The organism is Undibacterium paludis (genome assembly GCF_022568815.1).
GTDB lineage: Bacteria > Pseudomonadota > Gammaproteobacteria > Burkholderiales > Burkholderiaceae_D > Undibacterium.
In genome coordinates this window covers 1-57,671 of the sequence record NZ_JAKZHX010000009.1, presented here as the reverse complement: position 1 = coordinate 57,671, position 57,671 = coordinate 1, and the positions used below count along the sequence as shown (strand labels likewise).

Annotated in this window: 51 protein-coding genes and 1 tRNA gene (1 of these 52 running past the window's edge); 40 read left to right on the top strand and 12 right to left on the bottom strand. The window is 50.4% G+C overall.

Annotated features, from left to right (window positions below; translation table 11 throughout):
• A protein-coding gene (locus LZ463_RS16040; RefSeq protein ID WP_241457052.1) for a C40 family peptidase crosses the window boundary here: on the bottom strand, positions 1–461 show its 5' portion. 19 nt of this gene lie to the left of the window's left edge; 461 of the gene's 480 nt are visible here — the first part of the coding sequence; the start codon lies at positions 459–461; its stop codon lies beyond the left edge, outside the window.
• Between the two features lie 311 nt (positions 462–772).
• Here LZ463_RS16040 and LZ463_RS16035 point away from each other — a divergent pair, with 311 nt between their 5' ends.
• The 4 genes from LZ463_RS16035 (at position 773) to greA (ending at position 6,473) form a co-directional block, all read left to right on the top strand.
• Positions 773–1,177 carry a GlcG/HbpS family heme-binding protein gene (locus tag LZ463_RS16035; protein WP_241456832.1) on the top strand — a complete coding sequence of 135 codons (405 nt, stop codon included), beginning with the start codon at positions 773–775 and terminating at the stop codon, positions 1,175–1,177.
• A 313-nt stretch (positions 1,178–1,490) separates the two neighbouring features.
• Complete coding sequence (carA, locus tag LZ463_RS16030; protein ID WP_241457051.1) at positions 1,491–2,645, top strand: glutamine-hydrolyzing carbamoyl-phosphate synthase small subunit; 1,155 nt, start codon at positions 1,491–1,493, stop codon at positions 2,643–2,645.
• 3 nt (positions 2,646–2,648) lie between these two features.
• Complete coding sequence (gene carB / locus LZ463_RS16025) at positions 2,649–5,867, top strand: carbamoyl-phosphate synthase large subunit (protein WP_241456831.1); 3,219 nt, start codon at positions 2,649–2,651, stop codon at positions 5,865–5,867.
• A 129-nt stretch (positions 5,868–5,996) separates the two neighbouring features.
• Positions 5,997–6,473, top strand: coding sequence for a transcription elongation factor GreA (gene greA, locus LZ463_RS16020; RefSeq protein ID WP_241456830.1), 477 nt, complete (start codon positions 5,997–5,999; stop codon positions 6,471–6,473).
• A gap of 110 nt (positions 6,474–6,583) precedes the next feature.
• Here greA and LZ463_RS16015 read toward each other — a convergent pair whose 3' ends face one another.
• Positions 6,584–7,054, bottom strand: coding sequence for a YhbY family RNA-binding protein (locus LZ463_RS16015; RefSeq protein WP_241456829.1), 471 nt, complete (start codon positions 7,052–7,054; stop codon positions 6,584–6,586).
• Between the two features lie 32 nt (positions 7,055–7,086).
• On the opposite strand from LZ463_RS16015, the gene LZ463_RS16010 reads away from it, so the two are divergent.
• From LZ463_RS16010 to LZ463_RS15990, 5 genes are all read left to right on the top strand, one after another.
• Positions 7,087–7,731, top strand: coding sequence for an RlmE family RNA methyltransferase (locus tag LZ463_RS16010; protein ID WP_241456828.1), 645 nt, complete (start codon positions 7,087–7,089; stop codon positions 7,729–7,731).
• Between the two features lie 123 nt (positions 7,732–7,854).
• Entirely contained in the window at positions 7,855–9,744 is a 1,890-nt protein-coding gene (ftsH, locus tag LZ463_RS16005; RefSeq protein ID WP_241456827.1) for an ATP-dependent zinc metalloprotease FtsH, read from the top strand.
• Positions 9,745–9,890: 146 nt separating this feature from the next.
• Positions 9,891–10,685, top strand: a complete 795-nt coding sequence (gene folP, locus LZ463_RS16000) for a dihydropteroate synthase (protein WP_241456826.1) — start codon at positions 9,891–9,893, stop codon at positions 10,683–10,685.
• Between the two features lie 11 nt (positions 10,686–10,696).
• Entirely contained in the window at positions 10,697–12,043 is a 1,347-nt protein-coding gene (glmM, locus tag LZ463_RS15995; RefSeq protein ID WP_241456825.1) for a phosphoglucosamine mutase, read from the top strand.
• A 113-nt stretch (positions 12,044–12,156) separates the two neighbouring features.
• Positions 12,157–12,233, top strand: a tRNA-Arg gene (locus LZ463_RS15990).
• A gap of 56 nt (positions 12,234–12,289) precedes the next feature.
• Here the strand turns inward: LZ463_RS15990 and LZ463_RS15985 are convergent.
• Positions 12,290–13,189, bottom strand: coding sequence for a helix-turn-helix transcriptional regulator (locus LZ463_RS15985; RefSeq protein WP_241456824.1), 900 nt, complete (start codon positions 13,187–13,189; stop codon positions 12,290–12,292).
• Between the two features lie 178 nt (positions 13,190–13,367).
• Between LZ463_RS15985 and LZ463_RS15980 the strand changes: the two genes are divergently transcribed.
• Together LZ463_RS15980 and LZ463_RS15975 are read left to right on the top strand one after the other, a co-directional pair.
• Positions 13,368–14,444 (top strand): metallophosphoesterase, encoded by a 1,077-nt coding sequence (locus LZ463_RS15980; protein ID WP_241456823.1) that lies wholly within the window; start codon positions 13,368–13,370, stop codon positions 14,442–14,444.
• A 328-nt stretch (positions 14,445–14,772) separates the two neighbouring features.
• Positions 14,773–16,383, top strand: coding sequence for a methyl-accepting chemotaxis protein (locus tag LZ463_RS15975; protein ID WP_241456822.1), 1,611 nt, complete (start codon positions 14,773–14,775; stop codon positions 16,381–16,383).
• A 74-nt stretch (positions 16,384–16,457) separates the two neighbouring features.
• Here the strand turns inward: LZ463_RS15975 and LZ463_RS15970 are convergent, their stop codons facing one another.
• From LZ463_RS15970 to wrbA, 3 genes are read right to left on the bottom strand one after another with little or no spacing between them, the layout of a single operon-like run.
• Positions 16,458–17,885, bottom strand: coding sequence for an FAD-binding oxidoreductase (locus LZ463_RS15970; protein ID WP_241456821.1), 1,428 nt, complete (start codon positions 17,883–17,885; stop codon positions 16,458–16,460).
• 46 nt (positions 17,886–17,931) lie between these two features.
• Positions 17,932–18,327 (bottom strand): DUF2069 domain-containing protein, encoded by a 396-nt coding sequence (locus LZ463_RS15965; protein WP_241456820.1) that lies wholly within the window; start codon positions 18,325–18,327, stop codon positions 17,932–17,934.
• Complete coding sequence (wrbA, locus tag LZ463_RS15960) at positions 18,324–18,935, bottom strand: NAD(P)H:quinone oxidoreductase (protein ID WP_241456819.1); 612 nt, start codon at positions 18,933–18,935, stop codon at positions 18,324–18,326. Before wrbA ends, LZ463_RS15965 begins: the two co-directional genes overlap by 4 nt.
• A gap of 74 nt (positions 18,936–19,009) precedes the next feature.
• On the opposite strand from wrbA, the gene LZ463_RS15955 reads away from it, so the two are divergent.
• The gene (locus LZ463_RS15955; protein ID WP_347176274.1) at positions 19,010–20,266 is read left to right on the top strand and encodes a YihY family inner membrane protein; all 1,257 of its coding nucleotides are present in this window, start codon (positions 19,010–19,012) and stop codon (positions 20,264–20,266) included.
• Positions 20,263–21,324, top strand: a complete 1,062-nt coding sequence (locus LZ463_RS15950) for a GNAT family N-acetyltransferase (RefSeq protein WP_241456818.1) — start codon at positions 20,263–20,265, stop codon at positions 21,322–21,324. Before LZ463_RS15955 ends, LZ463_RS15950 begins: the two co-directional genes overlap by 4 nt.
• Positions 21,325–21,363: 39 nt before the next feature.
• Here LZ463_RS15950 and LZ463_RS15945 read toward each other — a convergent pair whose 3' ends face one another.
• Positions 21,364–22,782 (bottom strand): undecaprenyl-phosphate glucose phosphotransferase, encoded by a 1,419-nt coding sequence (locus tag LZ463_RS15945; RefSeq protein ID WP_241456817.1) that lies wholly within the window; start codon positions 22,780–22,782, stop codon positions 21,364–21,366.
• 75 nt (positions 22,783–22,857) lie between these two features.
• On the bottom strand, positions 22,858–23,775 hold the full coding sequence (locus tag LZ463_RS15940; RefSeq protein ID WP_241456816.1) for a glycosyltransferase family 2 protein: 918 nt from the start codon (positions 23,773–23,775) through the stop codon (positions 22,858–22,860).
• A 279-nt stretch (positions 23,776–24,054) separates the two neighbouring features.
• Here LZ463_RS15940 and LZ463_RS15935 point away from each other — a divergent pair, with 279 nt between their 5' ends.
• Genes LZ463_RS15935 through LZ463_RS15915 form a run of 5 tightly spaced genes read left to right on the top strand, consistent with a single transcriptional unit; the run spans position 24,055 to position 29,360 of the window.
• On the top strand, positions 24,055–24,978 hold the full coding sequence (locus LZ463_RS15935) for a polysaccharide biosynthesis/export family protein (RefSeq protein ID WP_241456815.1): 924 nt from the start codon (positions 24,055–24,057) through the stop codon (positions 24,976–24,978).
• Between the two features lie 5 nt (positions 24,979–24,983).
• Positions 24,984–26,414, top strand: coding sequence for a Wzz/FepE/Etk N-terminal domain-containing protein (locus tag LZ463_RS15930; protein WP_241456814.1), 1,431 nt, complete (start codon positions 24,984–24,986; stop codon positions 26,412–26,414).
• Positions 26,401–27,336, top strand: coding sequence for a polysaccharide biosynthesis tyrosine autokinase (locus LZ463_RS15925; RefSeq protein WP_241456813.1), 936 nt, complete (start codon positions 26,401–26,403; stop codon positions 27,334–27,336). Before LZ463_RS15930 ends, LZ463_RS15925 begins: the two co-directional genes overlap by 14 nt.
• Before the next feature lie 6 nt (positions 27,337–27,342).
• Positions 27,343–28,302: a glycosyltransferase family 2 protein gene (locus LZ463_RS15920; protein WP_241456812.1), complete on the top strand. Its 960-nt coding sequence runs from the start codon at positions 27,343–27,345 to the stop codon at positions 28,300–28,302.
• Entirely contained in the window at positions 28,299–29,360 is a 1,062-nt protein-coding gene (locus tag LZ463_RS15915) for an acyltransferase family protein (protein ID WP_241456811.1), read from the top strand. Before LZ463_RS15920 ends, LZ463_RS15915 begins: the two co-directional genes overlap by 4 nt.
• Here LZ463_RS15915 and LZ463_RS15910 read toward each other — a convergent pair.
• On the bottom strand, positions 29,340–30,662 hold the full coding sequence (locus LZ463_RS15910) for an O-antigen ligase family protein (protein WP_241456810.1): 1,323 nt from the start codon (positions 30,660–30,662) through the stop codon (positions 29,340–29,342). The genes LZ463_RS15915 and LZ463_RS15910 overlap by 21 nt on opposite strands.
• Before the next feature lie 47 nt (positions 30,663–30,709).
• Here LZ463_RS15910 and LZ463_RS15905 point away from each other — a divergent pair, with 47 nt between their 5' ends.
• Positions 30,710–33,145, top strand: coding sequence for a cellulase family glycosylhydrolase (locus LZ463_RS15905; RefSeq protein ID WP_241456809.1), 2,436 nt, complete (start codon positions 30,710–30,712; stop codon positions 33,143–33,145).
• Between the two features lie 323 nt (positions 33,146–33,468).
• Complete coding sequence (aceA, locus tag LZ463_RS15900) at positions 33,469–34,767, top strand: isocitrate lyase (RefSeq protein ID WP_241456808.1); 1,299 nt, start codon at positions 33,469–33,471, stop codon at positions 34,765–34,767.
• A gap of 109 nt (positions 34,768–34,876) precedes the next feature.
• On the opposite strand, the gene LZ463_RS15895 is transcribed toward aceA, so the two are convergent.
• Both LZ463_RS15895 and LZ463_RS15890 read right to left on the bottom strand, forming a co-directional pair.
• A complete protein-coding gene (locus LZ463_RS15895) occupies positions 34,877–35,386 on the bottom strand; it encodes an SMI1/KNR4 family protein (protein ID WP_241456807.1) in 510 nt (169 codons plus the stop codon).
• Between the two features lie 173 nt (positions 35,387–35,559).
• Positions 35,560–36,351 carry a WecB/TagA/CpsF family glycosyltransferase gene (locus tag LZ463_RS15890; RefSeq protein ID WP_241456806.1) on the bottom strand — a complete coding sequence of 264 codons (792 nt, stop codon included), beginning with the start codon at positions 36,349–36,351 and terminating at the stop codon, positions 35,560–35,562.
• 120 nt (positions 36,352–36,471) lie between these two features.
• On the opposite strand from LZ463_RS15890, the gene LZ463_RS15885 reads away from it, so the two are divergent.
• From LZ463_RS15885 to bamC, 18 genes are all read left to right on the top strand, one after another.
• Positions 36,472–37,137: a phosphoribosylanthranilate isomerase gene (locus LZ463_RS15885; protein ID WP_241456805.1), complete on the top strand. Its 666-nt coding sequence runs from the start codon at positions 36,472–36,474 to the stop codon at positions 37,135–37,137.
• Positions 37,138–37,197: 60 nt separating this feature from the next.
• Entirely contained in the window at positions 37,198–38,466 is a 1,269-nt protein-coding gene (gene trpB / locus LZ463_RS15880; RefSeq protein WP_241456804.1) for a tryptophan synthase subunit beta, read from the top strand.
• Between the two features lie 119 nt (positions 38,467–38,585).
• Positions 38,586–39,383, top strand: a complete 798-nt coding sequence (gene trpA, locus LZ463_RS15875; RefSeq protein ID WP_241456803.1) for a tryptophan synthase subunit alpha — start codon at positions 38,586–38,588, stop codon at positions 39,381–39,383.
• 85 nt (positions 39,384–39,468) lie between these two features.
• Positions 39,469–40,341 (top strand): acetyl-CoA carboxylase, carboxyltransferase subunit beta, encoded by an 873-nt coding sequence (gene accD, locus LZ463_RS15870; RefSeq protein WP_241456802.1) that lies wholly within the window; start codon positions 39,469–39,471, stop codon positions 40,339–40,341.
• Positions 40,342–40,397: 56 nt separating this feature from the next.
• Positions 40,398–41,687 (top strand): bifunctional tetrahydrofolate synthase/dihydrofolate synthase, encoded by a 1,290-nt coding sequence (folC, locus tag LZ463_RS15865; RefSeq protein ID WP_241456801.1) that lies wholly within the window; start codon positions 40,398–40,400, stop codon positions 41,685–41,687.
• A gap of 61 nt (positions 41,688–41,748) precedes the next feature.
• Entirely contained in the window at positions 41,749–42,819 is a 1,071-nt protein-coding gene (locus LZ463_RS15860) for an SPOR domain-containing protein (RefSeq protein ID WP_241456800.1), read from the top strand.
• A gap of 12 nt (positions 42,820–42,831) precedes the next feature.
• Positions 42,832–43,320 (top strand): CvpA family protein, encoded by a 489-nt coding sequence (locus LZ463_RS15855; RefSeq protein WP_241456799.1) that lies wholly within the window; start codon positions 42,832–42,834, stop codon positions 43,318–43,320.
• Positions 43,321–43,341: 21 nt separating this feature from the next.
• Positions 43,342–44,862: an amidophosphoribosyltransferase gene (gene purF, locus LZ463_RS15850; RefSeq protein ID WP_241456798.1), complete on the top strand. Its 1,521-nt coding sequence runs from the start codon at positions 43,342–43,344 to the stop codon at positions 44,860–44,862.
• A 248-nt stretch (positions 44,863–45,110) separates the two neighbouring features.
• The gene (locus LZ463_RS15845; protein ID WP_241456797.1) at positions 45,111–46,058 is read left to right on the top strand and encodes an ABC transporter ATP-binding protein; all 948 of its coding nucleotides are present in this window, start codon (positions 45,111–45,113) and stop codon (positions 46,056–46,058) included.
• Between the two features lie 85 nt (positions 46,059–46,143).
• Positions 46,144–47,442, top strand: a complete 1,299-nt coding sequence (locus LZ463_RS15840) for an ABC transporter permease (RefSeq protein WP_241456796.1) — start codon at positions 46,144–46,146, stop codon at positions 47,440–47,442.
• Between the two features lie 198 nt (positions 47,443–47,640).
• Positions 47,641–49,935: a TonB-dependent receptor plug domain-containing protein gene (locus tag LZ463_RS15835; protein WP_241456795.1), complete on the top strand. Its 2,295-nt coding sequence runs from the start codon at positions 47,641–47,643 to the stop codon at positions 49,933–49,935.
• Between the two features lie 150 nt (positions 49,936–50,085).
• Entirely contained in the window at positions 50,086–50,940 is an 855-nt protein-coding gene (locus LZ463_RS15830) for a 3',5'-nucleoside bisphosphate phosphatase (protein WP_241456794.1), read from the top strand.
• 63 nt (positions 50,941–51,003) lie between these two features.
• Positions 51,004–51,879, top strand: coding sequence for a protease HtpX (htpX, locus tag LZ463_RS15825; RefSeq protein WP_241456793.1), 876 nt, complete (start codon positions 51,004–51,006; stop codon positions 51,877–51,879).
• A 55-nt stretch (positions 51,880–51,934) separates the two neighbouring features.
• Positions 51,935–52,558, top strand: coding sequence for an L-threonylcarbamoyladenylate synthase (locus LZ463_RS15820; protein WP_241456792.1), 624 nt, complete (start codon positions 51,935–51,937; stop codon positions 52,556–52,558).
• 104 nt (positions 52,559–52,662) lie between these two features.
• Positions 52,663–53,322 (top strand): site-2 protease family protein, encoded by a 660-nt coding sequence (locus LZ463_RS15815; protein WP_241456791.1) that lies wholly within the window; start codon positions 52,663–52,665, stop codon positions 53,320–53,322.
• Positions 53,323–53,349: 27 nt separating this feature from the next.
• Positions 53,350–53,934 (top strand): class I SAM-dependent methyltransferase, encoded by a 585-nt coding sequence (locus tag LZ463_RS15810; RefSeq protein WP_241456790.1) that lies wholly within the window; start codon positions 53,350–53,352, stop codon positions 53,932–53,934.
• 99 nt (positions 53,935–54,033) lie between these two features.
• The gene (gene dapA / locus LZ463_RS15805) at positions 54,034–54,918 is read left to right on the top strand and encodes a 4-hydroxy-tetrahydrodipicolinate synthase (protein ID WP_241456789.1); all 885 of its coding nucleotides are present in this window, start codon (positions 54,034–54,036) and stop codon (positions 54,916–54,918) included.
• A 75-nt stretch (positions 54,919–54,993) separates the two neighbouring features.
• Positions 54,994–56,160, top strand: coding sequence for an NlpB/DapX family lipoprotein (bamC, locus tag LZ463_RS15800; protein ID WP_241456788.1), 1,167 nt, complete (start codon positions 54,994–54,996; stop codon positions 56,158–56,160).
• 83 nt (positions 56,161–56,243) lie between these two features.
• Here bamC and LZ463_RS15795 read toward each other — a convergent pair whose 3' ends face one another.
• Positions 56,244–56,672 carry a DUF1841 family protein gene (locus LZ463_RS15795; protein WP_241456787.1) on the bottom strand — a complete coding sequence of 143 codons (429 nt, stop codon included), beginning with the start codon at positions 56,670–56,672 and terminating at the stop codon, positions 56,244–56,246.
• Between the two features lie 111 nt (positions 56,673–56,783).
• Here LZ463_RS15795 and LZ463_RS15790 point away from each other — a divergent pair, with 111 nt between their 5' ends.
• Complete coding sequence (locus LZ463_RS15790) at positions 56,784–57,365, top strand: malonic semialdehyde reductase (RefSeq protein ID WP_241456786.1); 582 nt, start codon at positions 56,784–56,786, stop codon at positions 57,363–57,365.
• A 117-nt stretch (positions 57,366–57,482) separates the two neighbouring features.
• Positions 57,483–57,671, top strand: a 189-nt coding sequence (locus tag LZ463_RS15785; RefSeq protein ID WP_489686125.1) for a transposase, incomplete at its 3' end; no start/stop codon positions are given.

Here is a 57,671-nt window from a genome sequence, read left to right as displayed (position 1 = left end):
TTGATACGGCGGGCGCCATTGAAACGTTTTTTCCAGTAATCGATGTTCATGCTCTCAACCCTGACTTGGCCACCGGCAGAAGGGGAGTGGATGAATTTATTATCACCCAGATAAATGCCTACATGGGAAAAGCCGCGTTTGAGTGTGTTATAGAAAACCAGGTCGCCTGGTTGCAAATCTTTCTGATCCACGTGTTCGCCGATTTTGCTGATTTCTGCAGAAGTGCGGGGCAGGTTGGCGCCAATCACATCTTTAAATACATAGCGGACAAAGCCGCTGCAGTCCAGGCCGTTTTCCGGACTATTGCCGCCACGTTTGTAACGTATGCCCATCAAATCCATGGCCTTGACGGTCAGGTCGGATGCGCGCTGTTTGATCTCTTGTAATTTTGTATAGGCAGTGGAGGACTCAGGGAAGGGATTGTCTGCACTCCAGGCGGGACTATATGCTGCACTGAGCATGATTGTTGAGATAAGCACTAATTTGGCTTTCCTTGATAGTCTGGAAACGTTTATTAGCATCTTGGCACCTGGTTGGAAAAACCGCTCAACTTTAAGCGAACTCTTAAAAAATGTAAACCATTCACGGTATTTCCTTTCTGAAACAAATTGTTGCAGTGGATGCAAAAGAAGGCTGGGTGAATAACGCCAAGGTTGTCAGAGATGGGTTTGGAATACCTCTGGAATGGCTGTTTAATTGTTAAAACTGTTTGTATACCTAAGTGCAATTGCTTGGCGTACAATCCGCTGACTTTATTTGAGAGGTAATAATCATGCAGACAAAACCAGTAATGACACTTGATGATGTAAAAAAGATTGCGGCGGCGGCAGAGGCTGAAGCCAAGGCAAATAACTGGCCGGTTGTCATTGCCATTGTTGATGATGGTGGTCATTTGATGTGGTTGCAGCGTCTTGATGGTGTAGCGCCGATATCTGCACAGATTGCTCCGGCCAAGGCGACAACGGCCGCGCTGGGCAAGCGCGAATCAAAAATTTATGAAGACATCATCAATAATGGCCGTTACTCTTTCCTGAGTGCTCCCCTGGAAGGCATGCTGGAAGGTGGCGTGCCTATTATCGTTGAGGGGCAATGTGTTGGTGCGGTTGGCGTCTCGGGCGTTAAATCGTCTGAAGATGCACAAATTGCCAAGGCCGGTATTGCTGCACTGGGCCTGTAATCCAGTTTGGCTGGCACATTCTTTTTGCGGGATTGCGTCGGAGACAATTTCAGGGAATTAGTTGGCGAACGCTCGTGCACTATTGAGTTTGCAAGCAATTTCACGGCCCATCAGGCATTCCGCATTTGCCTGATGGGCCGTTTCGCGCTATAATTCGAGGGTTTAACTAATCCGAAATCTCGCCGTAGCGCCTACCCAAATTCACATCGCTCCATCATCTTTCCAGGCTGCGCGGCAATTCTGCTCGGCCAGGGAAACGACAGCTTGGGGCGTCGCAGCGGCGGTAACAATACAGGAGTTGCCCTTGCTGCCCATTCCGCAGTCCCTTCTTCGTTCCGGCCAGGACACCGCTATACTTGCTCTTGCCGATGGAAGCATTTTCACTGGATATTCGATTGGCGCTGCCGGTCATACCATAGGTGAAGTTGTCTTCAATACCTCAATGACCGGTTATCAGGAAATCTTGACTGACCCCAGTTATAGTTCCCAGATCGTTACACTGACGTATCCGCATATTGGTAACACCGGCGTCAATGCCGAAGACGTAGAGTCTGACAAAATCCATGCAGCCGGTTTGATCATCAAAGACCTGCCCTTGCTGGTATCGAATTTCCGCTCTGAACAATCCCTCTCTGATTACCTCAAATCCCAAAACATCGTTGCTATTGCCGGTATTGATACCCGCAAACTGACGCGCATCTTGCGTGAAAAAGGCGCGCAGGGTGGTGCGATACTGGTGGGTGCGGATGCTGAAAAAGCGATTGCTCTGGCCAAGTCTTTTCCTGGCCTGTCTGGCATGGATCTGGCAAAGATTGTTTCTGTCAAACAGGCTTACAACTGGACAGAAGCTGAGTGGGTGCTGGGCCAGGGTTATGGCCAGTTGCAAGACCCAAAATTCCATGTTGTCGCTTTTGACTTTGGTGTCAAGCGCAATATCTTGCGCATGCTGGCAGAGCGCGGCTGCAAGGTCACGGTATTGCCCGCGCAATCCAGCGCAGCTGATGTGCTGGCGCTGAATCCTGACGGCGTGTTTTTATCGAATGGCCCTGGCGATCCTGAGCCTTGCGATTACGCGATTGCTGCCGCTAAAGAGTTGATAGAGAAGGGCATTCCTACCTTTGGTATCTGCCTGGGTCATCAGATCATGGCGCTGGCATCTGGTGCCAAGACCCTCAAGATGAAGTTTGGCCACCATGGTGCCAATCATCCTGTGCAGGATCTGGATACCAAACAGGTATTGATCACTTCCCAAAATCACGGTTTTGCAGTGGATGCTGCAACTTTGCCAGCCAACTGCCGCGTTACCCACGTGTCTTTGTTCGACGGCTCGCTGCAAGGCTTTGCGCGTACAGACAAACCGGCTTTCTGCTTCCAGGGTCACCCTGAAGCCTCACCAGGTCCGCATGATATTGCCTACCTGTTCGACCGCTTCACTGCAATGATGACCAAGGCAAAGACAGGAGAATAATAAATGCCAAAACGTAATGATATAAAAAGTATTCTGATTATCGGTGCAGGCCCCATCATCATTGGCCAGGCTTGTGAATTCGACTATTCCGGCGCGCAGGCCTGCAAGGCCTTGCGTGAAGAAGGTTACCGCGTGATCCTGGTTAACAGCAATCCGGCAACCATCATGACCGACCCGGAAATGGCCGATGTTACCTACATCGAACCTATCACCTGGCAAGTTGTCGAGCGCATTATCGATAAAGAAAAGCCAGACGCGATCCTGCCGACCATGGGTGGCCAGACTGCGCTGAATTGCGCACTCGACTTGCACCGTAATGGCGTGCTGACCAAATACAATTGCGAACTGATCGGCGCTTCACCAGAAGCCATCGACAAGGCGGAAGACCGTTTGAAATTCAAGAACGCCATGACCAAGATCGGTCTGGGTTCTGCGCGTTCTGGCGTTGCGCACTCCATGGATGAAGCCTGGGCTGTGCAAAAGGATGTTGGCTTCCCGGTCATCATCCGTCCATCGTTCACGATGGGTGGCACAGGTGGTGGTATCGCCTACAACCCGGAAGAATTTGAGACGATTTGCAAACGCGGTCTGGAAGCGTCGCCTACCAATGAATTGCTGATTGAAGAATCGCTGATAGGCTGGAAAGAGTATGAGATGGAAGTCGTGCGCGACAAGGCAGACAATTGCATCATTGTCTGCTCCATCGAAAACCTGGACCCTATGGGTGTGCATACTGGTGATTCCATCACGGTTGCACCAGCGCAGACACTGACCGATAAAGAATACCAGATCATGCGTAATGCCTCTTTGGCAGTGCTGCGTGAAATTGGTGTGGATACTGGTGGTTCCAACGTACAGTTTTCCATCAATCCTGCTGATGGCCGCATGATCGTCATTGAGATGAATCCGCGCGTATCGCGTTCATCTGCGCTGGCATCGAAAGCGACTGGTTTTCCTATCGCAAAAATTGCTGCCAAGCTGGCAGTCGGTTTCACGCTCGATGAATTGCGCAACGAAATTACCGGCGGTGCTACACCTGCTTCTTTCGAGCCTTCGATTGATTACGTCGTCACCAAGATACCGCGCTTCGCCTTCGAGAAATTCCCGCAGGCAGATAACCGCCTGACGACACAGATGAAATCTGTCGGTGAAGTGATGGCTATCGGCCGCACCTTTCAGGAGTCTTTCCAGAAAGCCTTGCGTGGCCTGGAAGTTGGCGTCGATGGCATGAATGAGAAAACTCAGGATCGCGAGACCCTGGAAAAAGAACTGGGTGAACCAGGTCCTGACCGCATCTGGTATGTTGGTGATGCTTTTGCTCAAGGCTTCACAATGGAAGAGGTGCATCAACTGACACATATCGACCCGTGGTTCCTGGTGCAGATCAAGGATATCGTGGATGTCGAATTGTGGCTGGATGAACAGTCACTCGACAACGTTGATAAAGCCCTCATGCTGCAACTGAAGCAAAAAGGTTTCTCTGACCGTCGCCTCGCAAAACTGCTGAAAACGACCGACACTGCAATACGTGAAAAACGCCGCGCCCTGAATGTGCGTCCGGTCTATAAACGCGTTGATACTTGTGCGGGTGAATTCGCTACGAATACAGCCTATATGTATTCGACTTATGAAGAAGAGTGCGAATCCAACCCAACCGACAAGAAAAAAATCATGGTATTGGGCGGTGGCCCTAACCGTATCGGCCAAGGTATCGAGTTTGATTATTGCTGCGTACACGCGGCATTCGCAATGCGCGAAGATGGTTATGAAACCATTATGGTCAACTGCAATCCTGAAACCGTTTCTACTGATTACGATACCTCCGACCGTCTGTACTTTGAACCACTGACGCTGGAGGATGTACTCGAAATCGTTGATAAAGAAAAACCAGTTGGCGTCATCGTGCAATACGGTGGTCAGACGCCTCTGAAATTGGCGCTGGATCTCGAAGCCAACGGCGTGCCTATCGTTGGTACATCGCCAGACATGATTGATGCAGCAGAAGACCGCGAACGCTTCCAGAAAATGTTGCAAGACCTGGGCCTGCGTCAACCGCCTAACCGCACTGCACGTACTGAAGCCGATGCTTTGGCGCTGGCACAAGAAATTGGGTACCCGCTGGTAGTGCGTCCATCTTATGTATTGGGTGGCCGTGCAATGGAAATCGTGCATGAGCAACGTGATCTTGAGCGTTACATGCGTGAAGCCGTCAAGGTGTCACATGATTCTCCAGTCTTGCTGGATCGCTTCCTGAATGATGCGATTGAAGTTGACGTCGATTGCCTGTCGGATGGTGAGCGTACCTTCATCGGTGGTGTCATGGAGCATATCGAACAGGCCGGTGTTCACTCCGGTGACTCTGCATGTTCCTTGCCGCCTTACTCTCTGTCACAAGAAACCATTGCTGAACTCAAGCGCCAGACTGCTTTGATGGCAAAAGGCTTGAATGTCGTCGGCCTGATGAATGTACAGTTTGCGATTCAGCAGCAGGACGGTAAAGATGTTGTATTCGTGCTGGAAGTGAATCCACGTGCATCGCGTACTGTACCTTATGTTTCCAAGGCCACTGGCTTGCAACTAGCCAAGATTGCTGCCCGCTGCATGGTTGGTCAGTCACTCGATTCACAGGGCATAGGCAGCGAAGTCGTGCCGCCTTATTTCAGCGTCAAGGAAGCAGTATTCCCCTTCGTGAAATTCCCTGGTGTTGATACTATCCTCGGCCCTGAGATGAAATCAACCGGTGAAGTCATGGGCGTTGGCAAGACATTTGGTGAGGCTTTCGTCAAATCGCAACTGGGTGCGGGTGTAAAATTGCCTACTTCTGGCAAGGTTTTCCTCAGTATCAAGAACAGTGATAAGCCACGCGGTGTCAAGGTGGCAAAAGACCTGGTTGCTCTGGGCTTTTCCATCGTGGCGACGCGTGGTACAGCAGCAGCAATTGCAGCTGAAGGCATTCCGGTTTCTGTGGTCAATAAGGTAGTTGAAGGTCGTCCGCACGTTGTTGATATGATCAAGAACAATGAAATTGCCATGGTCATCAACACCGTTGAAGAAAAGCGCAATGCCATTACCGATTCGCGCGCAATTCGTACTTCGGCGCTGATTGCCCGTGCAACAACATTCACGACAATCGCCGGTGCAGAGGCTGCAGTGGAAGGTATGCGTCATCTCAATGAATTGCACGTTTATGATTTACAAGGCCTGCATAAAACCTTAAACTGATAGAAATAGCAGTGTCCCTGGCCCGCAAAGCCGGGGAGCTTGAATTTTGATACAGAGGTCACAAATGGCATCGGCAATGCTGGTGTTTGCTGTGGCCTCTGTATTTTTACTTTTATAAGTGTGAATGCCATGAGTACAGTACCTATCACCAAATTTGGCGCAGAATTGTTAAAACAAGAATTGCACAATTTGAAAACCAAAGAACGCCCTAACGTGATCAATGCGATTGCAGAGGCGCGCGCCCAGGGCGATTTGTCTGAAAATGCTGAATATGATGCAGCCAAAGAGCGCCAGGCCTTTGTTGAAGGGCGCATCGCTGAGCTGGAGGGGAAACTTGGGTCGGCGCAGATTATCGATCCTAGCGAACTCGATGCCGAAGGCCGTGTTGTGTTTGGTTCTACCGTACACCTGGAAGACCTGGAAACTTCACAAAAGGTCAGTTATCAGATCGTAGGAGAAGATGAGGCAGATCTGAAGTTGAGCAAAGTTTCGATTACTTCACCTATCGCTCGTGCACTGATCGGTAAATATGCAGGTGACGTGGTCGGAGTGCAGGCACCAGCAGGCATACGTGAGTATGAAGTGCTGGACGTGGCTTACGTTTAATCACTTTTTAAGATTTGCCCGGATCGCAGGCGGTGTAAACACTATTTGCAGATTGCCCGGCCGATATGGCCGGGGCAGTCACTGATCAAAGACCAGAAACAGGTAGTTTGTTACCCTAGAGATGTCTTTTTTGCACTTGTCTGGCGTGGTTTTGCGCGTTTGATATTGCCGCCTTGGGTGACGCGCTCGTTGCCTTTTACCATTACCTTGGATACTGTAGGCTTTTTGGTGCCACTTGGACTAGGTTTGACGATAGTGACTTCGCGCAGGCCTTTACCTTTTTTTACCAGTTTTGTTTCTTGCTTGCCGTCCAGTTTAGGGCGGTAAATGACCAGCAGTTTTCCGATATGCTGTATGGGGGCTGCATTCAGTTCGGCGCAGATGGTATCGTACATGCCTATGCGGGCTTCACGATCATCACCAAATACACGTACCTTGATCAGGCCATGAGAATTCAAGCCGGCATCTATCTCTTTGATCACGGCAGGAGTTAATCCGGCTTCACCGATCAATACGATAGGTTTCAGTCCATGCGCTTCAGAGCGAAGCTCGCTTCTTTCGGCGGGCGTAAGTTTTAACATAGTAATTCCTTTAAAAGTAGTATTTTACGCGAATGGCAAAGAATAAATTCAATCAAAATTGGGTTCACGATCATATTAATGACCCTTACGTGAAACTTGCACAGAAAGAGGGCTATCGCGCGCGTGCCGTTTACAAGCTAAAAGAAATAGACGAATCAGAAAAATTGATACGTTCCGGACAAGTTATTGTTGATCTCGGGGCAACCCCGGGGAGCTGGTCGCAGTATGTCAGGAATAAGCTGGCTGGCAAGGAGGGCGGTGGCATCTTGGGGGAAATCTTTGCCCTGGACCTGCTGCCGATGGAGCCTATCGCTGACGTGCAATTCATACAGGGGGATTTTCGTGAGGATGAGGTGCTGGATCAGCTTGAAGCCAAATTGTTGGGCCGTAAAGTCGATCTGGTGCTGTCTGACATGGCACCCAATTTGTCTGGTAACTCTACTGTTGACGCTGCGCGCGTCGAATATATTATCGAACTGGCAGTCTCATTTGCCAGGGCGCATTTGAAGCCCGGCGGAGCTTTGTTGGTAAAATGCTTCCATGGCCCCAGTTATAATAATATTGTTACACTTTTTAAAGATGAGTTCAAAACGGTATTGAACAAGAAGCCAAAAGCCAGTAAAGACAAGTCTTCCGAGATATTTTTGCTCGGTCGTGGGCTAAAGAACCCCGAATAATTGGATTTACCTCTTGATAATCATCAATATTGCCAACATATGCTGGCTAGCAAGCTCTACCCAATGGGGGTAGAATGAACGTTTACAGTATCAAATGGCGCGTCTTGCGTTCAAGGAGTTCTCGTGAATAATATGTTTTCAAAAGCTGCCATTTGGGTAGTTGTTGCCCTGGTGCTCTTTATGTTGTTTAAAGAGTTTGGCACGAAAGGTATCGGCTCGAGTGCCGCACCAATTCCGTATTCTGAGTTCCTGGACGAAGTTAAATCCAGGCACATCAAGGAAGCAACAATTGATGAGGCCAATCGCACCATTGTTGCGACCAATTCTGAAGGCAAGAAAGTCAAGTCCCAGATTACCGTCCTCGACAAAGGCTTGATTCGTGATCTGGTGGACAGTGGCGTCAAGTTTGATGTCAAGCAGCCTGAAGAGCAGTCTTTCCTGCAACAAGTATTTATTTCCTGGTTCCCGATGCTGTTACTGATCGGTGTCTGGATTTTCTTCATGCGCCAGATGCAGGGCGGCGGTAAGGGCGGGGCTTTTTCTTTCGGTAAGTCCAAAGCCAGAATGCTTGATGATACAAATAATAATGTCACTTTTGCTGATGTTGCAGGTTGCGACGAAGCCAAGGAGGAGGTCAGCGAAATTGTTGATTTCTTGCGTGACCCTACCAAGTTCCAGAAACTCGGTGGTCGTATTCCTCGTGGCGTCTTGATGGTTGGTCCGCCTGGCACAGGTAAAACCTTGTTGGCGCGTGCAATTGCCGGTGAGGCAAAAGTCCCGTTCTTTACAATTTCTGGTTCTGATTTCGTTGAAATGTTCGTCGGTGTCGGTGCTTCCCGCGTTCGTGACATGTTTGAGAATGCCAAGAAACATTCCCCTTGCATTATCTTTATCGATGAGATTGATGCTGTTGGCCGCCATCGTGGCGCCGGTATGGGTGGCGGCAATGATGAGCGTGAACAGACACTGAATCAGATGCTGGTTGAGATGGATGGCTTTGAAGCGAATTCTGGCGTTATCGTCATAGCAGCGACTAACCGTGCGGATGTTCTCGACAAGGCCTTGCTGCGTCCGGGCCGTTTTGACCGTCAGGTTTCCGTTAGTTTGCCAGATGTTCGTGGGCGTGAGCAAATCCTTAACGTCCATATGCGCAAGGTTCCGATCTCTGCTGATGTAAAAGCAGACATTTTGGCACGCGGTACGCCAGGTTTTTCTGGTGCTGATTTGGCTAATCTGGTCAATGAATCGGCTTTGTTTGCGGCGAGACGCAATAAGCGTTTGGTCGAAATGATCGATTTTGAAGATGCTAAAGATAAAATTTATATGGGCCCCGAGCGTCGGTCCATGGTGATGCGTGAAGAAGAGCGTAGAGCGACCGCTTATCATGAATCTGGTCATGCTGTAGTGGCCAAATTGCTGCCTACGTCTGACCCAGTGCATAAAGTGACCATCATGCCGCGTGGATCTGCTTTGGGTGTTACCTTGTCTCTGCCTGAGCACGATGCTGTGAGTTTGTACAAGGATAAAATGCTGGAAAAGATTTCGATGTTGTTTGGTGGTCGGATAGCTGAAGAAATCTTCGTTGGTCAAATGTCATCAGGTGCGGAAAGCGACTTTTCTCATGCGACCAAACTCGCCAGGGCGATGGTCACCCGATGGGGTATGTCTGACAGCATGGGTGTCATGGTGTATGAAGACAATCAGAATGACGGTTATTTTGGCGGCTCTTCAAAAACTATTTCTGAAGTGACTCAGCAAAAAGTGGACGCCGAAATCCGTAATATCCTGGATGCACAATATGCTTTGGCGCGCAAGCTTCTGGAAGAAAATCGTGACAAGGTTGAAATTATGACCAAGGCTTTACTGGATTGGGAAACCATTGATGCAGATCAGGTGAGTGACATCATGAACGGAGTGGATCCACGTCCGCCAAAACAAAGTCAGGCAACTAACCGGTCTCCGTCAGATAAGTCTTCTGGTGGCGTATCTCCTAGTGCAACTGCTCCAGCCTGAGTTGCTGATAATTAATTCTCGAGTATCTTGAATTGTTTTTATAAGGGTGGGGTAATTCCTCACCCTTCGTTTTTTTTAAAATGAAATACTTTCAATGCGGTCGTTATCGTTTTCCTTTGCATGGGAAACAATCCAGAACCCTGGTGATGGGCATCCTGAATATCACGCCAGATTCATTTTCTGACGGCGGTAAATTCCTGCATCTGGAAAGCGCCATTGCACGTGCAGAGCAGATGATAGAAGATGGTGTTGACATCATCGACATAGGCGGTGAATCAAGCCGTCCTGGTTCTGCACCTTTATCGCTGATGGAAGAACTGGACCGTATCATGCCAGTCATCTATGCCTTGCGTGATTGCGGCAAACCTTTGTCCATTGATACCTATAAACCGCAAGTCATGCGTGAAGCCCTTCTGGCAGGCGCAGACATGATTAACGACATCCGGGGTTTTGCTACTGAAGATGCGATCGCTGTGGTGCAAAGCAGTGATGCTGGATTATGTGTGATGCACATGCAAAACAATCCGCTCAATATGCAGATGAATCCTGAATACGCTGACGTCAATCTGGACGTGGGTTATTTTTTACAGCAGCGTGTATCAGCGCTGGCGGCGGCAGGTGTGGCAACTGAACGAATTTGCCTGGATCCTGGCTTTGGCTTTGGCAAGACCCTGGAGCATAATGTGGCCATGTTTCACCATTTGCCTGATTTTCTGGCTGAGTTGAATTTACCCTTGCTGGTTGGTGTTTCGCGAAAATCAATGATAGGTGGCCTGACTGGACGCCCCACGTCGGCACGTCTGGCCGGCAGTTTGGCCGCAGCACTTGCTGCAAAACAGTGTGGTGCAAATATCATCCGTGTGCACGACGTTGCTGAAACTGTCGATGCATATAAAGTCTGGGATGCTTTAGTTGCATCCGGGACATATTCCAATGAATGAGCAAGAGTAAAATGAGTAGAAAATATTTTGGTACCGATGGTATCCGTGGCAAAGTTGGCGTTGCACCAATTACACCTGATTTTGTCATGCGCCTGGGTTTTGCTGCAGGCAAGGTACTGGCGCAAGCCAATGTCACCGGTGACGTTCGTCCTACGGTTCTGATAGGCAAGGATACGCGCATCTCAGGTTATTTGCTGGAAGCTTCACTGGAAGCCGGCTTTGCTGCCGCAGGTGTGGATGTCATGCTCTCTGGCCCGGCGCCGACGCCGGCAGTCGCTTATCTGACCCGTGCACTGCGCTTGTCTGCAGGCGTTGTTATTTCTGCCTCGCATAATCCATTTGATGATAATGGCATCAAGTTTTTTTCGGCGAACGGCAACAAGCTGGCCGACGAAGTTGAGCTGGCTATCGAAGCTGAACTGGAGCGTCCCATGCAATGCGTGAGCTCGGAGAAGTTAGGCAAGGCACGCCGCTTGAGTGATGCCAATGGCCGTTATATTGAATTTTGCAAAAGCACTTTCCCTGCAGAGCTGGATTTGCGCGGCCTGAAGATCGTGGTCGACTGTGCTCATGGCGCTGCTTATGACATCGCCCCCCATGTGTTCCACGAGTTGGGGGCTGATGTCATTGCCATCGGTAATCAACCGAACGGTCTCAATATCAATGATAGAGTTGGTGCGACATCACCTGATGCGCTGTCACTGGCAGTACGCGCCAATCATGCAGATCTGGGTATTGCCCTCGATGGTGACGCTGATCGTCTGTTGATGGTCGACAGGCACGGCAAAATCTATAATGGTGATCAGTTGTTGTACCTGATGGTACTTGACCGTATGGCCCTGGGGCCGGTGCAGGGAGTCGTGGGCACGCTGATGACGAATATGGCCGTCGAAGTTGCATTCAAAAAAATGGGAGTAGGTTTTGCCCGTGCAAAGGTCGGTGACCGCTATGTACTGGAACAGATGCAGGAGCGCGGCTGGTTGCTCGGGGGAGAGGGCTCCGGCCATCTCCTGTGCCTCGACAAGCATACGACTGGCGATGGTATCGTTTCCGCCCTGCAAGTGCTTTCCGCCCTGAGGCGCAATGGCAAAAGCCTGGAGCAATGTTTCGACAAACTTGAGCTTTTTCCGCAAACCTTGATCAATGTCAGGGTGCCGGCTGGCTTTGAATGGCAGAAGAATGACAAGCTGACCGCCGAGTTGCAAAAGGCAGAGATGAAATTGAATGGAAGTGGCCGCGTCCTGATACGAGCATCAGGCACGGAGCCGTTAATACGCGTCATGGTTGAGGCGGAAGATGGTGATCTGGCTGCTGCAACTGCGCGTCGGCTGGCCGATTGCATTCCTGCTGCAACTTAAGAAAAATCCTTGCCAGATACTGTTTCATTCTTGAATCTGGTCGCGATACCATGTACTATTCAGCCTTCAGTTTTTGGGCTGCCAAACGTCAGTTTTGCTAGCCACTCACAAGACTGTCCATAGCTCAGTTGGATAGAGCACGAGCCTTCTAAGCTCGGGGTCGTAGGTTCGATTCCTACTGGGCAGGCCAATAGATTCAAAGACTTAGCCCAGATTATAATTCTGGGCTTTTTCGTTTCAGGACTCTCAATTCTGATGGCTCTTCGTTTCTTGATAGCCAGGTGCCAATACCGCATTTTTTACATTGTCAAGCACACTCACGTCGGCCAGCCTCAATCTGGAGCTGACTTCACCAAGCTTGCTATCCCTTGAGCAATCGACTTGCCATAGACGCAAAACATAACCGGCGATGGCTGCCCGCAGCTTGATTTGGAGCTTGCCGTTTTGCATGCCATAGTCGCGCATGATGGATTCCGGATGCGGGTGCGAGGGGTGAGCTTGCAGCTCAATGCAAATGATGCGTTGCCACTGTTCATCTGCGGTCAGGCGTTCATGCGGCTGTACTACATGGTTTTGATCGCCTTGCCGGATGTCGATGATGTTATCCATGCGCGTCAGCACCAGATCCCGGAATTCGCCTTTGCTTCTGTCGTAGGCCCGTACATGCCAGCGCAAGCCGGAATCCACCAGTGCCAGCGGAACAATTTCTCTGTGAGATGGACCGGTTTTCATGGAGTGATAGGTGAGCCTGAGTGGGTATTCGTTGCGTATGGCCCGGGTTACCTTGGCTAACTCCCGCAGTGCAGGTTGATTCAGGCGACTTGGAATATCGTGCTGTAAAAGCGCTTCTCCTGTGCCACGTTCACCATCGCCAAAGCCGGAGCAGAGAGCAGACAAAACCCTGTCTGCCTGATGCTGGAAGAGTGGCTGGAAGCTGTCCCTGTAGTGATACATTTTCCCTTCATACGCCATATTGCCAGGTGCCAGTTCCCGGTATAGGACCAGGTCACGTGTGCCAGCTGCTGAAGCTATGCCAAAGCGCTCCATTACATCCTTGCGTGTTACTGTCCCCAGAAACCACAATTGAAACTCTATATAAGCCAGGCGTTCACGCTGGGCAACTGGCAGGGTATGTAAATGCATCATTGATATAGGGTGGCAAGTTGTGCTTGAAAACATTCTACCATCGAATCAATTTGATGCTATAGTGATGATGAGATCAAATTGATTCGATATGTGTTTTTTTGAAATGACTCTGTTGCAGCACAAACTTTGGACTTTGTGATGCAAAGTTGTGTGATAAGAGCCAGATAGAAGGAGAGTGATGAGTCTGATTCAAAAGCTTCCGTCGGGGCAACTCGATATTATTGGTGATATTCATGGTGAATATGACGCCCTTTGCAATTTGCTGGGGCATCTTGGTTACGATGCAGACGGTGGACACAAGGATGGCCGCAGCCTGGTCTTTGTCGGGGATTTCTGCGACCGTGGGCCGGATTGTCCTGCCGTATTGGCGCTGGTTGAACGTTTGGTTCGTGCGAGTCGGGCTGTGGCGGTATTGGGAAATCATGAAATGAATCTTTTGCGCGGCAGCGCAAAAGACGGTGCAGGCTGGTTTTTTGATGAGAGAGTGGCGTGGGATGAGCCAAAGTATGCACCTTTCAAACGACTTGATGCTTCAAGAAAAGCAGACACAGTTGCTTTTCTGATGTCTTTGCCGATAGCACTGGAAAGGGACGACTTGCGGGTGGTCCATGCTGCCTGGATACCAGAGTACGTGGAGCAAATACGTCATTTACCTATAGGCAGTGTCCTGGAAAATGATCACCGATGGGATGCTGATACACATCGATTGGCTCAGGAGTTGAAAGCGCCGATGCAGGCAGAGTTGATGGCACATCAGCCGGGCCTGGAAGACCCAGATCATCAGCCATTCTTTATGCATGCCCATGCCGCCAGCGATGTGCTGATGCAAATGCACAATCCTTTGCGTGTTCTGACTTCTGGTGTCGAATGCAAATGGCATACACCATTCTATTCGGGTGGCAAATGGCGTTTTGTGGGACGAGTGCAGTGGTGGAAAGATTATGATGAGCAGGTCCCTGTCGTTGTTGGACATTACTGGCGTCGTTTCCACTCATTCGATCGCCCCCATGTTGGTAAAGGTGGAGAGGATTTGTTTGAGAATACCTCGCCGCTGACATGGCATGGCAGGCATCACAATGTGTATTGTGTGGACTTTTCTGTTGGCGGGCGTTGGGCTGCGAGAAAGAGCCAGGATTTTCCTGAGTCGGATTGCAAGTTGGCTGCTTTGCAATGGCCTGAGCGCTTGTTGTGTTTCGACGATGGCCAGGCAATTCCCACCACTTCGTTCAAGTCTGCCGAATCTATGAATACATAGCCCACTCTGTCATTTCAAACATTTCAAACCGATGTTGCAATTCGCCATCATTGCCACATGTGCTGGCCCTGTCTTTCAGGCTATACTCTGATCAGGCAATACCTCTTGTGGTGCAGAGAATTCGATCGGGATTTAATGCGAATATAATCAAATTGCTATTACTCATTGCATTTTGAAGCAGGGTTTTTCTGAAGTTTTTCATATTGAAAATATAAAGAATTGGATGGTTTGAGAAGGTAAAAATAGGGCAAACATGCCCGGCGATTTTCTCTTTTTCATGTCAGTCTGATTTCTACCCTTTATCTGTTTCGGATACTCAGGAAAATGTATGAATCAATTGTCGCGTTTGAAGATTAGTGCTCGTCTGGCAGCGGGTTTTGGTCTCGTTATTTTCTTTGCTTCTGCTCTACTGGTGCTGAGCTTGTTCAGGATGAGTCAATTGCAAGGCTCGACCGATTATATTTTCAATACCAAGGTAGTCAGCCTGAATGCGGCAACTGATATGCGCGAGCAAGGCCGCTCACTGGCATTGGTATTGAAGAAAATGACTGCGCCCAGCGATCTGGCGGAGGCCGAGCGTGAAACCAAGAAGCTGGTAAAGATACTTGACGGCTATGATGCATCTGAAGCGATAGCAAAGAAGCTGATTGATGATCCCGAGGGTAAAGGAACTTTGCAGAATTCGGTCGAACAAAAACGGCAGGTACTCGCAATTGCAAACAAGATCAAGGGCCTGGTTGGCGAGGGTAATTATTTCGATGCAGCTTCGGTATTGCAGACAGAATTCAATGCGCCTAACGAAAAATGGATGCTCTCCCTGAGCGAACTGGCGCAGCAGCAGCACAAGGCGATGCAGTCGGCTTATGATGAATCGTTGAGTAATTACAAGAGTGCCAGGCTCAGCATGTTGCTGATCGGTATCTTGATCATTGCTATTGGTTCTGTTGCTGCATGGCTGATTGCACGGACAATTGCCTTGCCAATCAAACGCGCAGCCATTGTCGCTGACCAGATTGCCAACGGTGATTTGAGCAAGCCGGTCGATGCAAGTGGGACGGATGAAATTGGCGAACTGATGCATTCCTTGGAAATGATGCAGGAAAATCTGCTGGCGACAATTTCAAAAATCAAGGTGGGAACTGAAACCATCACCGTTGCTTCACAGGAGATTGCCTCTGGTAACGCCGATCTGTCGAGCCGGACGGAATCGCAAGCGGGTTCGCTGGAAGAAACCGCCAGTTCCATGGAAGAGCTGACCAGCACCGTGCGCCAGAATGCTGACAATGCCCGCCAGGCCAACCAGCTGGTGGTATCTGCATCAGGTGTTGCTGTCAAAGGTGGAGAAGTAGTAGGGCAGGTGGTGACGACCATGGGCTCGATCAAGGAAAGCTCACGCAAGATAGTCGACATTATCGGTGTGATAGACGGCATTGCCTTCCAGACCAATATTCTGGCTTTGAATGCTGCAGTAGAGGCAGCTCGGGCAGGGGAGCAGGGCCGGGGATTTGCCGTGGTGGCGGCAGAAGTGCGTAACCTGGCACAGCGCAGCGCCAGCGCGGCCAAGGAAATCAAATCCCTGATCAGTGATTCTGTGGACAAGGTAGACCAGGGCAGCAAGCTGGTTGACGAGGCAGGCAAGACCATGGATGAAATTGTCACCAGTGTGCAGCATGTTGCCGACATCATGAGCGAGATCACGGCAGCGAGCCAGGAACAAAGTTCAGGAATAGAACAGGTGAACCTGGCGATAACGCAAATGGATGAAATGACACAACAGAATGCGGCATTGGTAGAGCAGGCAGCGGCAGCGGCTGAAAGCATGGAAGAGCAGGCAGTGGCTTTGACCCAGGCAGTCAGCGTATTTCATTTGCCCAATTCCGGAGCGCAAGCCGCAGGCCCGCAAGCCCGTCGATTTACACCAAGGCAGTTAGAGAATTGATGTTGTGCAGATGATACTGTTCAGTATCATCTGCACAGGCCTGACAATCTTTCATCTACAGCCCGTTGCAGCGTTTATAAAAGTTTGCCAGGGTTCATCAGGTTTTGTGGGTCCAGTGCTGTCTTGATGGCGCGCATCATCGACAATTCCAGTTCGGATTTATATAGCCTGATTTCTTCCCGCTTCAGCATGCCCAGCCCATGTTCAGCCGAAATTGAGCCTCTCAGGGTATGTACATTATCATGGACCAGTCGGTTAATGGCTGGCTGCTGCAAGATGAACTCCTCATCATTGAAACCAATTGGCGCTGATACGTTGTAGTGCAGATTGCCATCACCCAGATGACCAAAGCAGACGATTTGACAGCCGGCAAATGTATTGTGCAATTGCGCATCAGTGGTTTCTATGAAACGTGGAATCTCGGACGCAGGCAATGAAATATCATGTTTGATGTTTTTACCCTCTTTGGCCTGTGCTTCAGAAATATTTTCCCTTAACTGCCAAAGATTTTTGGACTGATTTAATGAGGTGGCACAAACGGCATTGAGAATATGGTTTTCTGTCAGGGCGGTTTCCAGCGTTTTTTCCATTAATGCTATCGCGTGCGCTTCAGACTCATGATCAGAGATTTCCAGTAAAGCGTAGTACGGATGTTTGTCAGCGAAGGGGCTCTGCAATTGTGGAAAATGCTTGAGCACCAATTGCAGACTGAAGTCGGAAATCAATTCAAAAGCCGTCAGGGTAGTTCCCAGTGATTGCTGGCTTAGCTGCAACAGATTGAGTGCCGCTTGGGTGTTTTCCAGTGCTACCAGGGCGGTAATCTTTGCTCGCGGTTGCGGGAATAATTTGAGTACTGCGGCAGTAATGATGCCCAATGTGCCTTCTGCACCGATGAATAAATCGCGTAAATCGTAACCAGTATTGTCCTTGCGTAGCCCACGCAAACCATTCCATATCTCGCCTTGAGCCGTGACGACTTCCAGGCCCAGGCATAACTCCCTGCTGTTCCCATAGCGTAGCACGGCAGTGCCACCGGCATTGGTTGACAGGTTTCCTCCTATGGTGCAACTGCCTTCCGACGCCAGCGATAGCGGGAAAAGTCTTTGCTGGTTTGTTGCCGCGACTTGCACGTCGGCCAGCAGGCAACCGGCTTCGACCGTGATCGTGTTATTGCTTGCATCAATGGACAGTATGCGGTTCAGGCGTTTAAGTGAAATGACCACAGATGCTCCGCTCTGGTCCGGAATACTGCCCAGTACCAGGCCGGTATTGCCGCCTTGTGGTACGCAGGCAATCCTGTGCCTGACGCAAAGTTGCACAATGCTGGCAACTTCCGTGCTTGATTTGGGTAACAGCACTGCAAGGGCTCTGCCAAGGTAGCGTTTGCGCCAGTCCATGAGATAAGCCTGCTTGGCCGATTCTTCAGTCAAGACAAAATCCGGACCTATTACCTGTGTACAAGCCTCCAGGAAATCAATATTGGCGAGTTGATGTTTGCTCATACATTCATGGATAAGCAGTGGGTCTTGTCGTTGGATGTGGCTGGCATCACTGGTCGGCGGCCCTGGCTTTTGTCAGGGCTTTAGCAGCTTTTTTCAATGGACGCAAGTACAGCACGACAGAAAAGAAAAATGCCAGTGACAGTACAATTTCAACACCCGCCAATACGGCGGATAATTGCACGCGGTCACTGCAAGCCCTGACTATGCCTTCTGTGAAATAAATCCAGATCAGCATTGATGACCATTGCATGGTGTAATTGTCTCGCTTTAAAATGCCACGCAAGGGGATCAGTAAAGGCAGGGCCTTGAGTACCATCCATGAGCCACCGGGCCGCAATGGAGCAAGCAACCATTCCCATGCTATGCAGAGCAACACCAGGGCGATCAGGCTGACAGAGGCCGGTAAATAGTATTTATTAGGTGTATTGTTTGCGTCACTCATGCTGCTGCCTGTAACTTCTTGCTGATTTCTGCCAGGCGCTTGCCAGCTGCAATCGCCAGTTTGCGGCTGTCCTCTGAGATCACTTGCGCACCATCCTGGCCGGCCCAGTGTGTTGCACCATAGGGGCTGCCGCCGGTCGATGTAGTCATCAATTCGGGGTGGCTGTATGGCAGGCCCAGGATCAGCATCCCATGATGCATGAGAGGGAGCATCATGCTCAGCAAAGTCGATTCCTGGCCGCCATGCATGCTGCCTGTGGACGTAAACACACAGGCCGGTTTGCCGCTCAATGTGCCGGACAGCCATTCGGCTGCCGTGCCGTCAAGGAAATATTTCATTGCCGCCGCCATGTTGCCGAAACGGGTAGGGGAGCCCAGGGCCAGTCCCGCACATTCTTTGAGATCGGATAATTCCACATAAGGTGGCCCTTCAGCGGGTACATCCGGTGCGCTGGCCTCGGTCACCGTGGATACGGCAGGTACGGTACGCAGGCGGGCGTTACAACCGGGGACAGATTCAATACCCTGGGCGATCAATTCGGCCAATTTTCTGGTATTACCATGTCTTGAGTAAAATAAAACTAAAATCGTGATTTCTTGTGTAGTCATGCTTGTATTATAGAAGTCTTTATTCTTGCTTACTCGTTAAAATCGAGGCAATTCAAATTCAAGCTGCAAAAACTATGCGTGGTCTGTCGTGGAAACAAATACTCAATCTCTTCAAATTTGCCCTGCAGCGACTGCAGGAAGTACGCCTGCCCCAAGTTGCCGGTAGCCTGACCTTTACCACTGTGCTGGCCTTGGTGCCTATTTTGACAGTGGCATTTGCAATTTTTACTGCCTTTCCACTGTTTAATACCTTCCGCAGCTCACTGGAGGCGTATTTTATTCAAAGTTTGATGCCCAAGGGGATTTCCAACACTATCCTGGGTTACCTGACGCAATTTGCCACTAAGGCAACACGTGTATCGGCTATCAGCGGCGTGGCCTTGATGGTGACGGCAATCACCACCATGGCAATGATAGATAAGGCATTTAACCAGATCTGGCAAGTCAAGCGTTCGCGCCCGGCACTGCAAAGATTGCTCGTGTATTGGGCAATTGTTACTTTGGGGCCATTACTGGTTGGCGTTTCCATATCGAGCACTTCTTATCTGTTTACGGCAACCAGTGGTGTGGTTGGTGCAGTGCCGTTTCTGGGGGCGGTATTCTATACTGCAACCTCCATCCTGTTTACTACAGGCGCATTTACCCTGCTGTACCTGTTGGTGCCCAATCGTGCAGTCGAATGGCGCGATGCTGCCTGGGGCGGCTTGTTTGCTGCGCTTGCCTTTGAAATTGCCAAACGCATATTTGCCAGCTTTGTGATCCAGTTTCCTACTTATACCATTGTCTATGGTGCGCTGGCTGCGGTACCTATCTTTCTGGTCTGGATTTATGTTTCATGGCTGATTATCCTGATCGGTGCGGTCATTGCTGCGGCTTTGCCCGTGGTGAAGTTTGAGCGCTGGTGGCATGTGCCCACGCCGGGCAGTTCATTTGAAGATGCTGTCAGTGTTTTGCATGTACTGGTCAGTGCACGTCTGGCGCAGGCATCTGCTGCCGTCGATGTGAATGCCATACGCCTGCAAACCATGCTGGGGCTTGATGAAATTGAAGGTTTGCTGGAGCGCATGTCGGAGGAGGGGTGGGTGGCCAGGGTCAATGTCGACACGACAGCGTCCAGAAGTCGTTTTTGGTTACGCAAACATGAGACCGGTGCAGACCTGTGGGTGATGATGATCAATCCAGCCGGTCTGCGTTTGTCGGATGTGTACCGCCTGTTCGTGTTTGATACCAGAAACAAAAGCCAGCTTTCCCTGCTTGTGGACCAGAGTATAGAGGCAGGTCTGCATCAGGATTTGCAGTTGTATTTCCATCCAGAGGGGATGGCGAAGTGAAATTCAGGCTGATATTGGCAAGTGAGCTCGATCAGGGTCTTGTATCGCAGTGGGAAGGTTTGCGTGCCTGTTCTGCCATGTACGACAGCCCGTATTATCATCCGGCGTTTACCAGAATCGTTGCGCGTGCCAGATCTGACGCACGTATTTTATTGTGCGAAGATGCCGGCAGGCAGCTTGGCATCTGGCCTTTTCATGCGCTTGATTCCAGACATAGCGTATCCATCGGTGATTTTCTGGCTGACTATCAGGGACCAATTGGAGAACCTTCGATTGACTGGAGTCGGGCAGAGGTATTGCGTGCGATGGGTAGCCGCTATTTCTCCTATAACCACGTACCCGCTGGAATGAGTGAATTCAACAAAAATGCCTGGACGCATAGCCAGTCGCCATTCCTTGACTTGCAAGGGGGGTTTGATGCCTACGCGCAGCGACTGTCTGAGCAGCGTGAGGCGTCCTTGCTGAAGAAGGTTGCTACCAACGAGCGCAAACTCAGTAAGAAAATGGGGGAATTGCGTTTTGAATTACAAAGCACGGCAGACGCTGACTATCTGGCTTTGCTGGCCGGCAAAAGCGAGCAGTTTCAACGGACTGTTGGTGCAGAACATGATATTTTCAAGCTGGCCTGGGTAAGGCAGGTTGTTGATGATATCAGGGCTAGCAGGGAAGAGGAATTTGCTGGTGTGCTATCGAGTCTGTATGCTGGTGACACCTTGATTGCAGCTCATTTTGGCATGCGCTCAAAGAATGTGCTGCATTACTGGTTCCCCTGGTATAGCACTGACTATGCAGAATTTTCCCCAGGGTTGATATTGCTGGCGCAGTGCGCGAAAAATGTCGGGCAGTTTGGTGTGACGTCAATAGACCTGGGGCGGGGCGACCAGGCTTATAAATTACGCTTTGCAACCGGCGCACATGCCTTGTGCGAAGGCGCCATCAGCTCACCAGCCTGGTTGCGAGATATGCAGGCCGGCCTGTACCATGGCAAGCGCCTCTTGAAACAGTCTGCCCTTGGGCAATATCTCCGCGGGCTCCGTCATGCTGGCAAGCCGAAATAAGGCGTGTTGATTAGTATGTTGGCATATTGAAGCGCCAGGTCAGTAGGCATTTTTATCTCCCAATACTACCTTGAATGTACGCCAGATGATGACAAGGTCTAGCCAGACAGACCAGTGCTGGATGTAATACAGGTCGTAGTTGACGCGTTCTTCCATTTTCTCCAGGGTTTCAGTCTCGCCACGCAGGCCATTGACCTGAGCCCAGCCGGTGATGCCTGGTTTGATTTTATGGCGAAACATATAGCCACTGACCAGTTTGCGGTACAGTTCATTATGTTCTATGGCATGGGGACGTGGGCCGACCAGGCTCATTTCACCTTTCAGCACGTTGAATAATTGCGGCAATTCATCAAGTGAAGAACGACGCAGGAAGCGGCCAAAGCGAGTCACGCGTGGGTCGCCTACCGTTGCTTGAATGACCGGGGCATCCGGTGCGCTCTGGCGCATGCTCCTGAACTTGTAGACATTGATGGGCCGGCCAGCAATGCCATATCGTTTCTGTTTGAAAAATACCGGGCCAGGTGAACCCAGTTTAACTCCGATGGCTATCATCAACAATAGCGGTGACAGCACAACCAGCCCGACTGCAGAACCAAACAGATCTAGCAGACGTTTGGGGAGTGCTGCCAGGCCGATAAAGGGGGTTTCGGTTGAGGCCAGTACCGGACGCCCAGCCAATTCGCGTAACTGTATGCCAGGCATGCCAAAAATCAGTGATTCGGGGACGAAATAAGTGGATGCTGTGCTGTCTTCCAGGATGGCAATGATTTCAGCCAGTTCCGGCGGTTCTTTGGTATTCAGACCTATAAACACGACGTCAACATTGACGCGACCTGTTTCTGCATCGACGATCCAGTTTGCCGCGTCGCTGAGGTCGCCCAGTCTTTCAAGATTGCTTGGTGGCCTGGATTCGTTCCTGTTGTCAAAGAAGCCGACAAAATCGATGGCGGCGAGTGGTGTATCACGCAGGGATTCCACCAGGTCCGCACAGGCTGAGTTGGACCAGATCAGGACTGCTTTACGCCTTCTGGAAGGGTTGGAGAAATAGATGACGGCCAGGCTACGTACTATGAGCGCGGTAAAAGTCAGGGTGAAAGGAGTAATAACCAGCCAGGCCAGCATGATGGCTCGGCTCAATTGCTCTGCCGTTTTATCTACATAGGCACTCAACAGTACTATCATGAAGACGACAAACCAGCGCGCCGTGATGCTGGGAAATGCAGAGAAAATATTCTTTTCCTGCAGAGTGCCAAGCAGTTGCTGACTGGAAAACAGGATGATACTGCTCAGACAGGCGATCAGCATGCGCACGCCAAAGATATCGGGGTCAGCATGCTTGAAATACAGAATAATTCCCATCAACGTCAGGTAAGTGGTCGCGCCAAAGGCGATGCCGGTGAGGGCGGCCAGTAGTTGAGCTGACTGCGATGTATTTGAGGCGGGTGAGGCTTTGAACATGGCTTGCGGACTTCTCCAGAATATTCCGATTTTTGTCAGACTGATATCTTGTACGTCAATTATTCGTCAATAGTTTCAGTTTTTTCTTCCGGACAAGAGCTTCTTGATCTGCCCGAGTTGCCAGCGATGCAGGTGCTGACGAAATTCCAGGTTCTCGTAGCGTGGCGCACGTCTGATGGCCGCACCCAGGTAACCGGCAATGATCAGCAGGCCACCGATGACAAAAGGTTTTTCGCGCATACGAAAAACACCGGATGCCAGCGCATACAGAGGGTGATAACCCATGAACCATATGCCGCGTCCCCAGCGCAAGCGGCCACGATAGACATTTTTGTCTGATGAACCCATCAGACGGTGATGCATGAGTATGGCATCCGGATGCAGGAAGCTTTTGGTGGTCCAGCCTTTCATGCGGGCGGTATGTACATCGATGCCATCCCACAGGACTTCTTCTACAAAGCCGCCGATTTCTTCAAATGCCGCTCGGCGATATAGTTTGAATTGTCCGGCGACGTGTTCGTCGATAATGATCTCTTCGATTCTTTTACCGTCTTCTTCTCGAAAGACCTTGCCTGATACGGCGGCGAGTCTGGCGTCTTGCTCAAATTCCTTGAACATACATTCCAGATAATGAGGGCCGAAAGACATGTCACCATCAAGTTTGGCGATGTAGGCATAATCCTGATGAATTATTTGTGTAATGCCGTATTTGAATGCGGCGACGACACCGCCGCCTACCTTGCGAAAGCCACGGTCGGGGCGTTGTACCAGACGGATGAAAGAGTATTTCTCAGCATATTCGCGGACGATATCAGCTGTGCCATCCTGTGAGCCATCATCGACGATGATCCATTCGACAGGCTTGACGGTCTGCGCGACCATGGAATCCAGGGTAAGTCTGATCAAGTCGGCCTCATCACGCACCGGTGCGATAACCACCAAAGGCACTACTTTTGTAGACTCTGTCTGGGTTTGCGCAGGCGTGTTTTGCATAAATGGGCTTTCTTATTTTTATCTGAATGTTAATGGAGCTTTGGGTTGCTCACAATTTAATAAAGGTTAAAAAGGTTAATTTTTGTTATTGAATGGTAACTGTATTTGGTTGGCATCAGACGGACAGTGCAGACTTTTGTTGCTCTGACAAAAATTTGCATCTATTCTCACTATTGCAATATAAAATGAAGTTCTTTTATAAATGCCATAAGCAAGATGACAATTGGGTCTATTTTTTTTACCTTTTTAAGAAACTCAGCTCGCAATTGCCTTGCTGCGGTGCTGGCTTTGGTATTTATTGGCACCCAGGCGTTTGCCCAGGAAAATCCGCCTGCGGTTTCATCAGGTCTGAAGTTTGATAACCAATTATTGCAATTGCCACAAGCCGTGAAAAGTCAGCAATTGACGCAAATGATTAACTCAGGGCAGGGTGGGGCAATACCCGATGAATCAGTCAAGCAAACGGACAGTGACGTCATCGGCGAAGGTGATCAGTTATTGATTACGGTTTTTGGTCAGCCTGACCTGACTTCTGATGTAATCATAGGGGAAAGCGGGGTGATCACTTTACCCCTTGTTGGTACAGTGGAAGTAAAAGGTAAAACCGCCACGGAAATTGCCGCTATCTTTGCAAAAAAACTTGATCAGGGGCAGTACATAAAGAGCCCCAAGGTATCGATCAAGGTCATGCAACAACTTAGCAGGACTTTTTCAGTTCTGGGTGAGGTGTTGCGACCGGGGCGCTATCCCTTGCAGGGACAGATCAGCATATTGGAAGCCCTGAGCCTGGCGGGAGGTGTTTCGCAAAAAGCAGAAAAAAGCTTGCGTATTTTGCGCCGTGTGCCTGGCAAGTCCGCATCTGAATTGCATGAATATGCGTCTGTCAAACTGGAGCTTGATGCTGTCAGGCTGGCACCGGAGCTGGCGCAAAAAATCCAGCCTAATGACGTCCTGTTTGTACCGCAGATCAAGAACTTTTATGTCTATGGCGAAGTTCGCCGGCCTGGCATGTATCCCATGGAAGATGATTTGAACGTCATGCGGGTTTTGTCGATAGGGGGCGGGGTTACCGAAAGGGGTTCGATACGTCGCATCATCATTCATCGTAAAACGGAGGATGGTGCCTTGCGGGAAATATCTGCGGGGATTGGCGATCAGGTCATGCCTGGCGATGTGGTGTTTATCAACGAACGGATATTCTGACGCGTATGATAAAAACATCCCCAAGCGAATTGGTGCTCTCGTTCGGCCAGATAGGCGCAATGTTGCGTGCACGTCAGGTTTTAATCATTCTGGTCACGATCGTTTCCGTTGCAGGTGCAATTGTGGCCAGTCTGCTACTACCGAAAACCTATGTGGCTACCGCTGATATATTTATTGATTACCGCATGAATGATCCCATCAGCGGTCGGCAATTTCATCCCATGCAGGACGAGAGTTACTTGCAAACGCAGTTCGATGTGATCAAGAGTGTGCAGGTAGCTGAGCGGGTGATACAGGCACTGGGTTTGCAAGCCAGTCCCGAAGGCAAGAAACAGGTACTCAGGTATGGCGAGCAGCGCGGACTCCGCGCGCTGGCCGAATCCATCGTCCGCAACACCGAAGTTTCCCCGCACAAAAACAGCCGCGTGATTGAAATACAGTATTTTGCAGGCGATCCCAAACATGCCAAGGAAGTTGCTAACGCCATCGTCAAGGCATACATCGATTTGTCTTTGGAGATGATGAATGCCCCGGCGAGGGCCAGGCGCGACCAATACAATGCGCAACTGGAATCAATGAGCAGGCAAATTGATGAGTTACAAAAGAAGCTGACTGCTTATCAGCAGGAATATCAGATCGTCGATGTTGATGAACGGTCAGACATTGAATCCAAACAGATGAATACCCTCAGTGCCCGTCTGGTCGATACGCAACTGCAAAGAGTTGAGGCGCAAGCCAAACGGCAGTCCCTGGAGAAGATGGTCAAGGAGGGCAATTTGCAATCGGACATCCCTGAAATTGCCGGAATTGGGCACATTTCCGGTTTGAAGGCGGCGTTGATTTCCCTTGATGCACAGTTGGCCAATGCCAAAATCACCCTGGGTGTGCGTCATCCCAAATACATTGCCATCAATGATGAGCGCCAGGCCTTGTTGGATAAATTGCAGAGAGAGTCGGCCACTGCATTCGAAATGCTTGGCGCCGCTGAGGCCCGATTGATGCAACAGGAAAAAGTCATCGAGGCAGAGATTGCTACTTATCAGAAGAAGACTTTTGAAAACAAAAAACACCGGGATGTGATCAGTTCTTACCAGCGTCAGCTCGATAGTGTGCAAAAAATCTATAACGCAGCCATCCAGAAATTTGATGAACTGCTGATGACCAGCAATGTTGCAATTTCAAATGCTTCCGTTATGCAGTGGGCTGAATTGCCGGAAAAACATGCCAAACCCCTGATGCGTAACAACATCGTATTTGGCATGCTTGCCGGCTTGGTGATGGGATTTGGCCTGGCTTTCCTGCTGGAGTTGATGAACCGGCGAGTGCGTTGCCTGGAAGACCTGGAACGTGAATTTGATGAGCCTGTGATGGCAAAATTAGGATTTGATGAAAAATTGATCAAGAATGGACAGGGTGATCTGTATGCTCGAAGCTGAGGCACCAGTCCCGTTGACATCAAAAATAGGGCGACTGGGTGAACTGTTTTTGCAAAAAGGCTTACTGACATCTGAGCAGATTGAGCAGGTCGCCCAACTGCAAAAAGAGAAGAAGCTGCGCTTTGGTGATGCTGCCCTGGCCCTGGGGTATTTGACTCAATCCGAGCTTGACCTTGCCCTGGGGGAGCAGTTTGGCTATTCAAGCAAGAACCTGATCAATGGTAGTGCTGATCAATCCCTGAAGTTTTTTTATTCCCCTTTCAGCAAAGAAGCCGAAGAGATCCGGCGTTTGCGTAGTGAATTGTTATTGAAATTCAGTAGCGCTGAGAAAATCAAGATTGCGTTGGTCAGTCCGGGTCAGGGGGAGGGTAAGTCCTATATGGCTGCCAGCCTGGCAATCGCCTTGTCTCAGGTTGGCAAGCGGACCTTGCTGATTGACGCCGACTTGCGTACCGGTTCATTGCATGAGTATTTTTCACTCGGGCAGCCGGATGGGCTCTCATCGGTGCTGGCCGGGCGCATTGCTGTCGAAAAAGCATTGATACAACTGATGCCTAACCTGCATTTGCTGCCAGCTGGCCCGCGGCCACCGAATCCACTGGAGATATTGCGTGCGCCACGCTTGCGTGAATTGCTGGAATCCTGTTCTGTGCAGTTTGATGCCTTCGTCGTTGATACGCATAACGCCATCCAGGCATCCGATGCACAAATGGTCGCTCACCAGACTGCAGGTGTCCTGCTGCTGGCCAGAAAAGATCACACCTATATTGATGATATCCGTCATGTCAAAGCTGATATGCAGGCTGCTGGTGTTGAAGTGCTGGGAACTATCTATAACCAGTACGACAATGCCAATACTTCTTTTGCTCCGTTTTCGTGGTTGTTTCGTTTCTTTTCCGGCTTGTTCCGGCGCAAAATCTGATTTCTCATGACAGATCTGAGTATTTGCATCTGTACTTATAAAAGGCCGGTCTTGTTGCGCCGCTTGTTGCAGGCAGTGCTGGAGCAGACGGGGCTTGTTGTCAGTATTGAAGTTGTGGTCGTCGATAATGATACGGAGCAATCTGCAGCTACGGTACTTGCTGAAATGGGCGCTGTACTTGGTTCGCGGCTGCGGTCTGTAAATCTGGCCAATCCGAATATCTCGCTGGCGCGAAATGCCGCCGTTGCCGCAGCCAGCGGCAAGTGGATAGTCATGATTGACGATGACGAGGTGCCCGTAGCAAACTGGCTGGAGCAATTGCTGATTGTGCAGCAAGCTCACAATGCTGATGTGGTCTTTGCCCCGGTGATACCTGACTACGCTGAAACCACGCCGGCATGGATACGTGAAGGCGGGTATTTCGATCGACGCCGGTTGTCAACCGGAACCCGGATTGATCATCGTGATGCCCGCAGCGGCAATGTGCTGATACGGCATTCAATGTTGCAATCGTTGGCGGCCAGTCAGCAGGGTGGTATAGGGCCGTTTGACCCTGCCTTTGGTACCACGGGTGGTGAAGATACCATGCTGTTCCGCCGGCTCGATAGTTTGGGGGCTGTCATGGTCTGGTGTGATGAGGCTCCTGCTTATGAGTTCATTCCTGCAGAACGGGCAACAGCCAGGTGGTTATTGCAAAGGTCTTACAGAACCGGGCAGTTATTCATCCGCACGGAGCTGGCCATGTTGGCTGGAAATAAAAAACTGCTGTCTGGTTTGGTATTGAGCATTCGCGCATGCGTGCAGTTTTTCCTGGCGCTGGTTTTTGCCTTGCTGGTTTTGCCGGTCAAGCCATTGAAGGCATTTGCCTGGCTGCGGATTGCTGTGTCACAGACAGGCAAGCTCAGTTATTTCTGGGGCAAGTCTGCACATGCTTACGGTAATCCAGGCGCGTCAGGCAAATCATGAGTGAACATCAACATCATCGCTTGCAAGCTCTGGATGGTTTGCGTGCATTATCCATTGCGCTGGTATTTTTCTCTCATGCCGGTTTTGGCAATGTAGTCCCAGGAGGCTTGGGCGTTACCATTTTCTTTTTCATCAGTGGCTTCATTATTACCAGACTGATGTTGTCCGAATGGGATGTCAAGGGCAAGATAGGCATACGGCAATTTTACGGGCGCCGTTTGTTTCGTCTGACTCCAGCCTTGCTGGTGTTTGTTGGGGTGTCGCTGACCCTGATGTCACTGGTTGGTGATGTCTGGAAAGGAACAGAACTGGCTTCCGTATTTTTCTATTTTGCGAATTACTATGGTATTTATTCCAGCTTCAGTGGGGAGTTGATCAAACAACCGTTGGCCATTACCTGGTCACTGGCAGTGGAGGAACATTTTTACTTCGTATTTCCTTTCTTGTTCATGCTGTTCGCTGGTGTGCCACGACGGTTTTTGATGGTTCTGGTCTCGGGCCTGCTGTTGATCCTTTTCTGGCGTATTTACCTGGTGTATGGCACAGGGCTGGCACAGCTGCCGCATTACCGGATTTATACGGCGACTGATACCCGGGCCGATTCAATTCTATACGGTGTTTGTCTGTCGGTCATCATGTCGCGTAATACGACGTTGTTTGAGCACTTGAATGGCTGGCGAGCTTTTACTGCAGGTGCCTGCATCATGTTGCTCAGTCTGGCTATCAGGAACGAAGAATTCAGGGAGTCGCTACGCTATTCATTGCAAGGGATCGCTTTGTTCCTGATGTTTCCCAGACTGGTGTTTTCGAAAAATCATCTTAACAGTTTTTTACAACTGCCATTCGTGGTGTATCTGGGGCGCATTAGCTATTCTCTGTATTTGTATCACTGGTTGGTGATTGGTCTGGTCGCACTGTATTTGCCAGAAACACATATCTTGATCAGACTGCTTGTGATAACTGCATGTTCATTATTGTTGTCGCATTTGTCTTACCGATATATAGAGCAGACTTTTCAAGCATTGGGGCGTCGTCTGCTAAACCTTTCCAAGGCTTGATAGCTGTCTTGCCTGCTTCAGTCTGCGTGTTGAGCAACTGACGGCTATCAGGCTGAAGATAAAAAACACATTCTGGAAAACAAAGCCACGAAACAAGCTGCTCTCTGTAAAATTGGTAATAACCACGACTGCCAGCATGGCGGACCAAAATGCAGCTTGCTGACGATCGAGGCGCGACAACATCACCAGTAACCACAACTGTGTCACCAGGGTCAGTATGACCAGGACCAGTCCTATCAGCCCCTGCTCATTAAGTATATCCAGATAGCCGTTGTGTGACTGCAAGGGTATCCAGTGCAGGGCATCAATTACGAATTGCGAGAGGCTATCCGGCCCCAGCCAGAACGCACCATAGCCCAAGCCTATCAAGTAGTGTTTGTTAATTTCCAGCCAGACCAGTTGCCAGATATCGGTACGCCCAGTCAGGTCGGTGCCCTTGCCAAACAGGCTGGCTATCGGTGAGGCAGCCTCTTGCCAGCTAGGCATACGTGATTCCTGCATGAAAAAGACGTATACGGCCATGGTCAACAGACACAAGACGACCAGGGAAGCCCTTGTCAATGAATAAAAAGACGAAATATGGCGTTTGCGTAACAGATGAAACATGCCTGTTGTCAGCAGGGTGATAATCATACTGGTGGAGCTTTTGCTCATGACCAGCATGAAAAAAGAAAACAGCAAGCCAAGCGCCAGATTGCGGATGCCGACTGTTTCTGTGCAGGATTTGATTTGCCATAGCAGAATGCTAAGTGCGGCGACCTGACCCAGCTCATTTTTTTGCGACAGGGCGCCGCGCCATGCGCCACCCAATTCATAATCTATCCCTATGCCAGGTACTGCCACTGCCATGAAAAAAGACAAGATCAGCATGCCAGTCAAGGTGTACAGCACATAATTGACGATTAGTTGCAATGGGCGTGCAGCCAGTTGTATGCTAAAACCTATCATGACCAGCCCATATAACTGTATGGCGCGTTTGAAGGTGGTGGCTGACAGGGGGGACCACAGGCTTGACGCCAGGCACCAGATCAGGACCAGCGCCAGGAAGGGATTCATGGCCCGGATATCTTTCAGTGTCTCTGGCAAATGTCGGTAGAGGATGATGGTGGCCAGAAAAAACAGGCTGCCCCATTGCAGCTTGGTGCTCAAGGAACCTTCCATGGTAACGGCCGATGAGCCCGTATAGTCCCAGGACAAACCATACGGCAACAGGGAGAAAACCACAAACAGAACGATCATCAGCTTGATGATGTTGGTTTCCAGTTGATTCAGGCTGGAGGGCAGTACGGGTAAATTTTGCATTTCTCAATACTGATGTCATGTGTTTGTGCGATATTCTAATGGCTACCATGTCAGTTGCGACCCAAACCATGAAGTATTTTCATTTTCCTGTCATTTCCATTCGCCGTTTTGCCTTGCTGGCGCCAATATGGGTCTGCTTGGCTATTGTTGCCGTCCCGGTAGCAGCAGGGGAGATTTCCTGGTATCGCTTTGAGGTCAATGAAGACAAGCTTGTCGGTGTGACTGATTTCGGTGGCATGAATCATTCGCTTGATGCCGGGGATCGCCTGTACGTCAAGGGCAGTCATTTTTTTCGCCTTGGGGCAGACAACAGGCAGGGTACCCGGGATGACAGTCGGGTAAGGCTGTTTGGTATCAGCCTGGCAAATGCTGCCAATTTTCCTGAAGAGAAAGATGCCCAGCGTTTGGCGCAGCGCCTGCGCAAGCTTGGTTTTAATGCTGTGCGTTTGCACCACCTTGATACGGTGCTTAGTGACAGTCAGGAGCAACCGCGTGGCATTTTGACGACAGCTGCCTTTCCCAGTTTTAATGAAGCGGCATTGCGGCGCCTGCGTACCTTGATTAATGCGCTGAAGGCCGAGGGTTTGTATGTCAACCTGAACCTGCATGTCGGCTATCAGTTCCGGCCAGCGGTTGATCAGGTTACACCCTTGACGCCAGGTGAGCAGATGCCTTTTGCCAGCCATCCTTTGCACCTGTTCGAGCCACGCATGATCAGCCTGCAGGCCGAATATGTGCAGCAATTGCTCCGTCGTCTCGAATTGAAGGATGATCCGGCTCTGGCCATGATAGAAATTAACAATGAATCGTCTTTGCTGGGGGCTTGGCAGCGCGCGCAACTCGATGGCCTGACAGGGGAGTATGAGCGTTTGCTCCAGCAAAACTGGCAGAAGTGGGTTCTGCGTCAGTACGGTAGCGCCGATCAGGCATGCGCAGTCTGGGATAGTTGTTCGATGGCCAGAAAAGGCATAGTCAATGTTAAAGCTGCAGAAGCGCAGATACTGGAATATGGTGAAGGCTGGTATGCCCGCTTGCAACGCTTTGCCAGCAAAGCGATGGTGAAACTTGGGCTGACCATTCCAGCCGCTTTGCAGCAGCAATATCGACTGCATCAGGCGGGAAATGGGCGTCGCGTACTCGATTATGTGCACTATCTGTCAGACATGGATGCGCAGTATTTGACTGTCATGCGCAAAACCATAAGGCAGGAGCTGGGTGACCTGGTCCCTTTGGCGGGGACGCAAGCTTATTTTGGCGGTGTCGCCACGGCGGATGCCCAGCAGTACATGGATTATGTGGATGAACATTTCTATGTTGATCATTATGACTTCCCTCATCAGGCGTGGGACAGAAATGACTGGCGCATTCGTGACGGGTCGGTACTGCGTGACGGCTGGCCGGCCTTGTTGCAGCGAGCCTACATGCGTGACTTGCGCAAGCCCTTTGTCGTGAGTGAATTCAATCAGGCTTATCCTAATCGCCAGTCGGCAGAAATTCTCCCCGTCATGAGTGCATTTGCCGCTGCCCAGGATTGGGATGGCTTGTTCCTCTTTCATTACATCGATGGTGACAACTGGCAGTCGGCACCTGACAGCTTTGGTTTGAGTGGACATTCCGGCCAGGTTGTAACGGCGGGTATTGCTGCGACGGTATTCAGGCAATTCCAGATACGCCCTTTGCCTGAGCAGATTGGCGTCAGTCTGTCGCCAGAAATCAGGCGCATGCTCGGCGGCTTGCGTGATGGTGTCAATGGCACCGGCTTTGCCGGTTATTTGCAGTCGCAGTACGGACTGGATTACCAGCATGCATTTTTCTCGCGTCTGGGAGTGCAGCATACGATGCAGGCGCAAACAGGTGGAGTAATTGCACACGTTGCGCGCTACGAAAAAAACTGGTCTGAGGATGACGATTTGTGGACAGCGCCCGGCGGACAACTGCGCTACAGCCAGGCTGGCCCCTGGTTGCTTGCCGACTCAAGTTATAGCAGGATATTTGCCGGTACGCGTAGTGGGCTGTCGGTCAATCTTGATACCGACAAATTACTGCCCATGTTTTCTGAAAAAGGCCGCCAGTATGGCGTCATCCTGCTGACCAGCCGTGATGCCCTGCCTCTGAAGCAAGCACGTCGCCTGTTGCTGGTTTTGTCTGGCGCAACAGCAGCGACACAGCCAAATGTCATACCGCAACGACCCAAGCAATTGATCAATTATGAGGGGCAGACGGCTTGGTGGACGCTGGAGCCGGATGTTAATACATCGAGCAAACCCTCAGGTGCTCTCAATGGCAGTGCGCCCGTCTGGCTCGAGCGTATTCCGGTCAAGTTGTTCCACGCGGCGCCCGGTAAAAAAATGACGGTGTATCCCCTGGATGGCAACGGGGCACGCATGAAAGCCTTGCCGACGACTGCCACCAGGCAAAAAAACGCGGGTTTTGAGCTCGATTTTGATTATCCGTCGCCCTGGTATGAGCTGGTGATTGAGTAAAGAAAATTTTGATTGAAAGTTTGCAAGACTTTACTGGTTCTTGAAACTTAATTTTCTTTGCGCAAAAAAATGAATTGCCAAATTTTATGATGTGAAGACAGCATTCCGCATTGTGAAATAATCCTGTGTTAATGCACAAATTATTTTTCTCATTCTGAGAAATATTATTTCGTATCGCAAAAAATCATATTTAACTACATGATTTTAAACGATAAAATATTTGTCATATGTCTTATATAAGACCTTGTTGCTACGCAAAAAATACCCTATTATTTCTCTCAACGGATTCACTTTTTCAATTGATTTGCCCACAGGAGAGAAGCATGACAACACGCGCACAACAAGTAGCAGAATTGCAAAAAGACTGGGATACCAATCCACGCTGGAAAGGTATCAAGCGTAATTACACGGCAGAAGACGTGATTCGTTTGCGTGGTTCCCTGCAGGTCGAGCACACCATCGCCAAGAAAGGTGCGATCAAACTGTGGGACTTGGTCAATAACGAGCCTTTCATCAATGCACTCGGTGCCTTGACTGGTAACCAGGCCATGCAACAGGTCAAAGCTGGCTTGAAAGCCATCTACCTGTCTGGCTGGCAAGTTGCTGGCGACGCCAACGTTGCCGGTGAAATGTATCCTGACCAGTCCCTGTACCCAGCCAATTCTGTTCCACTGGTTGTCAAGCGCATCAACAACACATTGACACGCGCTGATCAGATCCAATGGTCTGAAGGCAAAGACGACATCGACTTCTTCGCCCCTATCGTGGCTGATGCTGAAGCCGGTTTCGGTGGTGTATTGAATGCCTTTGAACTCATGAAAGCCATGATCGAAGCGGGTGCATCCGGTGTTCACTTTGAAGATCAACTGGCCTCCGTCAAAAAATGCGGTCACATGGGCGGCAAAGTATTGGTGCCAACACGTGAAGCTGTTGAAAAACTGAATGCAGCACGTCTGGCCGCAGACATCATGGGCACCTCCACCGTGATTTTGGCCCGCACTGATGCTGAGGCTGCTGATTTGCTGACTTCTGATGTTGACCCCAACGACCAGCCTTTCTGCACAGGCGAGCGTACTGTTGAAGGTTTCTACAAAACCAAACCAGGTCTGGAACAAGCAATTTCCCGTGGTCTGGCTTATGCAGAATATGCAGATTTGATCTGGTGCGAAACTGGCAAGCCTGACCTGGAATTCGCCAAGGCATTTGCTGACGCTATCCATGCCAAGTTCCCAGGCAAATTGCTGTCCTATAACTGCTCACCATCCTTCAACTGGAAGAAAAACCTGGACGATGCAACGATTGCCAAGTTCCAGAAAGAACTGGGTGCAATGGGTTACAAATTCCAGTTCATCACACTGGCAGGTTTCCATGCATTGAACTACGGCATGTTCAACCTGGCACATGGCTACGCTCGCCGCCAGATGTCTGCCTTCGTTGAATTGCAGGAAGCTGAATTCGCAGCAGCAGAAAAAGGCTTTACCGCCGTTAAACATCAGCGTGAAGTTGGTACTGGTTACTTTGATGCAGTGACACAAACTATTCAGCAAGGCCAGTCTTCTACGACAGCTTTGCATGGTTCTACTGAAGATGAGCAATTCTTCGATGCAAAAAAAGTAGCGTAAGCTTGTTTCTACTTGAGGTAAAAAGCCGCTGATCAGCGGCTTTTTTTTGGGGTTTGATGATGGTTTGATGAAGGTCTTTCTGATGTCTGTGCATCAGGTGTGATCTGGGTCAGATGGTTTCTGGCATCAATTCCAGTTGTTTGAGAAAATCGATAAACGTCAGAGCAACCAGGTAGAGGTTTTGCCTCAAGGCTTCTGGCGGTCTTGGTTCGCCGAAATCTTCCATATAGTCTTCTTCGCATTGTGCTTCATGGCGTTGGTCCCAGTAGAAAATTTTTCCTTTATCTTCTCCAGAGATGCCCAGGCAAATTTGCCCGGCACCGCCATCATCGGCGATGGGTATCATGCTCTGCGGCAGGCGACCCAGATAAAATGCATGCCGTACCAGTAAGCTATAAGCTGGCAGTTGATCATCTCCATAAAATGCGTTGAACAAGGCCAGTTTTGTGCTGGTGATATGCGCGGGCAAGGTTTGTATGGAACGGAATCCAACATGGGGATGATCCACAGACTTGCCTGCGAATGTCGATGCGCCGTAGCTGAGCAGAAATTCTCTATACACGTCATCTAGCCTGCAATCGAGTTGCCGCTCAAAAGCGATGACGTTCTCTGGAAGCATGGGGCGATGCCCTTGGTTAGTGATAGGGATAATGCCGCCAAGACGTGTAAATATGCTGGAGAAATGCATTTCAAAGACAATTGATCCGGTTTGAATCGCTGAAGTTAGTGTTAAGTTTTCTCATGCGTCAAATGTGCTTATCTGCGGGCGCAGGTATTTCTGTATGGGGTCACTCAGCGCCGATTTTTTTGTACTTTGCGCTCGCGTATCAGCAATCCTACGAAACGCCAGGCCTGCGTGGTATAGCGCTGCCATAAACGGCGTGGCTCGCTGGCCAGACGCCAGAACCATTCCATGCCTATTTTTTGCATCCATAGCGGTGCACGTTTTTTCTGGCCCAATGCAAACTCCATCGCTGCGCCCACGCACAAGATCAGTGGCACATTATCGTTGGTAAATTGCGCGCGGTAGCGAAATGCCAGTCTCTCCTGCTTGGGCATGCCCAGGCAAATGAAAAGAATGTTTGGTTTGGCAGCCTGTATGCGCTGTATTGCCAGATCACTTTCTGCGCCATCGGCAGTGAACTGCATGGATGGGCAAAAAATATCGACCTTGAGTCCGGGATAAGTTTTGGCAAAGGACTCCAGCAACAGGCTCTCTTGCCCGGGCATGCCGCCCAAAACAAAAATCGACAAATCCTTTTCTATGCAGCCACGGCATAGCGACACAAACAAGTCTGCACCAGTCACACGTTCTGGCAAGGGCAGGGGGCACATTTTGCTGGCCCAGATGATCGGCATGCCATCGGCAAAAATATAATCTGAAGTCGCATACAGTGTCTTGAACTCGGGCTCATACTCCAGCTTGGTCATATGGTCGACATTCGGCGTCACCACTACACGGCTGACATGATCACGGCTGCTGGCGACTTCCAGTAAATGCTGGTTTGCCTCTGCAAAACGCATATTGCAGATATCCAGGCCGAATAGTCGGGTAATGAGCGGTTTTGTTGCTGGTGAATTCATGGTGTCTGTGGCAGAAATGTACAATTGATTATCGCATAAGAGATGTTTGAAATTGCCTGTGGCATGAAGCGGAAGTGGTTTAAGCGGGTAAAATAAAGCAAACTCAATCAGGTGACTTTCATGCAACACAGAACCAGAATCAAAATTTGCGGCTTAACCCGAGCAGAAGATGTGCGCTTTGTTGTCGCGGCTGGGGCTGATGCCCTGGGCTTTGTATTTTATCCGCCCAGTCTTCGCTATGTCAGACCTGAGACTGCCGGGGTTTTGTTGCATGAACTCCCGCCCTTTGTGATGTCGGTCGGGCTGTTTGTGAATATCGATGAGGCAGGTTTGCAAGAGGTGATCAGCCAAGCTCCCGTCCAACTGTTGCAGTTCCACGGTGATGAAACGCCTGAACAGTGCGCCAGTCTGGCGGCCAGTGTCAATCGGCCTTTTATTCGTGCTTATCGCGTCAAAACTGACACAAGGCCTGAGGATTTGCTAGAATGTGAGCAGTCTTATCGCAAGGCTAGTCCTTTATTCAGTGGTTTATTGCTAGATACCCATGTTGACGGGTATGGCGGTAGTGGAAAGGTTTTTGATTGGTCTCTCATCCCAAAAGAGCTCGCGCCTCGGGTCGTTTTAAGTGGTGGCTTGAGCGTACAGAACGCGACTGGCGCAGTTAGTCAGGTTCGCCCGTTTGCTGTCGACATCAGTAGTGGTGTCGAGGCGGCAAAGGGTATCAAGGATGAGTCCAGCGTGCGCGCATTTATTGAAGCGGTGCGTCTGGCAGACAATCAGGAATAGTGATGTTGCATGGATTGTTGTCCAGGTACATCGCTTTCAAGCCAGTTTGAAGGAAAGAAAATGAAAGAACTCCAGTCTTTGGATGCTCAGTTCGAGCGCCAGTCTGTCGCCGGTCAGGCAATCTATCAGTCAGCCCAATATCATTTACCTGATTCACGGGGTCATTTTGGTCAGTTTGGCGGCACTTTTGTGTCCGAAACCCTGACTCATGCGCTGACAGAACTCAAGGATGCCTACGCCAAATTCCAGCACGATGCTGAATTTCTGGACGAGTTTCGCAATGAATTGAAGTATTTCGTCGGTCGCCCATCGCCTGTGTATCACGCCAAGCGCTGGTCTGATCTGATGGGTGGGGCGCAAATTTATTTCAAGCGTGAAGACCTGAATCACACAGGTGCGCACAAGATCAATAATGTCATCGGCCAGGCTTTGCTGGCCAAGCGCATGGGCAAGCCGCGCGTGATTGCCGAGACCGGGGCTGGCCAGCATGGTGTGGCTACTGCCACCATCTGCGCCCGCTTTGGCCTTGAGTGTGTGGTGTATATGGGCTCGGAAGACGTCAAGCGCCAGGCGCAAAATGTGTATCGCATGAAGTTGCTGGGGGCAACCGTAGTACCTGTCGAATCTGGTTCCAAAACCCTGAAGGATGCATTGAATGAAGCCATGCGTGACTGGGTGGCAAATGTCGATAATACTTTTTACATCATAGGCACGGTGGCTGGCCCGCATCCTTACCCCATGATGGTCAGGGACTTCCAGTCTGTCATTGGTGAGGAGTGCTTATGGCAGATGCCTGAACAGACCGGGCGTCAGCCAGATCATGTGGTGGCTTGTGTCGGTGGCGGCTCGAATGCCATGGGAATTTTTTATCCTTACATCGATCATCAGCAGGTCAGGCTCGTCGGTGTGGAAGCAGCAGGCGAGGGCTTGGAAAGCGGCAAGCATTCTGCCTCGCTGACAGCGGGTTCGCCCGGCGTACTGCATGGCAACCGTACCTATTTGCTGCAGGATGAGAATGGCCAGGTCATAGAAACTCACTCTGTGTCGGCTGGGCTTGATTACCCAGGTGTGGGGCCTGAGCATGCATGGTTGAAAGAAAGTGGCCGTGCACAATATGTGACCATCACTGATGATGAGGCGCTCAAGGCTTTTCACGACTGCTGCCGCATAGAAGGCATCATCCCTGCGCTGGAATCGAGTCATGCCCTGGCCTACGCGACCAAACTGGCCGCAACTTTACCCAAAGACAAGATTGTGCTGGCAAACTTGTCCGGTCGTGGTGATAAGGATATGCATACCGTTGCCGAACGGGCGGGCTTGAAATTCTGATTGACCATTGAACACACATGCGGGCGCATACATGAAGATGTGGCCTGCATGTCTTCCCTATCAAAAATTGAAATTGGTGCCGTCACTTTAGCGATGCGCATCAAATAAGGACTGACAAGATGTCAAAAATTCAAAATACCATGGCAGCTCTGGCTGCCAGTAATAAAAAGGGCTTGATTCCTTTTATTACAGCTGGCGACCCGGCGCCTGAATTGACCGTGCCATTAATGCATGCCCTGGTCGAGGGTGGCGCAGACATTATTGAACTGGGCGTACCGTTTTCTGACCCAATGGCAGATGGCCCTGTCATACAGCGTGCTTCTGAAAGGGCCCTGCAATTTGGAGTTGGTTTGCGGGATGTATTACAATTCGTCCGCGAATTCCGGCAAAGTAATCAAAAGACACCAGTTGTGCTCATGGGTTATGCCAATCCCATAGAGCGCATGGGGCAGGATACGTTCATTGCTCAGGCTGCTGAAGCCGGCGTGGACGGTGTGCTGGTAGTGGATTACCCGCCGGAAGAATGTGAAGAATTTGCAAGTAAAATGCAGCAACAGGGTATGGATACCATTTTCCTGCTGGCGCCGACCTCAACCGATGAGCGTATTGAGCAAGTTGGTAAAATTGCCAGTGGTTATGTGTATTATGTGTCCCTGAAAGGGGTAACCGGTTCTGGGGCGCTGGATCTGGATGCCGTTGCCGCGATGATCCCGCGTATCAGAAAGCATGTCCAAGTCCCGGTGGGCGTGGGCTTTGGTATACGGGATGGCGCCACGGCAAAAGCCATTTCCACCGTGTCAGACGCGGTTGTGATTGGTTCGCGTATCATCCAGGAGTTGGAGAATACCCCGCGTGAAAATGCTGTTGCTGCAGTAAAAAGCTTTATTTCTGGTGTCAGACAGGCTTTGGACGAGTAAAATACGCGCCTGACTGGTTCTTTTGCCAGAATGAACCTGATGCCGGGTTGTTAAAAAGATAGCCCGGCGGCCATAAGGAGAAAACATGAGTTGGTTAGAAAAACTGTTGCCACCGCGTATACAACGCTCGGAATCTGCAAATCGTAAATCGATTCCCGAAGGTTTGTGGGTCAAGTGCCCATCTTGCGAAGCGGTGCTCTACCGTTCTGATCTGGAAGCCAATATCCATGTTTGCCCAAAATGCAGCCACCATTTGCGCATAGGCGCACGTGAGCGTCTGGATGCCTTGCTTGATGCAGGCGGCCGTTATGAGATCGGCCAGGAAATCTTGCCTATCGATACACTGAAGTTCAAGGACAGTAAAAAATACCCTGATCGCCTGAAAGATGCACTGGAAACCACGGGTGAGACCGATGCCATGGTCGTCATGGGTGGTTCCATCATGGCAGTGCCTGTCGTCGCAGCCTGCTTTGAATTTGAATTCATGGGCGGCTCGATGGGATCTGTCGTTGGCGAACGTTTTGTACGGGGTGCTCAGGCTGCACTGGAGCAAAAAGTTCCTTTCATTTGCTTTACGGCAACGGGTGGTGCACGTATGCAGGAAGGTTTGCTGTCTTTAATGCAAATGGCCAAGACTACCTCCATGCTGACCAAGTTGTCCGAAAAGAAATTGCCTTTCATTTCCGTGCTGACTGATCCTACTATGGGTGGTGTTTCTGCTTCTTTCGCCTTCCTTGGTGACGTGGTGATTGCCGAACCCAAGGCTTTGATCGGTTTTGCCGGCCCGCGCGTCATTGAAAATACCGTGCGTGAAAAATTACCTGAAGGCTTCCAGCGCTCTGAATTCCTGCTGCAAAAAGGCGCCATCGACATGATTATCGACCGTCGCAAGATGCGTGAAGAGATTGCGCGTTTGCTTGCCTTGTTGCAAAACCAGCCTGCCGAAGCAGTATCCTGAATTAAATTGAACATCCAATAAGCCCGAAGCTGTCTTGTTCGGGCTTTTTTTACACTATGACAAATTTACCTGCCACTCTGGCTGACTGGCTGGCGGTGCTTGAAACTCGCCATTCCAAAGAAATTGATATGGGCCTGGACCGTGTTGCTGAGGTCAAGAACAAACTGGCTATTCACTACGATTGTCCCGTCATCATGGTGGCGGGAACGAATGGCAAGGGCTCTACCTGCGCCATGCTGGAAGCGGTTTTGATGCAGGCTGGCTACCGCGTTGGCCTGTACAGCAAGCCACACTTCCTTGATTTCAATGAGCGCGCCCGTATCAACGGCGAAATGGTCAAGGACGATGTTTTCATTTCCACTTTCAATGCGGTAGAGCAGGCGCGTGCAGATATTTCACTGACGTATTTTGAATTTACCACTCTGGCCATCTGCAAATTGCTGGCTGATGCCAAACTCGACGTGGTGATACTTGAAGTCGGGCTGGGTGGTCGTCTGGACGCTGTCAATGTCATTGATGCAGATGTATCCATCGTTACCAGCATAGACATTGATCACGTTGATTATCTTGGCGACACGCGGGAAAAAATAGGCTTTGAAAAGGCAGGCATCTTCCGTCCGGGCAAGGCTGCTATCTGCGGCGACCCCTTGCCGCCGCAATCCCTGATTGATCATGCCAATGCGATAGGGGCGGACCTGTGGCTGTTTGGTCGTGACTTTAACTATAACGGTGACAAGCAGCAGTGGAATTTTGCCGGGCGCAGTTTGCGTCGCAATTCGCTGGGTTATCCCAGCTTGCGCGGCGCGAACCAGCTCCTGAACGCCTCTGCGGTGTTGGCCGCGCTGGAAGCCCTTAAACATCAACTGCCAGTGGGGGCGCAGGAGGTGCGCACTGGCCTGGTCATGGTGGAGTTGCCCGGGCGCTTCCAGGTCCTGCCGGGCCGTCCCACTGTGGTGCTGGATGTGGCGCATAATCCGCATGCAGCTGCTACTCTGGCGCAAAATCTCGACAATATGGGTTTTCATGCATATACCTATGCCGTATTTGGCTCCATGCTGGACAAGGATATTGATGGTGTCATTGCTCAATTGAAAGATAAAGTTGATCACTGGTGTGTGACAGCCTTGCCTTTGCCGCGTGCGGCCCCAGTTGAGGTATTGAAAGATAAACTGATTGCTGCAGAGGTGTTGGCCGATGCAGAAAAGACGGTTACCAGCTTCGATACGCCGGAACAGGCTTATACAGATGCCATCAGCAAAGCGGGCGAAAATGATAGAATAGTGGTCTTTGGATCCTTCCTGACGGTAGCCGGTGTCATGCGCGCCCGTCGTTCGGCACTCCATTGATGTTTTTGCAGGCTGATTTGTTGTCGACAGACCAGTTTGCTAACCAACCAGAAATTTGCACATGGGTTTGCTCTCGCGTTTTACACAGAAGCAAGAAACTTCCGATAATCAGGATAGCGGTGAATTCCGCTCTCGCGCCGAGGAAGAGAGTATAGAAACTCGTTCCAGAAGCAAAAAGACGGAAACCAAACGCCGCTCCAAGGTCAATGACCCCATCCTGCCTGAAAAAAAACGGGCAAGGCGCCGCCTGATAGGTGCGGTCGCCCTGGCATTGGCGGCCATCATAGGCTTACCCATGGTGCTCGATTCCGATCCCAAGCCTTTGCCTGATGATATTAATATCCGCATCCCTTCCAAGGACAAGGCATTTGATGCCAGTGCGGCAAGTGATGATGCCGTGCCCAAGAAAAAGAATCTGGCAGTCAATGAAATCCCTGAGGAAATCATAGACATGCCAATGCCGGCGAAGGGCAAGCCAGATAATGCGGACAAGCAGACCAAATCCACAGCCAATGCAGGTAATGCAGCACTGGCTGCCCAGGCAGTCACCAATCAGGCAGCTACTCAAGCAACGGCACAAGTCAAGCCGGTAAAACCTGAAGTAAAAGCAGAAATCAAACAGGAAACCAAACCTGTCGTCAAAGTAGAAGTAAAGCCTGAACCAAAAACTGAGGTAAAAACTGTGCAGGTGCCGGCCAAACCGGCAGAGAAAGACGTCACAGTCGCAAAGAATGAGACCAGGTCAGAAACAAAGCAGGCTGAAAAGCCGGTGAAGCCTGAAACGAAACCGTCAGTCGCAAAGCCCGCCCATGCCGATGATGAGGCTGCGCGCGCCATGGCAATCCTGGAGGGCAAGGCTCCACCGGCCAAACCTGTTGTGGCCAAGCCTGAGGCTGCCGAAAAATCATCGTATTCCGTGCAGGCTGGTGCATTCTCCACGCAATCCAAAGTGGATGAAGTTCAGGCCAAACTGAAGGCTGCCAATATCCAGTCTTATACACAGAAAATCATCACGACCAATGGCGAAGTGACCCGGATCCGGGTGGGGCCGTTTGCCTCCAAAGACGAGGCAGACAAGATGCGCGCCAAATTGAGTAAGCTGGGTCTGAATGCCAGTTTGCCACCCAACTAGACCGGTGCAGACGTGACCATATTTGATTATGTCGTTTTGCTGGTGTTGATTTGCTCGATAGTGATCAGCACCATGCGTGGATTGATCAAAGAAATTTTGTCGCTGGTGAGCTGGATCATCGCATTTGTCATTGCCAATGCCTATAGTGATTTATTGGCGACCTGGTTACCGAATGCAGTGCCCGGTCAGATGGTGCGTCTGATTGTTGCTTTCATCGCCTTGTTTGTCGGTGTGCGCCTGATCATGGCGTTGGTGATGATGGCTGTGGATGCCCTGATCAATGCCAGCGGTATGAAGATGGCCGATCGGGGGCTGGGTGGTCTGTTTGGCCTGGCGCGCGGCTGCATACTGGTGTTGGCGGCGGTGCTGCTGTGCGGTATGACTTCGATACCGCAGCAACCTTTCTGGACGCATGCCTGGCTCAGTCCGCTGGCAGAAGCCGCAGCCAGGACAGTGATCCCTTTGTTGCCGACATCGGTGACTGAGCACGTAAAGTTTTAATTGTTTTTTTAGGAGTCCACCATGTGTGGCATCGTAGGCGTAGTTTCAAATAGTCCCGTCAATCAATTAATTTATGATGCGCTGCTGTTGCTCCAGCATCGCGGTCAGGATGCGGCTGGTATCGCAACCAATCACGGTAATAAATTCGCCATGCACAAGGCCAATGGTCTGGTGCGCGACGTATTCCGTACCCGCAATATGCGTTCTTTGCCCGGTAATGTCGGCATTGGCCAGGTGCGCTATCCAACAGCCGGTTCCACCAGTGAAGAAGAGGCGCAGCCATTTTATGTCAATGCTCCCTTCGGTATTGTGCTCGCACACAACGGCAATCTGACCAATGCCGTGGAGCTGAAGATGGAGTTGTTCAAAAATGACAGGCGTCACTTGAACACGGATTCTGATTCTGAGGTTTTGCTTAATATTCTGGCACACCAGATTCAGGAAGTGACCAGTGGCTACTCCCTTGATCCTGAAGCTTTGTTTCGTGCGGTATCCATGCTGCACAGGCGTGTACGTGGTTCGTATGCGGTGGTGGCGCAGATTTCAGGCTATGGTTTGCTGGCATTCCGTGATCCTTTTGGTATTCGCCCTTTGTGTATCGGTGCTTCACAGACTGATGCCGGTGTCGAATACATGATCGCCAGTGAATCTGTTGCGCTTGAAGGTCTGGGCTTCAAGTTCCTGCGCGATGTGGCGCCCGGTGAGGCCCTGTTCATTGACCTCGATGGTAAACTGCATAGCCAGCAATGTGCTGACAACCCCAGCCTCAATCCATGTGCCTTTGAATACGTGTATCTGGCACGCCCTGACTCCATCATCGATGGCGCCTCGGTTTATCTGACGCGCCTGAAAATGGGCGAATACCTGGCAGATAAAGTACGCAGTCAGTTCAGTGATGGTGAAATTGATGTGGTCATGCCCATCCCGGATTCATCTCGTCCTTCAGCGATGGAACTGGCACTGAAATTGAATCTTGATTACCGCGAAGGCTTCATCAAGAATCGCTACATAGGCCGCACCTTCATGATGCCGGGACAGGCGATACGTCGCAAGTCCGTGCGACAGAAGTTGAATGCCATCAGCTCTGAATTCAAGGGCAAGAGTGTCCTGCTGGTTGATGACTCTATCGTCCGTGGTACGACCAGCCGTGAGATCGTGCAGATGGCGCGTGAATCTGGCGCCAAGCGCGTGATTTTTGCATCTGCTGCGCCGCCCGTGCAATTCCCTAACGTCTATGGTATCGACATGCCTACCCGCAGTGAATTGATCGCCTATGGTCGTAGCGAAGAAGAAGTTTGCCGGGAAATCACTGCCGACGCCCTGGTCTATCAGGATGTGTCGGCAATGAAGCGCTCCATCTCTGATGTTAACCCCTTGCTGAAAAACATAGAAGCTTCCTGCTTTGACGGCTTTTATATCACTGGCGATGTGACTGCTGGTTATCTTGATAAGCTGGAAACGGCACGTAACAGCCCAAGGCCTGATACTGAAGACTTACTGCGCTCACAATTGAACCTTAATCTCGCTGCAAGAGCAGATTGAGGCCGTCCATATCTGCGATTTGTTGGCCTGATCTGATGTCTGCTTGATCATAATAGGGCAGGTCATCTGGTAATCCTTGTAAAAACCTCTGGGTAACCAGAGGTTTTTCTTTTTCATCGACTGCTCATATTGCTGGCAAGTGTGCTGATGTTGCTCTTACGCCCGTCGGAATATATTCCATTTGCTGAAAAAGCATTGATTGAATTACCATTGTTGCTACGGATTTTCCCTATCTCAAGGACTTTGTCATGACTGCTTTGCTGCTGGATGTGCAAAATGTAAGTAAGAGCTTTGGTGCGCGCAAGGTCGTCGACGGGGTATCGTTCTCTGTTGAGCGTGGGCAGACGCTGGGTTTGCTTGGACCCAACGGTGCAGGGAAATCAACTACTGTCAGCATGATTTGTGGTCTGTTAAAGCCTGACCAGGGCCAGGTTCTGGTCGAGGGGCAGACCATGGGGGCTGGGAATAATGCAGTCAAATTCAAAATAGGCCTGGTTCCTCAGGACCTGGCGCTATACGAAGACCTGCCATCGATAGAAAACCTGAGATTGTTTGGCGCCTTGTATGGTTTGAAAGGCAGTCAGTTGCAGCAACGCTGCGAGTCTGTCTTGAACCTGGTGAACCTGACGGATCGCGTCGCCGATAAACCGGCCACATTTTCCGGAGGGATGAAGCGTCGCTTGAATATCGCTGCAGCATTATTGCATGAGCCAGAATTGCTCATCCTCGATGAGCCCACTGTCGGTGTTGATCCGCAGAGCCGGAACGCTATTTTCGATAGCCTGGAACTGTTAAAGTCGCGCGGACTGACCCTGATCTATACCAGTCATTACATGGAAGAGGTCGAGCGCCTGGCTGATCATATCGTGATCATTGACCACGGCAAGGTCATCAGTAATGAGACGCCTGCTGATCTGTATCGCAGATTGCCAGCGCAGGCGGCACTCAGTGTGGATGTGCACACGAAAGTTGCCGAAACTGACGTAGCCAGCCTGAGCTTGATGCCAGGGGTCAGCAGCATCAATGTCAGTGATCAGGGTAAGCATCTTGAACTTGCACTGTCGAGTCATGAGATGGCGCTTTCCCTGCTTCAATGGCTGGCGAAGGCGGGCTACAAGACCAGCCATTTTGCGACCGCAAAAACCAATCTTGAAGATGTCTTCCTGACCTTGACTGGTCGCAGTTTGCGTGACTGACGGCACCCGTTTCGTTTTCGAACTACATTTTTATCCATCCTGAAGGCAGACATCCACCTGCACTGAACCGCTAAGGACAAGCATCATGACCGCCTTGTTAGCATTGATCAAGAAAGATCTGATACTGTTTATGTCAGATCGCCGAGCCTTGTTGCTGAATTTATTCATGCCCATATTGTTGGCTTCATTCTTTGGCTTTCTTACTGGTGGCGGTGGCAAGGACGCAGCAAAAATCGAGATAGCCATTGTTGTGCTCGACAATCATCCTATTGCCCAGAAAATTGTCCAGGGCCTGAAAGCTGAATCAACTTTATCAGTCAAGGAATTGCCGCTTGAAGAAGCCAAGGCCCTGGTCTTGAAAGGCAAGCTCAATATGGCAGTGGTATTGCCGGAGAATTTTGGTGAAAGCGCTGGTGCGGCTTTTTTTGGCGGCAAAGCTAAGCCCGAATTGCCGATCTATTATGACCCTTCCCAAACTGCTGTTCTGGCGATGGTGAAGGGAATGCTGACCCAGCAGGTTATGCAAAGTGTCAGCGCCGAAATGTTCAGCGGAAAAGCAGGGGCAAAATTTGTCGACCAAACCATCCAGGATCTGGAGAAATCTGACAAGGCAATGAAAGAGAATGGCGAGCTCCACGATTTTCTTGGCAGCTGGAAGAAATTCCAGGACAAGCAACTGACCAAGAGTAATGCGGATACCGAAGAGAAGTCAGCGGTCAGTGCTGGTCTCAGCATGCCATTCACAACGAAGGATCAGGCCATGGCTGCAGGTGATCCGGTGACCAGCAAGTACAATGGTTTTGCGCATTCTTTTGCCGGCATGAGCGTGCAATTCATTTTGTTCATGGCGATTGATGCCGGTATAGGGGTGCTGCTCGCCAGACGTCTTGGTTTGTGGAACCGTTTATTGGCTGCGCCTGTGGGGTTGAATACTTTATTGATGGCACGAGGCCTGTCTTGTGCGCTGATCGCCAGCGGTTTGATGAGCTTCATCTTTGCCGTGGCTGTGCTGGTATTTAAAGTCAAGATAGCGGGCAGTCTGCCTGGCTTTATCGGCGTGGTGATTTCATTTTCATTGATGACCGCCAGTTTTGGCCTGCTGATTGCGGCTTTCGGCAAAACACCAGAAGCAGCACGTGGCATATCCATTTTTGCAACGCTGATCATGGTCATGCTCAGTGGCGCCTGGATGCCCTCGTTTTTATTTCCGCAATGGTTGCAAAATTTTACATTGATCGTACCGACTCGCTGGGCTGTCGATGGTCTTGATGCCATGACCTGGCGCGGATTAGGTTTTGATGCTGCGCTGCCTGCAATGCTGGTGCAGCTCGTCTTTGCAGCATTCTTTGGTTTTATCGCCATATGGCGTTTCCGTAAAGTGTAATGGCGATAGCCGCGTATTTCTCACGTGAATTTTTGTCATACCGGTATCGCAAAGTAACTGGTATGACCACTTTGTTTCATTTCTATACAAATTTGCCAGCCTGTTTGCTGGCATTCGGGCTTGCTTAAAAATACAATCTTGGCACAAGAGCGGGGACTGTCCTCGGCTCGGCTTATGTTGTACCTGAGTTTGAAGCCCATGCATCCAATTTTTAAATTACGAACTTTGACACTTGCAATTGCCGGTGTTTTTTCTGTCACTCATTTTGCCTATTCGCAAACTACCCCTCCTGAATCGGTAAAGAGCCTGGAAGAGAGTTCCCGGGACAATAAGGCAAAAGATAAGGCTGGTAATAAAAAATCGGATGCTCCGGTTCCCAGAGATGGCATACAAAAAGTCACCATCAGTGGTGGACGCACTGATCAGGAAGAGCGTCGTCAATCGACTGCGGCTAAAATCATTTTTGGTCGTGAAGAACTTGATCGTAATGGCGATAGCAGTCTTGGCGAGGTTCTTAAACGCCTGCCAGGCGTTACTGTCGGTGGTCGCCCGGGGCGTGGCGGTGACATCCGCATGCGCGGCATGGGTAATGGTTATACACAAATCCTGATCAACGGAGAACGTGCACCTCGTGGTTTTTCTATGGATAGTTTGTCGCCAGATCAGGTCGAGCGCATAGAAATTATTCGTGGCACTGTTGCTGAATACAGTACTCAGGCGGTGGCTGGTACGATCAATATCGTCTTGCGTGAAGAGTACAAGCAAAAAAACACCGATTTAAAAATGTCGCTTGGCTTTGAGCAGGGGAGAATTGCGCCCAACTTGTCAATCACGGTGCCTGGTGAGTTGGGGAGTCTTTCGTATGCATTAAGTGGTTCCATCATGCAGAATCGCCAGCATGATGATGGCAGCACTTTTACGAATGAAAAAAATGCTGCCGGTGAAGACAGTCTGATACAGAATCAACATGACCAGACCAATCGTAAAACGACAGGTATCCACCTGACGCCGCGTTTCAATTATAAATTTGAGAATGGCGACACTTTGATGGTGCAACCGTTCCTGATGAATTCACGTAGCGACTCGAATAACCGTAGTGATGTGGATGTGACTTTGCGTACCAGAGACCCATCCATTACTACCGAACCTTTTGCTCTGGCAACATCGTCAGCGCATTCTGAAACCACATTCCTGCGTGGCTTTGGTAACTGGCAGCACAAGTTTGAAGGAAATGCCAAGCTTAACATCAAGTTTGGTGGCGGCCTGGGCAAGATGGAGAGCTCTTCATTGCGCTACCAGTTCGATAAAGATGGCAAGCAACTGGATGTCATCAGCGATGTTAATAATACCCGTGACAGCAGTATTAATACCGGAGGTAAATTCACCATGCCTTATGGTGAGGGCCATACCCTGACTGCCGGTTGGGACCTGGAGATGGGCAAGCGTAGCCAGACCCGCATTTCGCTTGATAATGGCCTGCCGCAATTTGCAGATTCTGGTGATAACCTCGATGCCAGTACCCGTCGCCTGGCGAGTTTTGTCCAGGATGAATTTGATATCAATCCGCAGTTTTCCGCCTATGCAGGTTTGCGCTGGGAAGGCATCAAAACCAGTAGTACTACCTCCAAGGGTGGTGTGGACAATACCAGCAGCGTCTGGAGCCCCGTGCTGCATGGTGTCTGGCGCATCCCCGGTGCAGGTAAAGACCAGATCAGGACCAGTCTGACACACAGCTATCGTGCCCCGGCCCTGAACGATCTGATCGCCTTGCCGAGTATCTCAAATCAGAATAGCTACTATCGTCCTGACCGTACCGGTAACCCTAACCTGAAACCGGAATTGTCCAAAGGTATGGACCTGGCTTTTGAACATTACCTGACGCGTGCTGGCATTATCAGTGCCAATTTCTTCATACGTGACATTGATAACCTGATACGCAGGCGCACGGTGCAGGTGACTACGCAAAAAGATGGTGCTGACGTAATGCGCTGGGTTTCTTCGCCAACGAATATTGGCCATGCCACGACGCGAGGCATAGAGCTGGAAGCAAAATTCCAGCTGCAGGAGTTCTTCCCCAATGGCCCGGCGATTGATGTGCGCAGCAACTACAGCCATTTCTGGTCCAAGGTGGATGATATTCCCGGACCGAATAATCGCCTTGACCAGCAACCGACGCAGACAGCAAATTTTGGTCTTGATTACCGCCCTGCAGGCATACCGCTGACTGTCGGTGGTAATATCAACTGGACACCCGCTTACGAAGTGCAAAGCAGTGAAGCGCAACTGAATACGACAGGCGTTAAGCGCCAGCTTGATCTGTATGGCTTGTGGAAATTCAATCCCAACCTGCAAGTGCGTTTGTCGGCAAACAACCTGACCGCCAATGACTACCTGAGCGGTAGCCGTGTACTGTCGAGCCAGGTCAATCGCATTGACTACAATACGTCCAGAACCTATACCACCTGGACTTTACGGGTAGAAATGAAGATATAAGCAAAAGCTGATCGTGCAGTGCAGCACGAACAGAGCAGGGGGAGTACAATACTTGTGTATTGTGGCGCCGGATGCGGCCTTTCTGCAAAAAACAGGCAGTTGGGCAATTGATGAGCTTGCCCCCTTGTTTTTCTGCCAATTTTATTCATCATGTTATCTTCAGAACTTAATGTCGACTTGCATAGTCACTCTACGGTGTCCGATGGGGTGCTGGCTCCGGCGCAACTGGCCGAACGTGCCAAAGCCAACGGTGTGGATGTTTGGGCGATGACTGATCATGATGAGGTACGAGGTATTCCCGAAGCGAGGGCGGCTGCCCATGACCTCGATATGCTGTATGTCCCGGGTGTAGAGGTGTCGATTACCTGGGCGGGCAAGACCATACATATCGTTGGACTGAACATAGACGAAAAAAACTCGGACCTGGTTGATGGCCTGGCGCAGACGCGTTCTGGTCGTGAACGCAGGGCACGTGATATGGCGGCAGAACTGGCCAGTCGGGCCGGCATTCAGAATAGCTATGAAGGCGCACTCAAGTATGTCGGTAATCCAGACTTGATTTCACGCTCGCATTTTGCCCGTTACCTGGTTGAAATCGGTGTTTGTGCCTCGGTTTCTGAGGTGTTCAGGCATTACCTGTCTGATGGTAAGCCCGGATATGTGCCGCATCGCTGGGCTACCCTGACTGAAGCAGTGGGCTGGATACGTGGCGCTGGTGGTGTTGCCGTTGTTGCCCATCCCGGCCGCTACGATCTGAGTCCTTTGGCCTTTGACGCTTTTTTCACTGAATTCAAAAATCTTGGTGGATTGGCAATAGAAACGGTAACGGGAAGTCATAGCGTCGATCAATACGACGAATATACAAAAGTCGCGGCGCACTATGGATTTTTATCCTCTCGTGGTTCGGATTTCCATTCCCCGCAAGATGCGGAAGTGGATATAGGACGTTTGCCGACCTTGCCAAAAATGGCACGCCCGGTTTGGGAGCAGTGGTCCCTGACTTGAAATCAGGGACTTAAGCCACATTTATGGGGCGTGAGTCGTGCAATTTCCTCTGGGAGGTGAGTCATGAAGCGTATCGTCCTGTTTCTGTTGACCAATCTGGCGGTCATCGCCGTCATGTCTGTTGTGTTGTCTATACTGGGTGTTAACCGGTTTTTGACGGCAAATGGTTTGCAGTTGTCGACCTTGCTGGCATTTTCTCTGGTGGTCGGTTTTACTGGCGCCATCTTCTCCTTGTTGATCAGCAAGCCCATGGCAAAATGGTCGACTGGTGCCAGGGTCATTGATTCACCCTCGACATCGACAGAGTTCTGGCTGGTGAATACGGTAAAGGCTTTATCCGAGAGGGCTGGCATCGGTATGCCCGAGGTGGCAATATATAATGGCGAAGCAAATGCCTTTGCTACCGGTGCTTTTAAAAATTCTGCGCTCGTGGCCGTGTCGACAGGCTTGCTTGAGGGGATGACGCGGGAAGAGGTGGAAGCCGTCCTGGGACATGAGGTTGCCCATATTGCCAATGGCGACATGGTTACCATGACCTTGATACAGGGCGTGGTGAATACGTTTGTTGTGTTCCTGGCGCGAGTGGTCGGTTATGCTGTTGATAAAGCGGTATTTCGTAATAGCGATGACGACAGGCCTGGTATCGGTTATATGATTACGGTGTTTGTCTGTGAGATATTGTTCGGGATAGCTGCTTCGATGATTGTTGCCTGGTTTTCCCGTCAGCGTGAATTTCGTGCAGATGCGGGCTCGGCAAACTTGCTCGGCAATCGCCAGCCCATGATACATGCGCTGGCAAGACTTGGCGGTTTGCAGCCTGGCGAATTGCCGAAATCAATGGCTGCTTCCGGCATCAGTGATACACCAGGCTGGGGTGCTTTGTTTTCTACGCACCCGCCACTTGAGCAACGCATAGCTGCCTTGCAGAACTTGCGTTAATTTTCAGTACTGATTTTTTTAGCGGCGGTAGCGAGCTACCGCCTTTCTTGTTTTTATGAGCCAATTTTTCCAGATACACCCCGATAATCCGCAGTTAAGGTTGATCAAGCAGGCGGTGCAGATCATTGACAATGGCGGCATCGTTGCCTTGCCTACAGACTCCTGCTACGCCCTGGTCTGTCATCTTGATGACAGGGATGCGGTGACCCGTTTGCGCAAAATACGCGGCGTCGATGAAAAACATCATCTGACCTTGTTATGCCGTGACCTGTCTGAAATTGCCCTGTATGCCAAGGTCGATAACCGCCAATACCGCATGCTGAAGGCGGCAACGCCTGGTCCGTACACGTTTATCCTGGAAGCCACCAAAGAGGTGCCACGTCGACTCAGCCACCCGTCGCGAAAAACCATAGGTCTGCGCGTGCCGGAAAATGCGATTACCCATGCGCTGCTGGAAGAGCTTAAACAGCCTTTGCTTGGCACCACGCTGATATTACCCGACGAAGCAGAGCCGATGACTGATCCTGAACAAGTGCGTCAAAGGCTGGAGAAGCTCGTTGACCTGGTCATTGATGGCGGGGCCTGCAGCCTGGTGCCGACAAGTGTGATCGATATGACGAGGGACGCGCCGGAACTGGTGCGCCAGGGCAGGGGTGACGTGTCACTATTCGGTTTGTAGTGCACGATTTGCCCGATTTCTTCTTGCTGCCTGTGTTGACGCAAGTTGATGCAGGCAAGAGTCAATCCAAGCGTTATTCCAAGCGTTAATTCAAGAGTCAATACATGAATGATCTGATACAAACAGTCCTGGTTTATGCCTTACCCGTCGTTTTTGCCATCACTTTATATGAGGCAGCACGTGGTTATGCCGCCCGTTATTTTGGTGATACGACGGCACTTGCACAAGGTAGGCTCAGTTTTAATCCCATGGTGCATATCGACCCTATTGGCACTCTGGTTATGCCGGCGGTTCTTTATCTGGTCAGCAACGGTACTTTTTTGTTTGGCTATGCGAAACCCATGCCCATCAATTATTCCATGTTGCGTGATCCTAAAAGGAACCTGAAATGGATTGCCTTATCAGGACCGGCATTTAACCTGGTCATGGGCTTCGCCTGGTTGTTACTGTCCTTGCTCCTGGGGCTTTTCAAGATTGACGAGATTTTCTTTCTGGAGATGACGCGCGCAGGGGTTTTGACAAACCTGGCGATGTTCGCATTTCATTTGTTACCCATCCCCCCGCTTGCTGGTGGTCAGATACTGCTCAGCCTGCTGCCCCATGCGCAGGCATACAAATTTGCCAAAATAGAACCCTATTGTTTCTTCATCCTGATAGGTTTGGCCATGCTACACATCTTGCAGTACTGGATGGGGCCCCTGATGGCGCTGGGTGGTTTCGCATTGCAGCTACTTGCCTCACCGTTTTATATGTTGCTGGGCTGAATTGTCGAGGTCGCTTTGTCCAATAGCATGATGACAGCCAGATCGCATTTGCAGCTCACCCAGCCTTCTGCATGGCTGCAACGCTTTGCTCCTTTGATGCAAGAGCTTGATGGCGTTGTGCTGGACCTTGCCTGTGGGAGCGGCCGGAATAGTTGCTATCTGAACTCCCTGGGTTTGCAGGTGTGGGCTCTGGACAGGGATATGCAGGGATTTGCACAGCTGCAAGCCGCAGGTATTGAGACCATCAGGCACGATCTGGAAACTGGTGACGCAGGATTTGACTGGCCTTTTGCTGAAAGCAGCCTGGCAGCTGTCATCGTCTGCAATTACCTGCATCGCCCCTTGTTCCCCCAGTTGCTTGCCAGCTTGCAAGACCAGGGGCTATTGATCTACGAAACCTTTGCTGCCGGCAATGAATTGTTTGGCAAGCCATCAAATCCTGCCTTTTTATTGCAGTCTGGCGAACTTCTGGCGCAGATGCAGTCTAATCCTCAAGTCAGAATGTCAGTCATTGCCTATGAAAATGGCTATGTTGATCAACCTAAACCAGCCATGCTGCAGCGAATTTGTGCCAGAAAAACTGGAAAAGTCAGTGCTTTGGACAAGCTTTGAATCAAATGCTCACAAGTTTAGAGGCTTTATCCTGCTATTTGCGCCCCGATCACCAGCGTATCCGCTACAATCAGGGTTTTACTTTTTTCTTGCATTAACATGACAAAGATTCAAGGTAGTCTGGTTGCGATCGTAACCCCCATGCATGCAGATGGTAGTCTCGATTTGCCTTGTTTGCGCAAATTGATTGACTGGCATATTGCCGAAGGTACCGATGGCATCGTGATTGTTGGTACAACAGGTGAGTCTCCCACTGTTTCCGTTGAGGAACATTGCGAACTGATACGTGTTGCTGTTGAGCATGCAAATAAACGTATTCCGATCATCGCTGGCTCTGGCGGCAATTCAACAGAAGAAGCAATAGCGCTGACCAAGTTTGCCAAGCAGGCTGGTGCGGATGCCTCCTTGCAGGTCGTGCCTTATTACAACCGTCCTACCCAGGAAGGTATGTACCAGCATTTCAAGAAGATTGCTGAATCGGTTGATATTCCGATCATTTTGTACAATGTGCCTGGTCGTACCGTGGCAGACATGTCGAATGAAACCATACTGCGTCTGGCGCAGGTACCTGGCATTATTGGTGTCAAGGACGCTACGGGTAATATTGCCCGTGGCACCGACCTGATCCGTCTGGCACCCCCATCTTTCGCTGTCTATTCTGGTGATGATGCGACTGCCGTTGCGTTGATGCTGTATGGTGGCAAGGGCAACATTTCCGTGACGGCCAATGTGGCGCCCAAGGCCATGCATGAATTGTGCGCCGCTGCCATGCAAGGTGATGTCAAGCAAGCCATTGCCATCAATAATCGCATGATTCCCCTGCACAACAAATTGTTTATCGAACCCAATCCTTTGCCAGTGAAGTGGGCAATGGCGGAAATGGGCTTGATACCGACGGGAATACGTTTGCCCCTGGTGACCATGGCCGAGCAATATCATGAAACCGTTCGCGCAGCGATGCGTGAAGCCGGTGTATTACAATGACCCCCTGAACGGCCTGGAAACATGCACGTTTGCTTCACGCAGTTTTAATTGATACTAATACGTAGGGACTTTCACATGGCAAAAAGCTTTGTTGCTAAAAACGGGATCATAGGCGCATTGGCGCTGGCAGGTCTGACTGGCTGTAGTTCAATCGGCAATATTCTCGAACCAAACCGGATCGACTATAGAAGCGCCAGCAAGGCAACGACCGCCTCTCTGGAGGTGCCACCAGATTTGACGCAGATACGACGCGACAACCGCTTTTCCATCCCTGAAGCAAACAAAAGTAGCGCAACAGCTTCCAGCTATAACCTTGAAAAGGGTAATAAGGCTGCCAATAGTAGCAGCGGCGTAGTTGCCGCCAAACAGATTCAGAATATGCGCATAGAGCGCAATGGCAATAGCCGCTGGTTGGTGGTGAAGGACACGCCAGAAGCCTTGTGGCCACAGCTGAAGGATTTCTGGCAGGAATTGGGTTTCCTGATCAATGTAGAAAATCAGGAAGCTGGCGTCATGGAAACCGACTGGGCTGAGAACCGTGCAAAAATCCCTCAGGATATTATTCGCAATACCTTGGGCAAGGTTCTCGACTCTCTGTATTCTACCGGCGAGCGTGACAAATTCCGTACTCGTATTGAGCGTGGCGCGAATGGTGAAGTGGAAATTTACATCAGCCATCGTGGTGCCCAGGAAGTGCTGGTTGGTGCGCAAAAAGACGGCACAGTATGGACGCCTCGTGCGGCGGACCCTGGACTGGAAGCTGAGTTCCTGTCACGCCTGATGGTACGCTTGGGTTCTGATGGCGAAAAAGCTAAGACTGCAGTGGCTGCACCGGCCGCAAACGGCAAAGCTCATGCCCAACTGTTGAAGGCTGACGGCAAGACTTATGTCGAAGTCGATGAGGCGTTTGATCGTTCATGGCGCAGGGTCGGTCTGGCACTGGACCGCATAGGCTTTACGGTAGAAGACCGTGATCGCTCGCAAGGACTGTATTTTGTTCGTTATGTGGACCAGGATATTGACGCCAAGAACAAGGGCGGCGGTGAAGGTTTCTTCTCCAGGCTGTTCTCGTTTGGTTCCACCAGTGATGCAACGAAGAATACCCAGAAATACCGCATCCTCGTCAAGAACGCTGCCAATGGTGAAGTCAGCCATGTTTCCGTGCACGGTAGCGATGGTAAGGTGGATTCCTCACCGGTCGCAGAGAAAATCCTGCAACTCTTGAATGACCAGTTGAAATAAGCGATCAAGTTGATAAAAAAGCGAGGCTAGTCCTCGCTTTTTTTATTTGCAGCAAATTTGTTGTTCTGCGCTGTTGTAGCCTGTTAGCTGCATCGTTGCTTCAGCGCTTCAATATAGGCTTGCCCATCAGGTGGCAAGCCTGTTCTTTGTGAATTCCAGATCATTTCCCCCAGACACTCCATGATTTCATGGTGCGCTTCGTGCTCAGACTGGTGTTTTCTGGCCAGTATCTGGAATGCCTGCCTGATCCCCGGTGGTTGATCGACGGAAATCTGCTCAGCGATGGACAGGTGCATGGACAGGTGCAAAAAAGGATTGGTTTGTCCCTGGTCGACGCTGTAATTGGCTTGCAGGGCAAGCTCCACATCTGCCAGGTCGGCATCATATTCAGGGTGCTGCCTGATCCAGTCTGAGGCGATGATTTCCAGTGGTGTCAATACCAGGTTTTCGCGGGACTTGCGAAAGGTTTCACAAAAAAAACGGCGTACATCGTGTTGGCTGGGGGTAAACATAAAAGTGCAGAAAATCCGAAGTGGGCCTATTGTAAAAGGAATCGTGATGACATGGGCTGAAGCTTTTGCCGACTTGCGGTATCATCCAGCACTATTTTGAAAGGAAGCCCCATGTTATCCAAAGAAGCAATAGACATTTTGTTTATAAACGCCCGTACCCATAATGCCTGGCTGGACAAGCCGGTGACGGATGAACAATTGCAGGAAATATATGATTTGATGAAGTGGGGCGCGACTTCTGCCAATTGCTCCCCAGCTCGCATCGTATTCGTCAGATCTGTTGCTGAAAAAGAGAAATTGCTGGCCTGTGTATCCCAGGGTAATTTTGAAAAAACCAAAGCGGCTCCAGTGACTGCCATCATAGGCATGGATATGGAGTTTTACGAAAAGCTGCCGCAGTTGTTCCCACATGCAGATGCACGCTCGTGGTTTGCCGGCAATCAGGCTGCTATTGATGCCACGGCTTTCCGCAATTCTTCCTTGCAGGGGGCTTATTTCATGTTGGCAGCCCGCGCAGCAGGGCTGGATTGCGGTCCTATGTCAGGTTTTGACGCCGATAAACTGAATGATACCTTCTTTGCTGGCAGCAGCATCAAGGTCAACTTTATCTGTAATCTGGGGTATGGTAATGCTACACAATTGTTCCCGCGTTCACCGCGCCTGGCTTTTGATGAAGCCTGCAAAATAGTCTGAGTATGGTTTTACCATGCATGTACGTGCATGCATGAGTTAGGGAATCTCTGATTAAGTATCCGAGTATCGCTTCAGAAACGTTAATATAAGCCTATTGCCCATTGAATCACGAATGCGATGAAACAGACGACATTTGCCGAAGGTGGATTTGAACGCTACGCCAAGACAACAAAGCGAGCGGTGTTTCTCTCCGAGATGAATCATGTCGTGCCGTGGTCCATGCTGTGCAAACTGATAGAACCCCATTATCCCAAGGCAGGTAACGGACGCCCGCCTGTTGGTGTGGAGCGCATGCTACGCATTTAC

Excerpts from the sequence above, each read along its gene's own strand:
- carB (WP_241456831.1), top strand. The coding sequence starts at position 2,649 with ATGCCAAAACGTAATGATATAAAAAGTATTCTGATTATCGGTGCAGGC.
- LZ463_RS15820 (WP_241456792.1), top strand. The coding sequence starts at position 51,935 with ATGAGCCAATTTTTCCAGATACACCCCGATAATCCGCAGTTAAGGTTG.
- LZ463_RS15830 (WP_241456794.1), top strand. The coding sequence starts at position 50,086 with ATGTTATCTTCAGAACTTAATGTCGACTTGCATAGTCACTCTACGGTG.
- LZ463_RS15940 (WP_241456816.1), bottom strand. The coding sequence starts at position 23,775 with ATGCAAAACACGCCTGCGCAAACCCAGACAGAGTCTACAAAAGTAGTG.
- LZ463_RS15810 (WP_241456790.1), top strand. The coding sequence starts at position 53,350 with ATGATGACAGCCAGATCGCATTTGCAGCTCACCCAGCCTTCTGCATGG.
- LZ463_RS15835 (WP_241456795.1), top strand. The coding sequence starts at position 47,641 with ATGCATCCAATTTTTAAATTACGAACTTTGACACTTGCAATTGCCGGT.
- LZ463_RS16035 (WP_241456832.1), top strand. The coding sequence starts at position 773 with ATGCAGACAAAACCAGTAATGACACTTGATGATGTAAAAAAGATTGCG.
- LZ463_RS15840 (WP_241456796.1), top strand. The coding sequence starts at position 46,144 with ATGACCGCCTTGTTAGCATTGATCAAGAAAGATCTGATACTGTTTATG.
- folP (WP_241456826.1), top strand. The coding sequence starts at position 9,891 with ATGGGCATCCTGAATATCACGCCAGATTCATTTTCTGACGGCGGTAAA.
- LZ463_RS16015 (WP_241456829.1), bottom strand. The coding sequence starts at position 7,054 with ATGTTAAAACTTACGCCCGCCGAAAGAAGCGAGCTTCGCTCTGAAGCG.
- glmM (WP_241456825.1), top strand. The coding sequence starts at position 10,697 with ATGAGTAGAAAATATTTTGGTACCGATGGTATCCGTGGCAAAGTTGGC.
- LZ463_RS15915 (WP_241456811.1), top strand. The coding sequence starts at position 28,299 with ATGAGTGAACATCAACATCATCGCTTGCAAGCTCTGGATGGTTTGCGT.
- trpA (WP_241456803.1), top strand. The coding sequence starts at position 38,586 with ATGTCAAAAATTCAAAATACCATGGCAGCTCTGGCTGCCAGTAATAAA.
- LZ463_RS15970 (WP_241456821.1), bottom strand. The coding sequence starts at position 17,885 with ATGAGCAAACATCAACTCGCCAATATTGATTTCCTGGAGGCTTGTACA.
- LZ463_RS15905 (WP_241456809.1), top strand. The coding sequence starts at position 30,710 with ATGTCAGTTGCGACCCAAACCATGAAGTATTTTCATTTTCCTGTCATT.
- trpB (WP_241456804.1), top strand. The coding sequence starts at position 37,198 with ATGAAAGAACTCCAGTCTTTGGATGCTCAGTTCGAGCGCCAGTCTGTC.
- folC (WP_241456801.1), top strand. The coding sequence starts at position 40,398 with ATGACAAATTTACCTGCCACTCTGGCTGACTGGCTGGCGGTGCTTGAA.
- LZ463_RS15845 (WP_241456797.1), top strand. The coding sequence starts at position 45,111 with ATGACTGCTTTGCTGCTGGATGTGCAAAATGTAAGTAAGAGCTTTGGT.
- LZ463_RS15930 (WP_241456814.1), top strand. The coding sequence starts at position 24,984 with ATGATAAAAACATCCCCAAGCGAATTGGTGCTCTCGTTCGGCCAGATA.
- LZ463_RS15925 (WP_241456813.1), top strand. The coding sequence starts at position 26,401 with ATGCTCGAAGCTGAGGCACCAGTCCCGTTGACATCAAAAATAGGGCGA.
- LZ463_RS15965 (WP_241456820.1), bottom strand. The coding sequence starts at position 18,327 with ATGAGTGACGCAAACAATACACCTAATAAATACTATTTACCGGCCTCT.
- wrbA (WP_241456819.1), bottom strand. The coding sequence starts at position 18,935 with ATGACTACACAAGAAATCACGATTTTAGTTTTATTTTACTCAAGACAT.
- LZ463_RS15945 (WP_241456817.1), bottom strand. The coding sequence starts at position 22,782 with ATGTTCAAAGCCTCACCCGCCTCAAATACATCGCAGTCAGCTCAACTA.
- LZ463_RS16010 (WP_241456828.1), top strand. The coding sequence starts at position 7,087 with ATGGCAAAGAATAAATTCAATCAAAATTGGGTTCACGATCATATTAAT.
- htpX (WP_241456793.1), top strand. The coding sequence starts at position 51,004 with ATGAAGCGTATCGTCCTGTTTCTGTTGACCAATCTGGCGGTCATCGCC.
- LZ463_RS15790 (WP_241456786.1), top strand. The coding sequence starts at position 56,784 with ATGTTATCCAAAGAAGCAATAGACATTTTGTTTATAAACGCCCGTACC.
- LZ463_RS15975 (WP_241456822.1), top strand. The coding sequence starts at position 14,773 with ATGAATCAATTGTCGCGTTTGAAGATTAGTGCTCGTCTGGCAGCGGGT.
- LZ463_RS15795 (WP_241456787.1), bottom strand. The coding sequence starts at position 56,672 with ATGTTTACCCCCAGCCAACACGATGTACGCCGTTTTTTTTGTGAAACC.
- LZ463_RS15815 (WP_241456791.1), top strand. The coding sequence starts at position 52,663 with ATGAATGATCTGATACAAACAGTCCTGGTTTATGCCTTACCCGTCGTT.
- LZ463_RS15955 (WP_347176274.1), top strand. The coding sequence starts at position 19,010 with ATGCGTGGTCTGTCGTGGAAACAAATACTCAATCTCTTCAAATTTGCC.
- accD (WP_241456802.1), top strand. The coding sequence starts at position 39,469 with ATGAGTTGGTTAGAAAAACTGTTGCCACCGCGTATACAACGCTCGGAA.
- aceA (WP_241456808.1), top strand. The coding sequence starts at position 33,469 with ATGACAACACGCGCACAACAAGTAGCAGAATTGCAAAAAGACTGGGAT.
- LZ463_RS15885 (WP_241456805.1), top strand. The coding sequence starts at position 36,472 with ATGCAACACAGAACCAGAATCAAAATTTGCGGCTTAACCCGAGCAGAA.
- purF (WP_241456798.1), top strand. The coding sequence starts at position 43,342 with ATGTGTGGCATCGTAGGCGTAGTTTCAAATAGTCCCGTCAATCAATTA.
- LZ463_RS15920 (WP_241456812.1), top strand. The coding sequence starts at position 27,343 with ATGACAGATCTGAGTATTTGCATCTGTACTTATAAAAGGCCGGTCTTG.
- bamC (WP_241456788.1), top strand. The coding sequence starts at position 54,994 with ATGGCAAAAAGCTTTGTTGCTAAAAACGGGATCATAGGCGCATTGGCG.
- LZ463_RS15895 (WP_241456807.1), bottom strand. The coding sequence starts at position 35,386 with ATGCTTCCAGAGAACGTCATCGCTTTTGAGCGGCAACTCGATTGCAGG.
- LZ463_RS15890 (WP_241456806.1), bottom strand. The coding sequence starts at position 36,351 with ATGAATTCACCAGCAACAAAACCGCTCATTACCCGACTATTCGGCCTG.
- greA (WP_241456830.1), top strand. The coding sequence starts at position 5,997 with ATGAGTACAGTACCTATCACCAAATTTGGCGCAGAATTGTTAAAACAA.
- LZ463_RS15985 (WP_241456824.1), bottom strand. The coding sequence starts at position 13,189 with ATGATGCATTTACATACCCTGCCAGTTGCCCAGCGTGAACGCCTGGCT.
- dapA (WP_241456789.1), top strand. The coding sequence starts at position 54,034 with ATGACAAAGATTCAAGGTAGTCTGGTTGCGATCGTAACCCCCATGCAT.
- LZ463_RS15980 (WP_241456823.1), top strand. The coding sequence starts at position 13,368 with ATGAGTCTGATTCAAAAGCTTCCGTCGGGGCAACTCGATATTATTGGT.
- LZ463_RS15910 (WP_241456810.1), bottom strand. The coding sequence starts at position 30,662 with ATGCAAAATTTACCCGTACTGCCCTCCAGCCTGAATCAACTGGAAACC.
- LZ463_RS15860 (WP_241456800.1), top strand. The coding sequence starts at position 41,749 with ATGGGTTTGCTCTCGCGTTTTACACAGAAGCAAGAAACTTCCGATAAT.